The following is a 57671-nucleotide window of genomic DNA, read 5'->3' as shown; positions in this document are numbered from 1 at the left end:
CGTCCACCGTTTCCTTCAGGTAGTACCAGAGGCCGGCATTGAAGGCCAAGGCGAGCAGGATCCAGCCGATGGACCACCACAGGGCTTCCTTGAAGGTGACCTTGTGCGGGCCGCCATGGCGCATCAGCACCAGGTCAGCGAGCAGGGCGGCGATGACGACGACAGCGAAGCCGCCCCAGAGCCACGGATTACCGATTGTTTCCATGAGAATTTCCAGTCATGTGCAGGTGAGGGTCAAACCACACAGGGCAGATCTGGACACGGATCGGAAGGGATCGGGACAGAGCTTCGCCTGGGCGGCGAAGGTCTCGCTCACAACCAGGCCGGGCCTGATTGCCGTTGCACCGGAGCCATCCAGCTCGAATTGACGGCGACAACGTCTGGGAGCTACTCCCCTTCTGGGGGCCGATTCTGCCCGTGCAGCCGCGTGTGGTCAATGAACGCAGCCGATTGTCGGTGCACTGGCGTGACCTGCGCGTCGCTACAATAGGCAGATGAATACTGCCTACCCCATCGTACGCCTCAAGAATGCGTGGCGCTCCAGCCACCCGTGGATCTTCCAGAAACTGGTCGAGAAGCCGACCGTGCGCCCCAAGCCGGGCAGCATCGTCGATGTGGTCGGCGTGGATGGCGAATGGATCGGCCGCGGTTTCTACAATGGCCATTCGCGTATCGCCCTGCGCATCCTGGAAACCCAGCAGGACGTCGAGGTGGACCAGGAGTGGTTCAACCGCAAGATCGCCATGGCGGTCCAGCTGCGCCGCGACGTGCTCAAGCTGGACGGCATCTCCAATGCCTGGCGCGTGGTGCACAGCGAAGGTGATGGCATCTCCGGCCTGGTGGTGGACCGTTACGATGACCTGATCGTGGTCGAGTTCTTCTCTGCAGGTGCCTTCCGTCACCGCGAGTGGATCTACGAGGCCCTGCGCGCCCAGTTCCCGGGCTGCCGCTTCCACAGCTTTGCCGACGAACATGTGCAGAAGCAGGAAAGCTTCGATTTCCACGGCAACACCACCACCGAACCGGCGGTGATCACCGAGTACGGGGTGAAGTTCCGTGCCGACCCGGCTGGCGCGCACAAGACCGGTTTCTTCGCCGACCAGCGCGAAAACCGTGAGTGGCTGAGCCAGCAGGTGGAAGGCAAGAGCGTGCTGGACCTGTGCTGCAACACCGGTGGTTTTGCCGTGTATGCCGCCGCCCGTGGTGCTTCTGAAGTGCTGGGCGTGGACATTGACCAGGACGTGATCCAGATCGCCAAGGGCAATGCCAAGCTCAACAACGTCAAGCCGAAGTTCGTCCAGGCCGACATCTTCCCGTGGCTGCGTGATGCGGCCAACCGGGGCGACCAGTTCGACGTGGTGATCCTGGACCCGGCCAAGATGACCCGCGACCGCGACCAGGTCATCGGTGCGCTGAAGAAGTACCTGGACATGAACAAGCTCGCCCTGGGCGTGGTCAAGCCGGGCGGCCTGTTTGCCACCTTCTCCTGCACCGGCCTGGTGGCCGAGGACCAGTTCCTGGACATGCTGCGCCGTGCGGCCTACTTCTCCGGCCGCACCATCCAGATCCTGAAGGTGGCCGGCGCCGGCGCCGACCACCCGTTCATGGCCCACGTGCAGGAATCGCGTTACCTCAAGGCCGTGTTCTGCCGCGTGGTGGACTGACCCGCCCGGCTTTTCGCGCCGGCCCTGCAACAGGGCCGGCGTTGTTGGTTCATGTCCTGTCGGTGGTAATGGACTGCACCAGGGCATCGCCCATGCGCTGCAGCAGGGCCTGGTCATCCTCGCTCAAGTGACGCGGGGCATCATCGACGATGCACAGGCTGCCGATCACCTGCCCCAGGTGGCGTAGCGGTACCCCGGCATAGAAGCGCAGCCCGTGCTGCTGCACCACGGCCATGTCCATCATGCGTGGGTCGCTGAGCAGGTCATCGATCACCAGCGGCGCGTCTTCCTCCACCAGGTGGGTGCAGATCGTGTTGCCGCGGGCCATTCCCCCCGGCAGGGCGGCCAGTGGCAGCAGGGCGCCAGGGGCAAATACCGTGTCCGCATCGATCCACGAGACCTGGGCATAGCGGGTATCGAAGGCATTGGCGGCCTTGCGGGCGGTATCGGCATACAGCCGGTAGTGACGCCGGTCCAGGGCACCGGCGTCGGCCAGCGCGGCCAGGCGGGCGGTTTCATCGGCCTGTTCTTCCTCCACAGGGGAGGCGCTGATGGCCAGGCGCGCCTGCAGCAGCAACTGCAACTGGCCGATGCCGGTGGCCTGCAGCAAGGCATCGGTTGGCGTGGTGCCGGTCTGGGCATTCCACGGCAGGGCAATCAGCACACAGCCCGGATGCAGCCGCTGCAGGCGGCCACGCAGCTTGTCCAGTTGCGCGGCCGGATCGGGATGGAACACGGACAGGCACACGATGTCGCCGGCGCGCAGGGGCAGGGCGGCCACGGCGGCCTGGCCGGCGCCCAGCGGGGCTGCCGGGGCCAGGGCATCGAACCGGTGGTGGCGCAGGGCATGGGCCGCCATGCTGGCGGCAAAGGCATCGATCTCCCAGCGCGCGCCAATGCAGTGCACGCGGCGTCCTGCGCTGGTCGGATTGGCTGCCGGCCAGGCCTCGCGCAGCTCCTCCAGTACGGTGGTCATGCCGCTGGCCAGGCGCAGCCGGTGGCTGGCGGTGGCCAGGTCGGCGTGCTGGCTGCTGGCCAGGCGCAGTACCGGCAAGCCCACCTGGTCATAGAAGCTGGTCAGGGCCGAGGCCACCTCGGCGGCGGTGTCCTCTTCATCCAGGCGCTCCTGCACCTGTTCCAGGGCCAGGTCGGCAGCTTCTTCGCTGTTGCCGGCGAGCAGGCGCTGATACAGCCGGTGCGGCACATCCAGGACCGGTTCGGTGCCCAGCAGGGCCTGCATGAAGCGCAGGGCCGGGACGTAGCGACCCAGCACCAGCAGGCAGACGGTGAGCGGGGTGGACAGGATCAGCCCGATCGGCCCCCACAGGGTGGTCCAGAACGTTGCGGCCACGATGATGGACAGGGTCGACAGACCGGTCGAACTGCCATACAGCCAGGGCTCGATCACGTTGTTGCTGATCAGCTCCAGCGCGGCAATCAGGCCAAGCGTCCACAGCACCATCGACCAGCCCGGATCCACCGCAAAGGCCAGGGCCAGCGGGAACACCGCCGAGATCAACGGCCCCAGGTAAGGAATGAAGCGCATCACCGTGGCCAGCGCGCCCCACAACAAGGCGCCGGGTACCCCGATCATCCACAACCCCACCGCCATGGGGATGCCGTAGCTGGCGTTGACGATCAGCTGCATGCGCAGGTAACGGCCGATGCGGGTGGTGGCCTCGTGCAGGGCATCGGTGGCCAGGTGCAGGTTGCCTCCCCCCATCAGGCGCAGCACGCGGTCACGCAGGCTGTCGCGGTCCAGCAGGATCAACACCACCAACAGGGCCACGATGCCGGCGGTGGCCACCGGGCCACCGATGCGTTGCAGCCATTGCAGGGCATCGGCGACCGGGCCGGGGGAGCTGGAGACCACCCGTACCGGATGCACCTGCGGGTCATCCTTGACCGTCTGGTCGATCTGCTTCTGCAGCAAGCCGAAGGTGTTGACCGCGCCATCCCACGAACTGGGCCCGCCCAGCTGCCGGCGCAGGTCCACCACCTTGGTGGTGATGGTGTCCTGGTAGCCGGGGAGGTCGGCACTGAGCTGGCGCAGCTGACCGGTGAGGTAGGCACCGGCGGCGATGATCAAGGCCAGGGCGGTGGCCGAGACCAGGGCCACCGCCGGGGCCCGCGGCAGCCCCCAGCGCTTGAGCCGACAGACGGCCGGATCGAGCAGGAAGCCGAGAAAGGCGGCCAAGGCGATCGGGATGATCAGCTCGCGGCCCACATACAGGGCCAGGATCACCAGGGCGGCAATCAGCAGCCCGGCGGCCACACGCAGCGCAGGCACCAGTTCCAGCAACGGCAGCAGGGCGTGCTGTGGGCTGTGGTCCGCTGCCGGTGGGGAAGGGCGGGAGGCGGTTTGCGGGTTGTGGGGCATGGCCATGACCGTGCGGGTGACCTGCCGATGCTAGGAACCGGCGTGATACAGGTCGTGAAGCACGTGTCAGCAGCCGGTGCGGGGGGGCATACTCGGGGTTCACATCTGGCGTCTGCCATTCCCGTTGGCCTCAATCCGGAGTCACCATGATCTTGTCCCGCCTGCCGCTGTTGATCGGTCTTGCCCTGGCCTTGCCGGCGACCAGCCTGGCTGCTGAATTCACTGCCAAGGAGCTGGCCGATGCCCGCGCGCTGCAGGCGCGCATCCTGACCCTGGACAGCCATCTGGACACGCCGTCCAATTTCGAGCGCCCGGATTTCGACATCCACAAGGATTACAGCGGCAACGGCATCTCCCAGGTGGACCTGCCGCGCATGCAGCGCGGCCTGCTTGATGGTGGCTTCTGGGTGGTCTACACCGGCCAGGGCGACCGCCAGCCGGCCACCCTGGTCGCCGACCGTGATGCCGGCCTGATGCGCCTGTTGGCCATCCACACCACCGTGGCGGCCAACCGCGACACCTTCGAACTGGCCCGCACCGCGGCCGATGCCGCGCGCATCAAGGCGGCCGGCAAGCGCGTGGTCTACATCTCGATGGAGAACGCCAGCCCGCTGGAGCAGGACCCGACCCTGCTCAGCTATTACCACCGTGCCGGCTTGAGCATGCTCTCCATCACCCACACCAAGAACAATGGTTTTGGTGATTCGGGCACCGACAAGGCCGAGTGGAACGGGCTGAGCCCGGCCGGCCGCGCGCTGGTGGAAAACGCCACCCGGATGGGCATCGTGATCGACCAGTCGCATGCTGCCGATGCGGTGTTCGATGACCTGGTCAAGCTGTTGCCGGTGCCGTTCGTGCTCTCCCACACCTCGGCCAAGGCGGTGTATGACCACCCGCGCAACATCGATGATGCGCGCCTGCGCCAGCTGGCGGCCAAGGGCGGGGTGATCCAGGTCAACGCCTATGGCGGTTACCTGATCGACACCCATGCCAGCGCCGAGCGCAAGGCCGCCGAGAACGCCCTGGAGCAGGGCCTGGGTGGCTGGCGCGGGATGACCATGGCCTCGGGCGTGGAGCTGGCGGCCGGCATGGCCAGGCTGGACCACGAGCATCCGGTGACCAAGGCCACCGAGGATGACTACTTCCAGCACCTGGAGCACATCCTGAATGTGGTGGGCCCGGACCACGTCGGCATCGGCATGGACTGGGACGGTGGTGGTGGCCTGGTCGGCCATGACGACATCACCAACCTGCCGCGGATCACCGCCTGGTTGCTGCGCAAGGGCTACACCGAGCAGCAGATTGCCAACATCTGGGGTGGCAACGTGCTGCGCGTGATGGAGCAGGTCCAGGCCCATGCCAAGGCGCAGGCCGGCAGCTAAGCCCTGCCGTACGCCGACATGAAAAAGGGCAGGCCAGTGGCCTGCCCTTTGCTGTAGGTGCAGGTGCTCAGCCCTGTTGGGCCAGGGCCAGACGCAGGGCAAACCCCAGCAGGCAGATGCCGGCAGCACGGCGCAGCCACAGGCCCAGCTGCGGGCGGCCGGCCAGCTGGCGGGCGCCGTGCTGGCCCACGCCGATCAGCAGCGCGCTGAAGCCCAGCGAGATGGCGATGATCACCGCGTCCATCGCCAGCAGGGTGAGCAGCCCACGCTGCTGCTGCGGATCAATGAACAACGGGAAGAAGGCCACGTAGAAGCCGATCGCCTTGGGGTTGAGCAGGGTGACCGCGATGCCGTTGGCAAAGTCGTTGCCGCGGCGGGGCAAGGCCGGGCCGGCCGCAGCGGCAGGCCGGCGCAGCAGGCCGATGCCGATCCAGCCCAGATAAGCCACGCCGGCCCACTGCAGGCTGGCAAACAGCAACGGATGGGCGGCCAGGGCGGCGGCCACGCCGAGGGCGGCAGCGGCAATGAACAACTGCTCGCCGGCCACCAGCCCGGCCCAGGTGGCCCAGCCGGCCCGGCTGCCGCCACGCGCGCTGGCGGTGAGCAGGGACAGCATGCCCGGCCCTGGCAGCAGCACGAACACGGTCACGGTCGCGGCAAACAGCCACACATCGGTAATGCCCAGCAGTGGCATGGCTTACTCCGCGCGTTGCTGCTGCAGCTGCTGCACGCGCTGGCGCAGCGCGGCGATCAGCGCATCGATGTCCTGCAGCCGCGGGACCTGGTAATGGTCGGCGGTGATGTCGACATTGCCCTTGCGCCAGAAGCCTTCCGCTGCGGCCACCAACAACTTGCCGCTGCGCGCATGCAGGCCCATTTCCAGCAGGGTCACCGGGCTCTGGCTGCCCGGGGCGAAGTACATCAGGATGATGTCGGCCGCCTCCAGGGCCTGCAGTTCCCACTGCACCTGGCGCACGAATTCCGGCTCGCTGCTGTCGGCCTGCCAGGCCGGGTTCCAGTCCGCACGGCGTGGGTTGAACAGGAGCACGTTGTCGGTGGCCAGTTCCTCGGCCACCCGTGCCTGCCAGTCCTCGGCGCGGCCCATGTCGATGCTGCCGGCCAGGAAGATCCGGATCCGGCCATCCTCGGTGCCGGGCAGGGCATGTGGCGAGGTCACCGTGTCGGTGGCTGCATGGGCAGCGGGCACGCTGCCGAGCAGGGCAAGGGAAAGCAGCAAGCAACGCAACAGGGGCATGACAGGGCCGGGGCAACAGGACAGCGATGCACATGATCGCAGATGCGGTGCTGGCGCAAAGGATGAGACGGCTCTGGCTACACTGGCGGCATGCAGACAGAATTGATCGTGGTCGCGGCCCTGCTGGTGGCCGTATTGGTGGCACAACTGGTGGGGTTGCTGCGTCGTAATGATGGCCAGGGGCTGGAGCAGTCCCTGCGCGAGGAACTGCGCCTGGGCCGGGCCGAACTGCGTGAGCAGCTCGGTGAACTGACCGCCGGCACTGACCACCAGATGGACCAGCTGCGCCGTACCCTGGACGAGCAGGCACGCCAGGCGCGCGAGGAGGCCAGCCGTGGCCAGCAGGCCGGTGCGGTGCTGCTGGGCCAGCGCCTGCAGGAAATGCGCAGCCAGCTTGATGCCGCCTCGCAGGCGCAGGAGGCACGCCTGCGCCTGTTTGCCGAACAGCTTGCGGCCATGGGCCAGTCGATCACCGGCGAGCAGGCCAGCAGCCGCCAGGCCCTGCTCGATGACACCCGCCGTGCCCGCGAGGAAAGCGGCCAGGTGCAGCAGCGCTTTGCCGAGGCCCTGAGCCAGCGTCTGGCCGAGCTGACCGCGCGCAACGAGCAGGGCATCGCACAGATGCGCACTACCCTGGAGCAGCAGCTGCGCGCGCTGCAGGCCGACAACGCCCAGCGCCTGGAACAGATGCGCCAGACCGTGGACGAAAAACTGCACGCCACCCTGGAAACGCGCCTGACCGAGAGCTTCGGCAATGTGGCGGCGATGTTGTCCCAGGTGCACCAGGGCCTGGGCGACATGAACAAGCTGGCCAGTGATGTCGGCGGGTTGCAGCGGGTGCTGACCAACGTCAAGAGCCGCGGCATCTTCGGCGAGGTGCAGCTGGCCGGCCTGCTCGAGCAGGTGTTCACCCCGGAGCAGTACGCGGCCAATGTCGCCACCGTGCCCGGCAGCAGCGAGCGGGTGGAGTTTGCGGTGCGCTTCCCCGGCTCCAGCGCCGATGCGGTGGTCTGGCTGCCGATCGATGCCAAGTTCCCGCGTGAGGACTACGAGCGCCTGCTCGATGCCCAGGAGCGCGCCGATGCTGATGCCGCGCGGGCGGCCGGTGATGCGCTGGAGCGGCGCGTGCGCGAGGAGGCCAAGCGCATTGCCGGCAAGTACGTGGCCGCCCCGCACACCACCGAATTTGCGGTGCTGTTCCTGCCCACCGAGGGCCTGTATGCCGAAGTGCTGCGTCGCCCGGGCCTGTTTGAATCGGTGCAGCGCGAGCTGCGCATCACCCTGGCCGGGCCGACCACCCTGCTGGCCTTGCTGACCAGCCTGCAGGTGGGCTTCCGTACCGTGGCCATCGAGCAGCGCTCGGCCGAGGTCTGGCGCATCCTGGCCGCGGCCAAGACCGAGTTCGGCAAGTTCGGCGACGTGCTGGACAACGTCAAGAACAAGCTGGAGCAGGCCAGCAAGCAGATCGACCAGACCGGCGTGCGCACCCGCGCCATCGAGCGCCGCCTGCGTGACGTGCAGACCCTGCCCAGCGAGCAGCAGGAGCTGCTGCCCCCATCCAGCGAGCAAGGAGAAAACGATGCGTAATGTGGTGATGGCTGCCGTGTTGATGTTTGCCGCCGGTTGCAGCGGCATGGGTTCGCCGCTGCCTGCGGTGAAGGCGACCCCGCTCGACCAGCAGGCCTGCCAGCAGCAGGGTGGGCGTTGGCAGGCCATCGGCCGTGCCCAGCACTGGGTGTGCCTGGTCGATTACGCCGATGCCGGCAAGGCCTGCAGTGATGCGGCGCAGTGCCAGGGACGCTGTCTGCTGGAGGATGCCGAAGTGCCCGCCGGGCAGCCGGCACGCGGGGTCTGCCAGCGTGATGCCAGCCAGGCTTTCGGTTGCCGTCAGCCGGTGCAGAACGGTGTGGCAGGTTCGGTTGTTTGCATCGATTGAACCTGGCCCGGTCTATCCTAGGTCTTTCAAATTCACATCCAAGAGCGGGTTATGAGCCAGTCCATCCAAGACATTCCCCTGACCACCATTGATGGCGCTGCCAGCTCGCTGGCCGATTACCGTGGCAAGGTGCTGCTGCTGGTCAACACCGCCTCCAAGTGCGGCCTGACCCCGCAGTACGAAGGGCTGGAAAAGCTCTACCGCGAAAAGAAGGACGCCGGCCTGGAAGTGCTGGGTTTCCCGGCCAACAACTTCAACGGCCAGGAGCCGGGCACCGAGGAAGAAATCAAAAGCTTCTGCGCGCTCAACTTCGATGTCAGCTTCCCGATGTTCTCCAAGATCAGCGTGACCGGCGCCGACATCCACCCGCTGTACCAGGCCCTGACCGCCGCCCAGCCGGTGGCCACCGGCGAAGGCCCGATGCGCGAGAAGCTGGCCGGCTTCAACATCGCCACCAACGATGCGCCGGCGGTGCTGTGGAACTTCGAGAAGTTCCTCATCGGCAAGGACGGAAGCGTCATCGGACGCTTCTCGCCGGACACCCCGGCCGACAGCCCGGCCCTGCGCGCGGCCATCGACGCGGCCCTGGCTGGCTGATCGATCCCACACTGCGTCGGACACTGAAACACACGCCCCGGCATTGCCGGGGCGTGTGTGTATGGGGGCAGCGTACCGAGGCGGCAAGCCAGCGGCATGAGCCGTTGGATGCATTGAGGGGCGACGGCACGGCCGCGGCTCACGCGGCAGCAGCACCGTGGCTGTCAGGATTGGGGCGGGACGCTAGAGCGCCTGCGCTTTGGCGCGAGCTGGGGCAAGGTGGGGGCAAGCGGACGTGGGCAGCTGGGGCAGCACAGGCCGGTTTTGCACGGGTGGCAGGCAAGGCGCGCGGTGGTGATGGGATTTGCTGCCCGATTACGGTTGTTGTGTAACAACAAAATTTTGCACGCCACTTGCATCGCCAGTGGGCATAGGGATTTCAAGGGGAAATGATCATGTACAGCAACGGCTCGGGGCGTGCGCGCGACCGGCATTTCGTCATCCACGCAGGGTTGTGCCTGTGGCTGTTGTGCCTGGCCATGTGCTGGCCGGGTACTGCCAGCGCACAAACCATCGAGGTAACCCCGGCCGGAATATCAAATTTGAAAGCCGGCCAGTCTTACTCGCAGCAGCTGAATGCCAGCGGCGGTACTGAGCCGTACACCTTTGCCCTTGGGGGGGGCGATTTGCCTGCTGGGCTGGCCCTCTCTGGCAACATCCTGTCCGGAACCCCCACCCACCGAGGGACGTACAGCTTCACGATACGTGCTACCGACAACACCGGTGCTACCGGCGACAGAATCTACAGTGGTACGGTGGCTGCTCCCAGCCTGCGCCTGGACCCGGCGAGCGCTACCGCCATCCAGGGTGTGCCGTTCTCGCAGACGCTGACCACCTACGATGGCGTGGCGCCGCATACCTATGCGCTGGCAAGTGGATTCCTCCCAAGCGGCCTGAGCCTGAGCAATGTTGGGGTCATCAGCGGCACGACCACGGCCGCTGTCGGCAACTATGCGCTCACCCTGAGTGTCACCGATGGCAGCACCGGCCTGGTCAGTTATTACGAGGTGAAGCCGTTCACCCTCACCGTCAGCCCGGCGCCCAGCGTGAGCATTGCGGTGTCACCGGCCAGCGTCAGCGAAGACGGCGCCACCAACCTGGTCTACACCGTTACCCGCAGCGTCAATCTGCCCTCACCGACGGTGGTCAACCTCACCACCGGCGGCACGGCCACCTCCGGCACGGATTACACCGGCGCGCGCGCCTCGGTGACCATTCCGGCCAATGCCACCACTGCGTCCCTGGTCATCGATCCGGTCGCCGACATCGATGTGGAACCCAATGAGACGGTCATCATCACCGTCGCCGCCGGCAGCGGCTACACCGTGGGCACCCCCGCCAGTGCCATCGGCACCATCCTCAACGATGATGTGCCCCGCGCTTCGATCAGCGTGTCACCCGGGTCGGTCCTCGAAGACAGCGGCACCCCGCTGGTCTACACCGTTACCCTGGATCAGCCGAGTCTTTCCCCGCTGTCCATCAACTTCACCGTCGGTGGCAGCGCCAGCAGTGGTAGCGACTTTGCGGCGGTCACCTCGCCGCTGGTGATCCCGGCCGGGGCCACCACCGGTACGGTCAGCATCACGCCCATTGATGACAACAACCACGAAGGCAGTGAAACCGTGGTGCTGACCCTGTCCGCTGGCGCAGGGTACTTGGTCGGCACGCCGAGCTCGGTGACGGGTACCATCGTCGACGATGACCAGCCGGTTACGCTGCCGTCCGGTCCCCTGCCAGGTGCAACCGCCGGGTCGCCCTACAGCCAGACGCTGCAGGCCAGTGGTGGCATCGCACCCTATATGTACAGCGTGAGCGGTGCCCTGCCGGCAGGCCTGGCATTTGATACGGCCAGCGGCACGTTGAGCGGTATACCGATGCAGTCGGGCAGCTTTGCGCTGGTCGTCAGTGCCAGTGACAGCACCGGCGGCCCCCCCGGCATGGTGACGGCCAACTACACCCTCAATGTGGCAGCGCCGACCCTGGGCTTGAGCCCGGGCAGCCTAACGGGCGCAACCGCCGGTACGGCCTACAGCCAGACCATCCAGGCCAGCGGCGGTGTTGGGCCGTACAGTTACAGCGTGAGCGGCGGCCTGCCGTCGGGCATGAGCTTTAATTCCGCCGGCACGCTGTCGGGCACACCCACCGAGTCGGGCAGCTTTGCGCTGGTGATCAGTGCCAGTGACAGCACCGGCGGCACCGCGGCCACGATCAGCAGCAACTACACGCTGAGCGTGACCGCCCCGACCTTGACGCTGGCACCGGGCATCTTGTCGGGTGCTACGGCAGGGACGTTGTACAGCGAGGCCTTTACCGCCAGTGGCGGCATCGCGCCGTACAGCTATGCACTGACCGGTGCGTTGCCTGCCGGCCTCGTATTTGATGCCGCCAGCGGCACATTGAGTGGTACGCCGACGCAGTCGGGCAGCTTTGCGCTGGTCATCAGTGCCAGTGACAGCACCGGCGGCACGCCGGCCACGGTGTCGACCAACTACACCTTCAATGTGGCAACGCCGGCCCTGGCACTTGGGCCGGGCAGCCTGCCGGCGGCAACTGCCGGCTCGGCCTACAGCCAGGCGCTGCAGGCCAGCGGCGGCATCGCGCCGTATGTGTACAGCGTGAGCGGCAACCTGCCGGCGGGCATGAGCTTTGACCCCGCCAGCGGCACGCTGTCGGGCACGCCGACGGATGCGGGCAGCTTCGTGCTGGTGATCAGTGCCAGTGACAGCACCGGCGGCGCGCCGGCCACGGTGTCGACCAACTACACCCTCAATGTGGCAACGCCGGCCCTGGCACTTGGGCCGGGCAGCCTGCCGGCGGCAACTGCCGGCTCGGCCTACAGCCAGGCGCTGCAGGCCAGAGGTGGCATTGCACCGTACAGCTACGTGCTGAGCGGCAGCTTGCCGACGGGCCTGGCATTTGATCCGGCTACCGCCAGCTTGTCGGGTACGCCGACGCAGGCAGGCAGCTTCCCGGTCACGATCACGGTCACCGACAGCACCACCGGCACCGCGGCGACGCTGGCCCAGGCCTACACCCTGGAAATTGCCGCTCCGGTGTTGACCATCAACCCGGCCAGCCTGGCCAATGGAACGGCCGGCAGCCTGTATGCGCAGGTGCTGGCGGCCAGTGGCGGCATCGCGCCGTACAGCTACGTGCTGAGCGGCAGCTTGCCGGCGGGCCTGACGTTTGATCCGGCTACCGCCAGTTTGTCGGGTACGCCGACGCAGGCGGGCAGCTTCGCCCTGGAGCTGACGGTCACCGACAGCACCACCGGCACAGCGGCCAGCCTGGTCCAATCCTATGTACTGGATGTGGCCGTGCCGGTCATCAGCCTCAGCCCGGGTGCGGGGGCGTTGCCACAGGCCACCCGTGGCAGCCACTACGAACAACGCATCAGTGCCAGTGGCGGCATTGCCCCGTACCGGTTCGTGGCCAGCGGCGAGCTGCCGCGCGGGATCAGCCTGGATGCGGAAAGCGGTGTACTTGCCGGTACAGCCGAACAGGCCGGCCAGTATTCCCTGCAGGTGGAGGTGAGCGACAGCACCGGCGGCACCGTGGCCCGAGCCACACAGACCTATCAGCTGGAGGTGGTGCAGACCGAGCTGGTGATCACGCCGGACAGCCTGCCCGGCGCGGTATATGGCCAGGCTTACCGGCAGCAGTTGACGGTGAGTGGCGGCAGTGCCCCTTACCAGTACACGGTGGCTGCCGGCAGCCTGCCGGGTGGGTTGAGCCTGTCTGCGGATGGCCAATTGAGCGGCAGCCTGGCGGAGGATGGCGATTTCAGCTTCCGCATTCGTGTCGCCGATGCCCTGGGCAACCAGGCCGAGCAGGCCTATGTGTTGCAGGTGGCACTGCGCCCGGACCCGACCCGTGATGCAGAAGTGCGGGCCTTGCTCGGTGCCCAGATCCAGGCCGCACGCCGTTTCGCCTCGGCCCAGAGTGGCAACTTCAAGCAGCGCATGCAGCGCCTGCATGGCGCCAGTGGCAATGGCGGTTTCAGCAACAACCTGAGCCTGGCGGCCAGTGGTGCCGGGATGCCGGCCTGCGATGCGGTCATTACCGTGTACCGCAATGATGGCCGCTGTGATCCGCAACGGCGGCAGCCGTTTGACCATGAGCCGGCGGCAGTGCCTGGCGTACAGGCTGAAAATGCCACTGAACTGGGCTTGTGGCTGGGTGGCAGCGTGCGCAGTGGCCGCGACAGCAACACCCGCGGGCGTGGCACGGACTTCCAGACCGATGGCCTGAGCCTGGGCGCGGATTACCGCTTCGGCAAGGCATGGGTGGCCGGTGCCGGCGTTGGTTACGGCAGTGAGCGCAGTGATGTCGGCAACCTGGGCAGCCGCAGTGATGGGCAGGCGTTGTCGATGGTGCTGTACGCCAGCTACAGCCCGGGCCAGCGTTTGTTCGTGGATGCGCTGGCCGGCTACCAGTTGCTGGATTACCAGTGGCGCCGGCATGTGCTGGCCGATGGCAGCTTCGTCCATGGCCAGCGCGATGGCCAGCAGTGGTTCGGTTCGTTGTCGCTGGGCGCCGATATTGCCCGCGGTGACTGGCAGTTCACCCCGTATGCGGGTGTGGAGCTGGTGCACGGCAGCCTGGACCGCTTCGCTGAAACCGGCAACCCGTTGTACAACCTGGTGTATGCCGAGCAGCAGATGGATGCCGTCACCGGCAATGCGGGCCTGCGCCTGCAGGTGCGGCGCCAGGCGGACTGGGGTATCTGGAGCCCGCGCATGGGCCTGGAGTACCAGCATGATTTCCAGGGCAGTGGCATGGCCGGCATGCAGTACAGCAATGCCAGCCTGCGGCCGTGGTACCAGACCCGCCTGGACCGCCAGTTGCGCAACCGCTGGTTGCTCGGTATCGGTGTGGATCTGGAACTGGGGCATCAGTGGGGGCTGCGCATGGATTACAACGGCCTGATCGATGCCGACAACCGTGACAACGGTGTGCAGTTCAACCTGGAGCGCCGCCTGTAAGGGCGGCCACGCTGGCAACAAAAAACCCCGCCAATGGCGGGGTTTTTTTTGATCCATCGTTTGGCTGCGGTCAGTTGCCGAAGTCGGGCATCGGCATCGCATCCACCGGCACGGTCGGGTATTCGTCATCACCGCCGCGCTTGTCCTGCTGGATCTGGTAACTGCGGCGCTGCAGCCAGGCATCGCGGGTCATTGCGTATTCGTCCAGGGCGCTGTCGCGCAGGCCATCCACGGCCATCAACTGCACGCGGGTATCCACCAGCTGCAGGCCCTGCAGGCCGATGCGGGCCTTGTCCAGTTCGATCTGGCGGATCGGCGACAGCGGCATGTCACCGCCCATGCCGACCACATCACGCACGGTGCGCGGGCCGAAGAACGGCAGTTCGACGTAGCGCGAGTTTTCCCAGCCCCACACGCCCAGGGTCTGGCCGAAATCCTCGCTGCGCTTGGGTACTTCGTCAGCGCTGGCCGGGTCGAACAGGCCGCCGACGCCGACGGTGGTGTTGATCAGAAAGCGGCCCAGGGTGTCCCAGGCATCATTGCCACGGCCCTGCAGGGCCTGGTTGACCATGGTCACCGGCGAGCGCAGGTTGGTGAAGAAGTTGCGTACGCCGGTGCGGGCGAACTGCGGCACCACCTTGACGTAGGTGGTGGCCAGCGGGCGGGCCACGGAGCGGTCCACGGCCATGTTGAAGCGGTGCACGCGGCGGTTGTAGGGCTCCCACGGGTCTGGGTTGGCCATGCTGCTGGCCTGGGTGTCGGCCGGGCTGCCGTACAGCGCGGCGAAGTCATCCTCGGCGCTGTTGTCCACGGGCTGTTCAAGCGCGTCGCTGGTGGGTGCAGCCGATGCGTCCTGCTGCTGCGCATGGGCGGGCAGGGCCAGGGCGATGGCGGAGCAGAGCAGCAGCGTCTGCAGCGGGTGGGCAAGGTTCATGTCAGACCACAGGGGAAAGGGTGAAGGTGAAGCCCAGCTGCGGGCTCAACCGGTAGGCGGCGATCAGCTCGTCCAGGCCGGCCGGGGTGCCACTCAGGCGCAGCTGCGGAGCAGCCAGGCTGGCCAGCATGGCCAGGCCGGCCGAATCCAGGCGCGGCACGGCCTGCAGGTCGATGTGCTGCACGCTGCCGGCGTGGGCGGCCAGCTGCGGCCACAGGGCGCTGGCCGCAGCGCGGTCCAGCTCCCCGCTCAGCACCAGGCGGCCGTCGGCCAGATGGGCCTCAGCGGCCATTGCCGCCGGCCTGCAGGCTGCCGCTGCGCAGGTCGCGGGCCACCTGCTCGATGCCCTTCTGGCGCAGCGGGCCGTCAAACTGGTTCTTGAAGGTCTGCACGTAGGAGATGCCTTCGATCATCACGTCGAAGATCTTCCAGTGGCCATCGACATTGCGCATCAGGTATTCCACCGGGGTGGCTTCGGCACCGTTGCGCAGCAGTTCGGTGGAGACCTTGACCCCGCGATTGCCCGGCAGGGCGCTTTCGCTCTTCAGGCGGAAACGCGGACGGCCTTCGATTTCCAGCAGGGTGTCGCCGTAGCGGCCCATCAGGTTGTCGGCCATGGCATCGGCAAACAGCTTGACCTGGGCATCGCTGGCACCACGCGCATGCACGCCCAGCACCAGGCGGGCGGCATAGGTACGGTCAAAGCTGCGGTTGAGTTCGCCGTCGATGTACTGGCGCAGGGCCGCACGGTTGCCGCGGAACTCGGCCTTGCGGCTCTGCAGGGTGTCGATGATGCGGGTGCTGGAGGCCATTACCTCGGTACCGGCCGAGGACGCCGGTGCGCTGGCAGCGGGGCGGGACTGGGCCTGCAGCGCCGGGGTGGCGGCCAGCAGGGCAGTGGCAAGGGCGACGCAGAGTACGGAGGTCTTCATCGGGGTTTTCCTGATCAGTACGCCGGGGTGCCGGCATCGGTGGAATCGTTGCTCTCGCTGCTGGCTTCGGCGCTGTTGCCGGCACCGCTGAACATGTACTTGCCGACCAGCTGGATCAGGTCCACCGAGGACTGGGTGAACACGATCTCGTCACCGTTGGCCAGCACATCCGGATCGCCACCCGGCTGCAGGGAGATGTAGCTTTCGCCCAGCAGGCCGGCGGTGAGGATGCTGGCCGAGGTGTCGGCCGGCAGGTCGACGAACTTGCCATCCAGTTTCAGGCTGACAATCGAGTCGTATTTAACCGGGTCCAGCTGAATGTCGGCCACTTGGCCGACCACCACGCCGCCGATCTTGACCGGCGCCTGCGGGCGCAGCTGGCCGATCTGGGAAAACCGCGCGGTCAGCTCGTAGCCGCCACCGCCCAGGCCGAAGCGTTGGTTGGTCGAGGCCACGGCCAGGACCAGCAGGGAAGCCAGCGCCAGCAGCAGGAAGGCGCCAACGGCAAATTCAAGACGGGGTCCACGGATAGCCATGTTGTTGTCTCACTCCAGATCCAGCAGGTGCTTGCCCGGTCAGGGGCCAGCGGATTGTTCGGTTGACCCGGGCCGGCGGCAGTGGCTGCGGCCGGTGGGCAGTTGCATTACTGAAACAGCAGCGCCGACAGCACGAAGTTGAACATCAGCACCAACAACGAGGCATTGACCACCGCGCGGGTGGTGGCCACCGAGGTGCCTTCGATGGTCGGCTCGGCATGGAAGCCGACATACGAGGCCACCAGGGCCGCGGTACCGCCGAAGATGGCCGATTTGAGCATGGCCACGGCGAAGTCATCCCAGAAGTCGACGCTGGCGCGCAGGCCCGACCAGAAGGTGCCGTTGTCCTGGCCCAGGATCTGCACCGCCTCGAACCAGCCGCCGGTGATGGCCAGCGAGCAGAAGATGCCGGTCAGCAGCGGCACGGTCAGCACCGCGGCCCAGAAGCGCGGGGCCACGGCCTTGGCCACCGGGTCGATGGCCATCAGTTCCAGTGCCTTGATCTGGTCGGTGGCGCGCATCAGGCCCAGTTCGGCGGCAATCGAGCTGCCGGCCCGGCCGATGAACAGCAGCGCGGTCAGCACCGGGGCCAGTTCGCGGTACAGCGACAGGCCGAGCAGGGTGGACAGCGCATCGGCGGCGCCGAAGGTGGTCAGGGTGCGGTAGCCCTGCAGGGTCAGCACCAGGCCGACGAAGGCACCGCCGACGGCGATGATCGGCAGCGAGCGGGCGCCGATCTTGTAGATCTCGCGCACCAGCTCGGCCAGGAAGTCGCGCGTGGGCACCGAACCGCGCAGCACGGTCAGGGTGAACAGGCCGGCGCGGCCGAGCGAGCGGATCGAGGAAGCGAAGGCCATCAGGCGCTCCTTGCGCGCGGGGCGGCATCAAACGGGATCGGCCCGTCCGGCTGGCCGTCCAGGAACTGGCGTACCAGCGGGTCGCTGCTGGCCTGCAGTTGCGCCGGGCTGCCGGCAAACACGATGCCGCCATTGGCGATGACGATGACCTGGTCGCAGATCGGCAGGGTCTCGTGCACGTGGTGGCTGACGATGATGCTGCTCAGCCCCAGCGAGCGGTTGAGGCGGGCAATCAGCTCCATGATCACGCCGCTGGCGATCGGGTCCAGCCCGGTCAGCGGTTCGTCATAGATCATCAGCGGCGGGTCCAGGGCCAGGGCGCGGGCCAGGGCGACACGGCGTGCCATGCCACCGGACAGCTCGCGCGGCCAGGCATCGGCGGCGGCCAGCAGGCCCACGGCATTGAGCTTCATGCGCACCAGCTGCTGGCGCAGCGGGACCGGCAGGCGGGTATGGGTGCGCAACGGCAGCTCGACATTCTCGGCCACCGACAGGTCGGTGAGCAGGCCATTGCCCTGGAGCAGCACGCCCATGCGCTTGCGCAGCTCCAGCAGGGCGCGTTGGCCGTGCGGAATGGGGGCGCCGAACAACTGCAGGCTGCCGGCCACCGGGCGCAGTTCGCCGGTCAGTGCCGCCAGCAGGGTGGACTTGCCGCTGCCGGACGGGCCGAGCACGGCGGTAATGCTGCCGGCCGGGACAGTGAGCGATACATCGCGCAGGATGGCCCGCCCGCCACGCTCGATGCGGACGCCGGACAACTGCACGACGGGGGCGACTTCAGATGCCATGGCTGCCTTGAGTGAGCACCAAACGGGACAGCTTCCCTGCTGCTGCCTGAATAAATGCGTACTGATCCGGGGGCATTGTCGCATCGTCAGCGTCTGATGGATGGGAATGAGCGTCGCATCCACTGAGACGGGCCTGCGCAATCCTGAGCACCGGTCCCCAGGCACAAGGTCACGATGATCACCATCGAACTCAGCGATGAACAGCGCCAGCTGCTGTGGGAATTTGCCCGCCCGCACACCGCTGCCCACGCCGAAGCCGGCATCGAGCCGCCGTGTGTGCGGCTGGAGATCGAACTGGGCGGGCCCTATGGTTGCGAGGCCAGTGCGGTGATCGGGCCGGCCCGCCGCGGCCTGGGCGAGGTGGTGGTCAATGTGCATGACGGCCCGGCCCACTGAGCATGGCCATCAGCCTGGAATGCCTGAACCTGATCATCCCGGTGGCACGCATCGGCCGGGTCTGGCCGGGTGGCTTTGCCGCCTTCTGGCACGCCCATGGCCGCCAGCCGCGGCTGTGGCATGACGGCCGCCTGCTGCGTGACGGGGCCCTGCATCTGGAGCAACTGCAGCTGCAGCTGGCCTGGTGGCAGCAGCGTGGTATCGGCCTGGCCGCCGGCCCGGCGCACAGCCAGGACCTGTGCGTGGTGGACAGCCAGCGCGGTTTGATCAGCAGCCCGTGTGACTGGCTGGAGCTGGACATGGGCCACGCCCGCGCGCGCCTGCGCCGCTGAAACTCGCCAGCCCGTGCCGGCTGGCTGACAATGCGATGGTGCCGGGGCCAACGCCCGGTGGTGATCAGGGGACCGGGCCGATGGCTCACAGCAACAGCGACTTCCGTCTTTACGACTCCAACGCACTGGACATGCTGGCCCAGCTGCTGGCCGCCGAACTGGCGCGCGCGGTGCCCGGGCAGTCGCCACTGGAGCCGGATGTGGTGCTGATCCCGCAGGTGGCCATGCGGCGCTGGCTGCAGGCCACCCTGGCCGAGCAGTACGGCATTGCCGCCAACCTGGAGTTCCTCACCCCCGGTGAGTTTGTCGGCCGCGCGCTGGCGGCCAATGTGCCCGGCGACAAGGACGACCTGGATGCGGCCGCGCTGCAATGGCAGCTGCATGCCGCGCTGGGCGATGCGCAGCTGATGGCGGCCCCGGCGATGGCTGCCCTGGCCGGTTACCTGGCCGGTGGTGATGCACTCAAGCGCTGGTCGCTGGCCGGCGAGCTGGCGGCGGTGTTCGAGAAATACCAGGCCTGGCGCCGCGACCTGCTGCTGCAGTGGGAAGCCGGTGCCGAGGCCACTGATGCCCAGGCCCTGCTGTGGCGGCATATCGCTGCCGGGCGCAATCACCGCGCGCGGCGCATCCAGCACTATCTGGATGGCTTCTCCAACCCGCACAACCCGTTGCCGCAGGGCTTGCCGCCGCGCCTGTTCGCCTTCGCCGTGCTGGGCATCTCGCCGGACGTGCTGCGCGTGCTGGCCACCCAGGCCCGTGCCGGCATCCTGCATTTCTACCTGCCCACGCCAACCCGGGGTTACTGGGGCGACCTGCAGGGCGTGCGTGCGCGCATCGGCCAGGGCCTGGACGATGTGCTGACCGGTCTGGAGGGCGAGAACCCGCTGCTGGCGGCCTGGGGCGCGGCCGGGCGCGATTTCATGGCCCTGCTGGGCAATTACGAGGTGGTCCATCCCAGTGCCGAGATCGAGGTCTATGTCGATCCGCTGGACAACGATCAAGCCCCGTTGGCGGCCGCCGGGCTGGGGGACAGCCTGCTGCGCCACCTGCAGGCCGACCTGTTCCACCGTCGCCCGCCGCCGCAGGCTGCCGAGCAGCGGCTGCCACAGCTGCGCCGGGAAGATCCTTCGCTGCAGCTGCATGCCTGCCATACCCGCCTGCGTGAGCTGCAGGTACTGCATGACCAGCTGCGCGGCCTGCTGGAGGACCCGCGCTTTGACCCGCCGCTGCAGCCGCGCGACATCGCCGTGCTGTCCCCGGACATCGACCCCTACGTGCCGTACCTGGAAGCGGTGTTCGGAGGCCGTGGCAATGATGCCGGGTCCCTGCCCTGGGCCCTGGCCGACACCAGCCCGCTGGCCGGTGAACCGCTGGCCGAGGTGTTCATCCGCCTGCTGGCCTTGCCGGTGAGCCGCTTTGGCCTGGGCGAGGTGCTCGACCTGCTGGCCAGTGCGCCGCTGGCCGAATCCAGCGGGCTGGATGCCGATGACCTGGAACGGGTGCGCCTGTGGCTGGACCAGGCCGGTGCGCGCTGGGGCCTGGATGCCGGCCATCGCCAGGCACACCAGGCACCGCAGGACGCCAGCTACACCTGGCAGTTCGCCCTGGACCGCCTGTTGCTGGGCCATGCCAACGGCCAGGACAGCGATGTGGCCGGGGTGGCCGCCTTGCCGCTGCTGGAAGGCGGCGCGCTGGACGTGCTGGACGCGGTGATGCGTCTGCTCGGCGTGCTGGCGCGTTACCAGCGTGAGCTGGACCACGCGCTGACCCCGGCGCAGTGGAGTGCGCGCCTGCGTGAACTGCTCGGCGCGGTGCTGCCGTCCACCCCCGCCACGCCGGCCGGCCAGCGAGCGCTGGACCGTCTGCGCAAGTTGATCGCCCAGTTCGAGGAACAGGCCGACAAGGCCGGCTATGCCGACACCCTGCCGGCCGACGTGGTGCGGGCCCATTTCAGCAACCAGTTGTCCCAGGCCGATACGCGTGCGCCGCTGCTCACCGGCGGTATCAGCTTCGGCCGTATGGTGCCGCTGCGCCTGCTGCCGTTCCGGGTGATCTGCGTGCTCGGTTTGAACGATGGCGACTTCCCGCGGCGTGATCCGGCGGCCGGGCTGAGCAAGCTGGTGGCCGACCTGCACAACGGCCAGCGCCGGCATGGCGACCGTTCGGTGCGCGAGGATGACCGCTTCCTGTTCCTGCAGCTGATGGCCTCGGCCCAGGATGTGTTCTACCTGAGCTGGATCGGCAGTGATGCACGCGATGGCAGTGTGCGTGAGCCATCGGTGCTGGTGGACGAATTGATCGAGGCGGCGGCAGCCTGGCATGCGCAGCCGGAAGAGGCCGCGCGTGGGCTGGTGGTGCGGCATACGCTGCAGCCGTTCGCCCCGGCGGCATTTGGCGAGGATGCCGAGCCACGCCGTTTCAGTTACCGCAACCAGTGGCACGCGGCGGCCCTGCAGCTGGGCCAGGCCCGGCAAGCGCTGCCGGCCTGGATCGACCGCCCGCTGGCACCGCTGGTGCGGCCGTTGGCGATCAGCCTGCCCGAGCTGCGTCGCTTCTTTACCCAGCCGGCAACGACCTGGTTGTCGGCACGCCTGGGTATCCGTCTGCCCGAGCCGGCGCAGGCGCTGGAGGATATCGAGCCGCTGGACCTGGCCAGGCCCGGCCTGGAGCGTCACCAGTTGCAGCAATGGCTGCTGCAGGCAGCGCTGGCCGATGACAGCGAGCAGCTCTACGAGCGCCTGCTGGCGCGTGGCAAGGTGCCGTCCGGTGCCTTCGGCCGTGGCCAGCTGCAGCGGTTGCTGGCCGATGTGCAGCCCTACGCCCAGCTCTGGCGCGACGGGGTGGATACGTCTGCCCTGCACAGCCTGGCCTGCAGCGTGGAGATCGACGGCATCCAGATCCATGGCCGCGTGGCCGACGTGCTGGAGCAGCGCGTGCCGCGCCTGCGCATCGGCAAGCGCAATGCCAGCACCGTGGTGCGCAACGGCCTGGACTGGCTGCTGCTGGCCGCCTCCGGGCAGGGGCGGGAGCTGTGGCAGCTCTACCAGGGCGAGGAGGACAACCTCGGCCCGCACCTGCAGCCGGCACTGGGCGAGCAGGCCGCCAGAGCGGCCCTGGCCGAGCTGGTCGGGCTGTACCTGCAGGGCCTGCAGCAACCGCTGGCCTATGCGCCCCGCACCGCCCTGGCCATCCATCAGGCAGCGGCCGACGCGCGCCTGGAAGCGGCGGCCAGCAGTTGGTATGGCAGTGACTACAGTTATGCCGAAGCCAGTGAGGACAGCCACCAGCTGGTGTACCGCGGGCGTGATCCACTGGCCGGGGAGGCGTCGTGGCAGCGTTTCGAACAGACCAGCCTGGCGGTGATGTCGCTGCTCACCAGTGGCCGGGCTTACCGCCAACCACAGCATGATGCAGACGGGGAGGACGCCTGATGCAGGCCATCGACAAGGACGGTCAGGCGCCGGTCAACCGTGATCCGCTGGCCGTGCCACTGGGCGGGGTGCAGCTGATCGAGGCCAGTGCCGGCACCGGCAAGACCTACACCCTGGCCACCCTGTTCACCCGCCTGGTGGTGGAACAGCACCTGCGCATCGGCCAGGTGCTGGCGGTGACCTTCACCGATGCGGCGACCCAGGAGCTGCGCAAGCGCATCCGTGCCCGCCTGGCCCTGGCGGCCGGGCAGGTGATGCAGTGCGATGAACATGCCGAATCGCCCGAGATCGCCCTGACCCGGCAGATCCTGGCCGCGCACATGCAGCGCAGCGGGGAAACCCCGGCGGCACTGGAACGCCGCCTGCGCCTGGCCGCCGAGGAAACCGACCTGGCCGCGGTGTTCACCATCCATGGCTTCTGTGCCCGGGTGCTGAGCGAATACGCGCTGGACAGCGGCCACCGCCTGGATGGCCCGGAGCTGGTCACCAACCTGCGCCCGTTGCATGCCGAAGTGGCGGCCGACCTGTGGCGGGTGCTGGCCCAGGACGCCGAGCAGGTCGCGGTGCTGACCACCCTGTGGAGCAACCATGAGGAGCTGGCCAAGGACCTGCCGGCCCTGCTTGGTGAGGAGCCATTGTTCCCGCAGCCGATCGCAGCCGGCCCCGATGCGCTGTCACTGACGCAGGCGATGCAGACGCTGGCTGCCGCCGTGCCGGCCCTGCAGCAGGCCATTGCCGAACATGCCGGCGATTTCCAGCAGGCCCTGCTGGCGGCCACGGAAAACAAGTGGCTCAACGGCAACAGCTACAAGGCCGCCTGGATCAACGCCCTGTTCGAGCAGTTCCGCCAGTGGGACGGGCAAGGCCCGCTGCACGACAAGGCGGCCAACCTGTTGCCGGAAACCCTGGCCGCGCGCACCTCCAAGGCCGGTGCCGGCAAGACCCCGGCCTCGCCCCTGCAGGGGCCGCTGGTGCAGTGGATGCAGGCCAGCCAGAGCGTGACGGCGGTGCTGCGCGGGCAGGCCATTGCCCTGCTGCACAGCCTGCGTGGGCAGGCCCGCGAACGGGTGGCGCATTTGAAGTCACAACGCCGCCTGCAGACCTATGACGATTTGATCGAAGGGGTGGCGCGCGCGCTGGAAGGCCCGCGTGGCCCGGTGCTGGTGGCGCAGCTGCGCCAGCAGTACGCCATTGCCCTGGTCGACGAATTCCAGGATACCGACCCGCGCCAATGGGCGATCTTCCGCCGTGTGTTCGGCGACAGTGCCGAGGTGGCCGCCGCCGGCAAGACCCCGGCCCTGTTTTTGATCGGTGATCCGAAGCAGGCCATCTACGGGTTCCGTGGCGGTGATGTGCACACCTACCTGGATGCCCGGCAACAGGCCAATGTGGCCCTGATGCTGGACCACAACTACCGCTCGCGCCCCTGCGTGTTGGCTGCCATCGATGCGCTGTACGCCCAGGCCGGGGCCAGGGGCTTCAGCCAGGAGGGCATTGTGTTTGACCCGGTGCATGCCGGGCGCGTCGATGCCGATGCCGATTTCAGTGTGGATGGGCAGCCGGCCCCCGGCCTGGTGCTGCAGCAGGTGGCCAGCGACAGCGACAAGCCGCTCAAGGCCGAGCAGTCGCGCCAGCTGGCCACCGCGCTGTGCGCCGATGCCATTGCCACGGTGCTCTGGCAGGGGCGGCAGGGCAGCGCGTTGATCAAGGGCCGGCCGGTACAGGCCGGTGACATCGCGGTGCTGGTGCGCAGCCACCGCGAGGCCACGATGATCCAGCAGGCCCTGCACCAGCGCGGGGTGGCGGCAGTGGCGGCGGGCAAGCAGAGCCTGTTTGCCAGTGAGCAGGCGGCCGAGCTGCGCCTGCTGCTGCTGGCCCTGCTGCAACCGGCCGATGAAGGCCGCCTGCGTGCGGTGCTGTCCACGGTGCTGCTGGGCATCGATGCGGCGGTGATTGCCGGCCTGGACAACGAGGGCGATGACAAGCGCGGGCACCAGAACCGCCTGCAGCTGTGGCGTGAGCGCCTGCAGCGTGGCGGCCCGTATGCACTGGTGGCCGACCTGTGCGCCGAACAGGCGCCGCGCCTGCTGGCCATCAGCGATGGCGAGCGGCGCATGACCAACTACCTGCAGCTGGCCGAATTGCTGCAGGAAGCCTCGCGCAAGGTGCTCGGCCTGCCCGGCCTGCTGGATTGGCTGGAGCAGGCCATGGCCATGGCCGACAGCAACGACGAAGCGCAGCTGCTGCGCCTGGAATCGGATGCCCGCCGGGTGCAGATCATTACCCTGCACAAGAGCAAGGGCCTGGAATACCCGCTGGTCTACCTGCCTTTTGTGGGTATCGGTGGCAGCGGCAACAGCCGTGACCGCCACACCGTGGTGCAGGTGGACAAGCAACGCCAGCGGCATTGGAAACTGGACAAGGAAGACCCGGCCTGGAAGGGTGCGTTGAGCCTGCGCAAGGCCGAGGACCATGCCGAAAGCGCCCGCCTGCTGTATGTCGGCCTGACCCGCGCGGTGCACCAGTTGTGGCTGCTGCACGGCGATCTGGCCGGAGCCAGTGGCACCACCTTGCAGGCAATGCTCGATGGCCTGGCCGAGCATCCGGCCATTGCCGTGCTGCAGGCGCAGGCACAACGCCCGCCGGTGCCGGTGCTGCCGGTGGACAGCCAGCAGGCCATTGCCCCGGTGCGCGCGATTGCCCGGCCGTTGGCCGTGGACTGGTGGGTATACAGCTTTACCCAGCTGGCCCACGCCGAGCGCGGTGCCGACCTGTCCGCGGCTGCCACCCAGGCACCCACCGCGGCCGAGGACGAACCGGCCGACAGCCAGAGCCCGGAACTGGCCGGCGAGGCGGTGGTGGAGCGCATTGCCTTTGACCGGCGCTTTTCCGGCAGCCGTTTCGGCAACGCCCTGCATCTGGCCCTGGAAAACAGCGATTTTGCCGCCTGGGCCGATTGGCAAGGCGGCCAGCCGGCACCGCCCGGTGCCGAGCAGGCCCTGCTCAAGGAGCTGCGCCGCGAAGGCTATGGCGCGGGCGATCGCGATCCTGCCGGGCAGCCGGTGGCGTTGCCTGATGATCTAGCCCGGACGCGGGCACAGCAGGAACTGGACGATGGCCTGGCCCTGCTCACCGAGCTGGTTGGCCAGACCCTGATCGCGCCCCTGCCCGAAGGCACCCGCCTGTGCGATGTGCCGGCCAGCCAGCGGCGGGCCGAAATCGAGTTCCATTTCGCCCTGCAGCCTACCCGCGTCGGTGAGCTGCTGGCCCTGCTGCATGCCCATGGGGTGGTGTCCAGCCGCCATGGCTTCGGCCTGCGCCAGCGGCTGGAGGGCCTGATGACCGGCAAGATCGACCTCACCTATACCCACAATGGCCAGTGGTTCGTGCTCGATTACAAATCCAACCGCCTGCCACGCTATGACGCCAGCGCACTGGAGCAGGCCATGGCCAGCAGTGAGTACGACCTGCAGGCCCTGCTTTACACCGTGGCCCTGCATCGCTGGCTGCGTTTCCGCCTCGGCAGCGGCTATGACTACGCGCGTGATTTCGGTGGCATCCGCTACCTGTTCGCGCGCGGCCTGGATGCCAGCGACGCGCAGGCACCGGGCCTGCATGCGCGGCGTTTCGATCCGGCCCTGGTGCATGGGCTGGATGTGTTGTTTGCCGGTGGTGAGCAGGCCCATGCACGCCTGATCGGAGCAATGGCATGAACCTGTGGCAGGCATTGAATGCCGAACAAGGGCTGCGCACGGTGGATACCGCCCTGGCCCACAGCCTGGCCCGGCTGCGGCCGGATACCGATCCACTGGTGCTGGCCGGCGCCGCTCTGGCCGCGCATGCGGTGGCCCAGGGCCATGCCGCGCTGCATCTACCCGCGGCCAGCCAGTTGCTGGAAGCGGCCTTGCCCTGGCCGGCCATCGATACCTGGCAGCAGGCGCTGCAGGCCTCGCCCTGGGTGGCCACGCCGCAGACCCTGCTCGAGCCCAGTGCCGCCGAGGCGGTGCTGGTGCTGGAGGGGCAGATGCTCTACCTGCGCCGTTATCGCGAGTTCGAACGCCAGCTGGCCCTGGACCTGCAGCGGCTGGCCGCGGTGCGCGTGCCGGAATTCTCGGCTCCGGCCCTGGCACCGCTGTTCGCCCAGCTGTTTGCCGATGCGCGCAACGATCAACAGGCGCGCGCGGCGGCGATGGCGCTGCGGCATGCCGTGCTGCTGGTGACCGGTGGCCCGGGTACCGGCAAGACCACCACCATCGCCCGCCTGCTGGTGTTGCTGGCCGCCCAGGCCAACGCCGCCGGGCAGCCGGCCCTGCGTATCGGCCTGGCCGCGCCGACCGGACGCGCCGCCGAGCGCATGGCCGAAAGCCTGCGTGTGGCCTCGGCCCGGCTGCAGGCGCAGGGCATTGCCGGCGATCTGCTGCAGGTGCTGCAGGGCAGTGGCTCCACCGTGCACCGCCTGCTCGGGGTGATTCCCGATTCGCTGGAGTTCCGCCACAACGCCGACAACCCGTTGCCGCTGGATGTACTGGTCATCGATGAAGCCTCGATGGTCGGCCTGCCGCTGATGACCCGCCTGGTCCAGGCCATTGCCGATGGCACCCGGCTGATCCTGCTTGGTGACCCGGACCAGCTGCCCTCGGTGGATACCGGCGACGTGCTGGCCGCCTTGTTGCGGGCCAGTGGCTCGGGCCTGCAGCTGGCGGCCGACGATGCCCGCGCGCTGGCCGGGCTGCTGGGGCCGCTGGATGCCGGCCAGATCAGCGGACAGGCCTCGCCATCGCCGGCGCGGCGTGTCCATCTACAGCGTGGCTGGCGTCAGAGCGAGCACCTGCATCTGGCCCCGCTTGCCCAGGCCTGTCGCCAGGGTGATGCCGCCAGCACCGTGCAGCTGCTGCGTGAGGGCGGGCTGGACGGGGTGCACTGGTACGAGGACCAGGGCGATGCCCTGGCCAGCGGCCGCACGCGTCTGTTGGCCCACGCCCGTGCGGTACGCAGTGCCGCCGATCCGGCCGCCGCCCTGGCCAGGGCCAATGACCTGCGCCTGCTCACTGCCGTGCGCGAAGGCCCGCAGGGGGCGGCCACCCTCAACACGCGTATCGAGGCATTGCTGCGCGAAGGCGGCGAGCGCTCGCCGTGGTTTGCCGGACGCTTGCTGCTGATCACCGAAAACAGCTACCGCCACCGGCTGTTCAATGGTGATGTCGGGGTCTGCTTTGCCGATGGGCGGGGCAAGCTGCTGGCCTGGTTTGCCGGCGACAGTGCCGGCGCGCCACGCGCCTTCCACCCTGCGGCCTTGCCGGCCCATGACAGCGCCTTCGCCATGACCGTGCACAAGGCCCAGGGCTCGGAGTACGGCGAAGTCTGGCTGCAGCTGCCGATGCGCGACAACCGCGTGCTCAGCCGTGAGTTGGTCTACACCGGCATCACCCGGGCCAAGGATGCCCTGCACCTGGCCGGCAGTGCCGACGTGCTGACCCTGGCCCTGGCCCGCCATGCCCAGCGCTGGAGTGGGCTGGCGCCGCGGCTTGGCAGTTGCCGTTGAATGCGTACATCAGAGCGCGCCGGAGAATGCCCGAATACCCCAGCCGCGGTCATGGTTCGAACCAACGGTGGCGCTTAAGATGACCCGGCTCGAGACATGGCCTGTGTTCTGGCCAATTCTCCTAATGAAATCAGGCTCGCCGGGTTGCCGGCAAGCGCCATTGAACGGTGTCCAGCCAGGCTGGGCCCATTCACGAAGGAATGAATGGAATGTTTGAAAACGCCTTCAACAACATCGACCGTGCCATGCGCAACGACGAAGGTCTGGCCTCCGAGCTGGACTACGCCGAGCAGACCTCGTGGCTGCTGTTTCTCAAGTACCTGGACGACATGGAGCACGAGTGGGCCGATGAAGCCGAGCTCCAGGGTGATGACTACACGCCGCTGCTCGATCCGCCGTACCGCTGGGGCAACTGGGCGGCACCGAAAACTGCGGACGGCCAGTTCGATCCCAACGCCCTCACCGGCAAGGACCTGATCGATTTCGTCAACGGCGAGCTGTTCCCTTACCTCAAATCGTTCCGCGACAGCAGCGACAGTGCCGATTCGCTGGAATACAAGATCGGCGAGATTTTCGCCGAGATCGCCAACCGCTTCCGCTCCGGTTACACCCTGCGCGACGTGCTGGAGATCGTCGACACCCTCAACTTCGGCAGCAGCCAGGCCAAGCACGAGCTGTCGGACCTGTACGAAACCCGCATCAAGCGCATGGGCAATGCCGGGCGCAACGGTGGTGAGTACTACACCCCGCGACCCTTGATCCGCGCCATGATCCAGGTGGTCAAGCCGGTGATCGGCGAAACCATTTATGACGGCGCCTGCGGCTCGGCCGGCTTCCTTTGCGAAGCCTTCGACTACCTGCGCCGCGATGATCTTTCCGCCACCCAGTGGGACACCCTGCAGACCTGCACCTTCTACGGCCAGGAGAAAAAGTCGCTGGCCTATGTGCTGGGTGTGATGAACCTGATCCTGCACGGTGTGGATGCGCCCAACATCCGCCACACCAACACCCTGGCCGAGAACCTGATGGATATCCAGCAGGCCGACCGCCACGACATCGTGCTGGCCAACCCGCCGTTCGGCGGCGGCGAGCGCAAGGAAGTGCAGCAGAACTTCCCGATCAAATCCGGCGAAACTGCCTACCTGTTCCTGCAGCACTTCATCCGCAAGCTCAAGGCCGGCGGCCGCGGCGCGGTGGTCATCAAGAACACCTTCTTGTCCAACACCGACAACGCCAGCATCGAACTGCGCAAGGAGTTGCTGAGCAGCTGCAACCTGCACACCGTGCTTGATTGCCCATCCGGCACCTTCCAGGGCGCCGGGGTGAAGACCGTGGTGCTGTTCTTCGACAAGGGCGCGCCCACCCGCAAAGTCTGGTACTACCAGCTCGACCCCGGCCGCAGCTTGGGCAAGACCAATCCACTCAATGATGCCGACCTGGCCGAGTTCATCGCCCTGCAGGCGGACAAGGCCGACAGCGCCAACAGCTGGACGCTGGACGTGGAGAACATCGATCCGGCGACCTGGGATTTGTCGGTCAAGAATCCCAATACACCCGAAGCAGAAGCCCTGCGCAGTCCCGAGCAGATCATCGCCGACATGCTGGCGCGGGATGCGGAGACGGCGGCGCTGCTGGAAGAAGTGAGGGGGTTGTTGTGATGGCAGAGATCGCTGGTGATGCACTCACCCATGACAAAGCGAACTGGAGATATGTCCCGCTCAAGGAGGTTGCGGAGATTGGTGCAGGGAACTCCGCGCCGCAAAAAAAATATCTCTTCGAGGGCGGAACATATCCGTTTATCCGTACGTCGGATGTCGGCCAAGTCAGGTTTGGCGCAATAGATGGCGCGCGTGATCTGCTGAATAATGAAGGCATCTCCGGACTCCGGCTTGTACCGGCCGGAACCATATTGATGCCAAAGAGCGGCGCTTCCACCTTCCTCAATCATCGAGTGATGATGGCCGGTGAAGGTTATGTTTCAAGTCACCTTGCCACGATAACGGCTCGGCAGAACATTGCTGATCCGCGCTATCTCCTTTATTGTTTATCCACGATAAAAGCGCAGGAATTGATTCAAGACAACAAATATCCTTCGCTTACGTTATCAGTCATCGGAGATATCTCGATCCCGATGCCGCCGCTGGACGAACAAAAGCGGATCGTCGCGATCCTCGACCAAGCCTTCGCCGCTCTCGACCGCACCCACATCCTTATTGAACAAAATCGGTGCGCAGTAGATGAGATCTTCGACAGTGTCTTGGCCAATGTCGATGGTGAACAGAGTCTGCTGGGTGACCTTGTAACCATTCGAACTGGCAAGCTTGACGCGAATGCAGCCGTTGAGGGTGGCGAATATCCATTTTTTACATGTGCAAAGGATGTGTACGCAATCGATAGATTTGCTTTCGACTGTGAGGCAATTCTTCTTGCCGGTAATAATGCCGTTGGTGACTTCAATGTGAAGCACTATCGGGGGAAATTTAACGCCTATCAACGTACCTACGTGATTGCCATCAATGACACAAATCGACTCCTTTATCGGTATCTGTATTTTCAGATGATAAAGAAATTGAAGCATTTCAAGGAAAACTCTGTTGGGGTAGGAACAAAGTTTCTGAAGCTTGGAATGATAAATGGACTGAAAGTTTCGGTGCCGAACGTAGCGCAGCAACAACGTATCGTAACGATGCTGGATACCCTACTTGAGAAGAATCGACATCTCAAAATGCTCTACACCCGTAACCTCGCAGACCTTGATGACCTCAAGCAATCCCTGCTGCAAAAAGCCTTTTCCGGCCAGTTGACCTGAGCAACACCGAGCAATGAATGAAACCAACAGCTATGGACGGCCGTGGAAGGCATTTGAGGAGCAGTTGGAGCTGCTGACCGCACGTGGCATGAGCGTGTCCGATGATGCGTGGGCCGCGGCATGGTTGCAGCGAGCCGGCTACTACCGACTCAGCGCCTACTGGTATCCGTTCCGGGTGTTTCGCATGGAACAGGATGCAACCACCAAGGCACTGCGCTCGGTGCGCACGGATGAGTTCATGCCAGGCACCGCATTTTCCGATGCGGTCGATCTGTACCTGTTCGACCGCAAGCTGCGCGTGCTGCTGGCCGATGCGCTGGAACGCATCGAAGTGTCATTGCGGGTGGAGGTGGCCTATCGGCTGGGCAGGATCGATACCTTCGCCCATCTGCATGAGGACAGCTTCCACCCGTCGTTCCGCGAGCGGCGCGATGGCCGTTCCGGCATGAGCGTGTTTGCGGCCTGGCAGCAGAAGCATCAGGGACTGGTGGACCGCTCGAAAGAGGATTTCGTCAAGCATTACCGGCAGAAGCACGGCCCGGACATGCCAATCTGGGTGGCCATCGAAGTCTGGGATTTCGGCGCGGTGTCGCAGCTGCTGGCGATGATGAAGGTGGCTGACCAGGAGGCAATAGCCACCCGTTACGGCATTGGCGACTGGAAGGCGTTTGCCAGCTGGGTACGTGCGCTCAGCTACCTGCGCAACCTGGTGGCGCACCACAGCCGGGTGTGGAACCGCAACATGGTGTCCGAACCGAAGATGCCGGCATTACAGGCGCCGGCATGGTGCGCAGCGTTTGCAGGCAAGCCGGACTTGTTGGCCAAGCCCTTCGTCTATCTGGCCATCGTGCGGCACATGGTGGATGTGATCTGCCCCGGCAGCCAGTGGCGCAACCGTCTGGCTGACCACTTGCAGACCTTTCCGGTGCAGGCTTCCCAGCGCAAGCAATCCATTGCGGCGATGGGCGTTCCGAACGGCTGGGAAACTTGGTGGCTACCGGAACGCGGACAATAAGAACCCCCGCGTAAGTTCCGAAGAACCAAGAGGCAGGGGCCGTGTTGGGGCCAATGCTACAGGTACCAGCAAGCTGCATGCAAGCCGACGGCAGCAGAACGGCTGTCGGTGGAGTTGTTGGCTGCATTGCATAAGCTACGGCAACCGGCGACTATCGGTTGATCTGCGACTGCGTTCACATTCATGACGGAAACCGAAGCCGATACCCGCGCCAATCGAATTGACCCAGTGTTGCGTGATGCGGGCTGGGGTGTGGTTCCCGGTTCACATATCGCGCGCGAACTGACCATCTCTCCTGGGCGGATTCTGGGTGCGGGCCAGCGCATGGCGGCGCTGTCTGCCGACTATGTTCTGTCTTACCGCGGCCGCCAATTGGCGGTGCTGGAAGCCAAGCGGGCCGGCCTGGGGCACACCACTGGGGTTGGCCAAGCCAAGCAATATGCCAGCCTGCTGAAGGCACGTTTCGGCTATTCCAGCAATGGCATTGGCTGGTACGGCATCGATATGCACACGGGCACGGAAGCCGATATGGCACTGCCGTTCCCCAGCCCGCAAGAGCTGTGGCAGCGCTGCTTTCCGGAGGGCAACGATTGGCGAGAGCGCTTTGGCGCGGTGCCGTTCGAGACCGGCGGCGGCAAGTGGCAGCCTCGCTATTACCAGCACAACGCCATCACTGCGGTATTGGAAGCCATTGCCCAGGAGCGCGACCGTATCCTGCTGACCCTGGCTACCGGTACCGGCAAGACGTCCATTGCCTTCCAGATTGCCTGGAAGCTGTTCGAATCGCGCTGGAACCTGAGCCGCGACCCGGTACGCCGCCCGCGCATCCTGTTTTTGGCTGACCGCAACATCCTGGCCGACCAGGCTTACAACGCCTTCAGTGCGTTTGCGCCGGATGCGCTGTGCCGCATCAGCCCGGAGCAGATCCGCAAGCAGGGCAAGCTGCCACGCAATGCCAGTGTGTTCTTCACCATCTTCCAGACGTTTATGACCGACGGGGGAGAAGCAGAAGAGCCGCAGCTCACCTTTGAAGGCTACGAGCCGGACTTCTTCGATTTCATCATCATCGACGAATGCCACCGCGGCGGCGCCAAGGATGAAAGCAGCTGGCGCGGCATCCTGGAGTACTTCAAACCGGCGGTGCAATTGGGCTTGACCGCCACGCCCAAGCGCGACACCAATGCCGACACCTATGCCTACTTCGGCGAGCCGGTGTACACGTATGCGCTGAAGGAAGGCATCGGCGATGGCTTCCTCACTCCGTTCAAGGTGCGACAGATGGTGTCGACGCTGGACACCTACCGTTTCAGCGACGGTGATGAGGTGCTGGCCGGCGAGATCGACCCGGACAAGGAATACAGCGAGGCAGATATCAACACCAAGCTGTTGATTGACGAACGTGAGATCAGCCGCGTGCAGGAGTTCATGGACCAGATCGACCAGCGCCAGAAGACGCTGGTGTTCTGCGCTACCCAGGACCATGCCGCGCGGGTGCGCAACTTCGTCAACCAGATCAAGGACAACCCCGACCCACATTACTGCGAACGGGTGACCGCCGATGATGGTGAATTGGGAGAGCGCCACCTGCGCGAGTTTCAGGACAACGAAAAGACCCTGCCGACCATCCTGACCACCTCGCAGAAGCTTTCCACCGGCGTGGACGCACGCAACGTGCGCAACATTGTGCTGTTGAGGCCAATCAAATCGATGGTCGAGTTCAAGCAGATCATTGGCCGCGGCACGCGCACCTTTGACGGCAAGGACTTCTTCACCATTTATGACTTTGTGAAGGCACACGAGCACTTCAATGACCCGGAGTGGGATGGCGAACCGCTTCCGCCGGAGCCGATAGGCAGGCCTAAGCCGGTTGGCCCCGGTGGTGGCCCGGATCCTTATCCGGTAGGGCCAATTACCCCGCCGGGCGGAGTGAAGGAGCCTGAATCCAAAATTGTGGTGAAGCTGGCCGATGGCCGCGAGCGCACAATTCGTTATCTTGGCGCGACGACCTATTGGTCAAACGATGGACGGATGATCACCGCACAGGAGTACATGCAGCAGCTGTTCGGCGATCTGAATACCTTGGTTATCGATGAGGACCAGCTGCGCACCACATGGAGTGACCCGGGACGACGAGAGATTTTTTTGCAGCGGCTGCTGGATATGGGCTACGGCAGAGAGCGTCTGGATGACATGAGGCGGCTGATTGATGCGGGCAACAGCGACATCTTTGACGTACTGGCTTACGTACGTTTCGCCCTTGCTCCCTTGGCACGTGCAGAACGGGCCGACGCTGCCCGTGGCAGTGCTCTGGGCGGACACGAGCCGCAGATGCGCGAATTCCTTGACTACGTGCTCAGCGCCTATGAGCGGCATGGTGTGGATGAACTGGCCCCGGCCAAACTGGGTGACCTGCTCCGCATCCGCTATGGTGGTGCCAATGATGCCAAGCGTCTGCTCGGATCCGTCGGCGAAATCCGAAATGCATTCATTGGCATCCAGGCACATTTGTTTCGTTGATTGATTTTGCTGTGTCGTTTTTAAGATCGATTTTTGTTGGGTATTCACCAGTGAATTCGGGCTGGGAAACTCTTCAAGAAGTGCAGGGTGGTTAAAACCCGAGAGTTAGCTGCAGGTGCCAGAACTCCATGGTTTGGTGGGCGTTGCGAGCTGCAGCGGCAGGGCCGGAAACAGCACCGAACGCAGGCCGAGCACACCGATCAGGGCTTCATCGCGGGCCTTGCCTTCGGCCACGTCCTGGGTGCGCAGCAGCGATGCATCCAACCGCTCGCGCAGGGCCTGGGGCGGTGGCAGGGGGCGGCGCTGGGCGACCTGGGCGCGGTAATGGCTGGCCACGTCGGCCAGGATGGCCTCGATCGCGGCCAGGTTCTCGGCCGGCAGGCCCAGCCGGGCCCGGCGCAGCTGCAGGATGTTCAGCCCCACCCGGGCCTCGGTGAGCATGTCCACCGAGGCGATGTTGCTGCCCGGCGGGGTGGCCGCCAGGCGCGGAGCCAGCAGGCCGAGCAGATCGAGCATGCGTGCGGCGAACTGCTGCCGGTCCTGCTGGCCATGGCCTTGCGCGGCATCGGCCAGGGTCTTCCAGCCCTGGCGTACCAGCCGGCGGGCGGTCCATTCGGCACCGACCGAGCGGAACTGGCGGGTCATCACCGCCGATACCGTAATGCCCAGCACCATGGCGGCGGAGGCATTGAGGAACACCTCCAGGTCGGCGGTGTAGTGCCCATGCAGGCCCAGCTGGGCCAGCAGTGTGTTGATCAGCGGCCACACGATCACCGAGGTATGGGTGCGGTAGACCAGCAGCCCCAGTGGCACGAACACCACGGCCAGCACCATCACGATGCTGCCGAACTCGTGCACCGAGGGCAGGATGCCGAACAGGTAGATGGTGGCCAGCACGGTGGCGGCCAGCAGGCACAGCAGGAAGGACACCTGGCTGGGAACCGGGTCGTCCTGCGAGGCGAAATACGCCGCCACGATGGCCGCCATCATCGCCCCGCTGTTGCCGGCTTCCCAGCCCAGCAGGATCCAGATCGCGCAATAGCACATCAGGGCGACCCCGGCGCTGGCAGCGGAAAACAGGGCCATGCCGTGGTCAACGTGCCGCGCCGGCCGCTGCTGGCGGTTGTCGGTGCGGATGCGGAAGCGGGCAATGCCTTCGGGCGGGTGGTCCTGCTCGATGGCCTGCTGCAGGGCGGCGCAGTCGTGCCACAGGTCCACCAGCTCTTCCAGGCGCAGCAGCAGGGTGACCTGCTGCAGGTGCTCGAGCTGGCCGTCAACGTCGGGTTTGAGTGCGCTGATGCGCTGGCGCAGGGCCTCGTATCCGCTGGCCTTGTCCTGGCTGGGCAGGGTCAGCCAGTGGGTGATGTCGTGGATCAGCCCATCCAGGTCGGCCAGCTCCGGCCGGTTGTCCGCGCGCAGTGCATTGAGGCGGTCGGCGATGGAGGACAGCACCGGCAGCAGCATCAACATGCGCTCGTGCAGGTGCTGCATGGATACCGCGGTATGGGCATGGCGCGGGTTGTCGCGGCGCACGAACTCGATCAGGCTCTCGAACTGGGCCAGGTCCGCGGCCAGGCGGTTGTGCGGGGCATGCGCCTTGTCGCCGGCCAGCACCGTGGCGCACCACTGGGCCGAATCGCCCATCCAGCTGTCGATACGGGCACGCAGCATCGGGCGTACCGGTTGCGGGAAGAACAGGGCGGCAAACAGCACCGCCATCATGGTGCCGAGCAGGATTTCCTCGCTGCGCGAGATCACCGTGGCGAAGATGTCCTCCGGTGCATGCAGCATCGGGAAACACACGATGGCCGAGGTATAGCTGGCCAGCAGGAAGGCATAGCCGCGCGGGCCGCGGTTGAGCAGGGCGATGTACACGCAGGCCGACAGCCACAGCGACATCACCGCGGCAAACAGCCAGGGCGTCTGCAGCAGCTGCGGCACCATCCACAGGGCCATTGCACAGCCGGCCAGGGTGCCACCGACCCGGTACATGCCCTTGGCGCGGGTGGCCCCCAGCCATGGCTGGGTCACCAGATAGACCGTGGCCATGGCCCAGTAGGGGCGTTCCAGGTCGCCCTGCAGGGCGATGTACAGGGCGGCGATGGCGGCCAGGAAGGTCCTCAACGAGAACATCCAGGCCTGGCGGTCAAGCAGCAGCATCGCAACCTCGTTGCTGGGTTTGCAGTCGTGGGAAGCGCCCATGGCAGGCGCAGGAATCGGTTTGGTCCGGCCGGTGCCCGGGCCGCGGTCAGGGCGCCGGCGGTGTGTTCCAGCCGCCGCCCAGGGCCAGGAACAGCTGGATCTGGTCACGCGACACCTGGGCCTGGGCATCGGCCACGGAAGACTCGGCCAGGGCCAGGGCCAGCTCTGCCTCCAGGTGGGCCTGGTACGGGGCGCGGCCGGCCTGGTACAGGCGCGCATCCTGTGCGGCCACCAGGGCCGCCTGCTGCTGCACCCGTTGCATGGCCTGCAGCTGGTCCAGGTCGTGGGCGTAGCGGCTCAGGGCGGTCTGGGTCTGGCGCAGGGCATCCAGCACGCTGGCATCGAAGCGGGCCAGGGCTGCTTCGGCACCGGCCTGGCTGGCCTGGATGCGTGCGGCCGTGCCCTTGGTCGGCATCGACCAGGCGATCAACGGGCCCAGTGACCACTGCCGGGTCAGGCTGCTGCCGAAATCCTGCAGCAGGCCGGCAGCCCCGAGCGAGGCACCCAGGCGGATGTCCGGGTACAGCTCGCCGATGGCCACGCCGACGCGGGCGGTGGCAGCGGCCAGCTGGCGTTCGGCCTGGCGGATGTCCGGGCGGCGGCTGAGCAGGGCGGCGCCGTCCCCGATCGGCATCGGGGCGGACAGTTCCGGGGCGTGATGGCAATCGGCCACAGCGGCAGGCAATTGCCCGGGGACGCGCCCGAGCAGGGCGGCCAGCTGGTACTGCGCGGCCTGCTGGTGGGCATGCAGTGGCGGCAGCCGGGACTGGCTGAGGGCAACCCGGGAATGGGCCTGGGCGCGCTGCTGCGGGGTGCCGCGGCCGGCGCTGATCAGACGCTCCACCATCTGCAGGTTGTCGCGCTGCAGCTGCAGCGCGTGTTCGGCCACATGCAGCTCGTGGTTGGCATGGCAGATCTCGGCATAGCTGCCGGCAACCTGGGCGGCCACGCTGATCCGGGCCAGGTCCAGGGCGGCGGCACTGGCCTGCTCGTCGGCTTCGGCGGCTTCGGCCATGCGCTTGAGCCGGCCGAACAGGTCCAGTTGCCGGGACAGGCTGAAACTGGCGTCGGCCAGGTTGAAGGTCGGCAGGTCCTGGCTGAGCAGGAAGGATTCGGGCGAGATCTGGGCACGGCTGGCCGCGGCCGTGGCGTTGCCCTTCAGGCCGCCCACATCCAGCGCCTGCTGGTACAGCGCGGCGGCGCGCTGCAGGTTGGCCGCGGCGACCTTGAGCTCGTGGTTGTCGGCCAGGGCCTGGCGGATCAGGCCGTTGAGGGTGTCATCGTGGTACAGCTCCCACCAGCGTGCGGGCAGCTCGGCATTGGCCGCCAGCGCCGGGTTGGCGGTGTCCTGGAAGGGTGCGTTGGCTTGCCGGTCGCGGTAGGCCGATTGTTCGGGCAGCTGGTAATCCGGGCCGATGGTGCGGCACGCGGCCAGGCTGGCCAGGCCCAGGGCCAGGCCAAGGTGCTGCAGGCGCATCAGCGTGGGGCCTTGTCGGCAGCGGCCGGGGTCCGCCCGGCCGTGGCCTGGGGTCGTTCCAGCTCGATGGTGACCGTGGCGGTGCGGCCGGCAATCAGGGTGACGCCGGCCGGGATGCGGTCAATGGCGATGCGTACCGGGATGCGCTGGGCCAGGCGCACCCAGTCGAAGGCCGGGGTCACATCCGGCAGCAGGTTGCTGCTTTCCTTGCGGTAGCGGTCCTCGATGCCGGCAGCGATGCTCTGCACATGGCCCTGCAGCGGCTGCGACTCGCCCATCAGGCGGATGTCCACGCGCTGCCCGGGCTGCACCCCCTCCAGGCGGGTTTCCTCGAAGTAGCCATCGATGCGGAAGGAGTGGGTGTCGAGCAGGGCCAGCACCGGCTGCCCGGCGTTGACGTAGTCACCCTTGCGCACGGTGCGGTCATTGACGTGGCCATCCTGCGGGCTGAGCACGCGGGTGCGCTCCAGCTCCAGCGCGGCCAGGTCCACGGCGGCCTGGGCACTGCCCAGCGCGGCCTGGGCCGATTGCAGCCGGGCCCGTCGCAGCTCGGCCTCCTCGGCCGCCACCAGGTCTTGCAGGCGTTGGTCACGGGCAATCTCGCGGCGCAGCTGTTCCACCGCGATGCGGCGCTCGTGCAGGCTGGCGCGGGCCTGCTGCAGGGCGATGCGGTAGCGCTGCTGGTCGATCACGAACAGCACATCGCCGCGTTTGACGGCCTGGTTGTCCTGGACCAGAACCTGCTCGACCAGGCCCGATACATCCGGGGCAACCTGGATGATGTCGGCGGTGACATGCGCATCGCGCGTCCACGGGGCATCCATGTAGTAGGACCACAGGTGGCGCAGCACCAGCAGGGCCAGGATCACGCTGGCCAGGGTCAGCATGACCGGGAAGAGCTGTTTGAGGATCTTGTTCACGATTGCGTCCAGCGCATGAGAGTGAACAACCCGCCCAGTACCAGGATGTACACGGTCAGATTGAACAGGGCGGGGTGCCAGATATGGCGGTAGGCGCCGGCACGCTTGAGCAGCAGGTTCACCCCGCTGTTGAGGGCATAGGCCAGCAGCATCATTCCGATCAGGGTCGGGACGAAGACACCGTAGAGGTTGAATTCACCGTACATCGCGGCAAGGGCTTGGCTGTCAGGCAGGGGAAGAGGGTGCCCGCTGCCGACCATGGCCGCGGATCAGCTGGCGGAAGAGGGGGGCGTCAGCTCGTGGTGTCGGCCGCGTCGGCCAGGCGTTGCCACAGCCGGGTGACCACGTGCAGTTCTTCCAGACTGAGGTCGCCGAACACCTGGCCGCGCAGGCGCACCAGGCGTTGCTCCAGCTGGCTGACCAGGGCCAGGCCGCCATCGCTCAGCCACAGCAGGTTGGCCCGGCGGTCGGCGGGGTCCGCTTCGCGGCGCAGCAGGCCATCGTTGGCCAGGATGTCGAGCAGGCGCACCAGCGAAGGGCCTTCCAGGTTCAGTTGCTGGGCCAGTTCCACCTGGCGGATGCCGCCACCGGCGCGTCCGATCACCAGCAGCGGCATGGCGCAGGCCAGGGTGATGCCGAACTCGGCCAGATGCTGGTCTGCCAGGCGCTGCCACTGGCGGGCTGCCTTGGGCAGTCCGGTGGTCAGCTGGATATACAGCCGTGCGCGTTCGTCGGATGGCGGGTACATGTTGATTGATAGGGTACTAACTATTTGGCTCCTATCAAGAACTATCGGTGCGGCGGCAGGCCGGGCTTTCAGCTTCGCCCGCCGGGGGCCCGCCGTGGTTGCGCAAACGCGGCCGCAGACGCGGCCCGGGTGGCCCCTTCCCAGCTTGCCATTTGCCCGCAAATCCCTTGCGCTGCAAGGGGTTTGCGCCAAAGTCGATGCCTTGTCGGCCCCCGGCTGGTAGCATGTTCACCCCGTAATTCAGGCAGCGTCCGTCATGGCCGATTCCGACAAGTCCACCATCACCCAGGCCCAAGCCGAGGAGGCCGTGCGCACCCTGCTGCTGTGGGCCGGTGAAGACCCCAGCCGTGAGGGCCTGCTCGATACCCCGCGCCGGGTGGCCAAGGCCTATGGCGACTGGTTCAGTGGCTACCGCGAGGACCCGCGCGAATACATGGCGCGCACCTTCGAGGAAGTGGCCGGCTACGACGAAATGATCGTGCTGCGCGACATCGAGTACGAAAGCCACTGCGAGCACCACATGGCGCCGATCATCGGCCGTGTCCACGTGGGCTACATCCCCAACGGTAAGGTGGTGGGCATTTCCAAGCTGGCCCGGGTGGTGGAAACCTATGCCCGCCGCTTCCAGGTGCAGGAAAAGATGACCGCGCAGATCGCCAGCTGCATCCAGGACGTGCTGCAGCCGCTGGGCGTGGCCGTGGTGGTGGAAGGGTCGCATGAGTGCATGACCACCCGTGGCGTGCACAAGCGCGGGGTGAGCATGGTGACCTCGCGCATGCTCGGCATCTTCCATGACGATGCCCGCACCCGCGCCGAGTTCCTGCAGTTCGTGCAGTCCGGCAACGGCCGCCGCTGAGCCAGCATCTGGCCCATCCACCACAGGCCCGGGGACCGATCCAGCCGATGAAGTATCGCGAAACAATCGCCTCCTACCAGCGCCTGCGCGAGCAGCCGCTGTGGAAGTTGCTGGCCTCGGACCGGGCGCCGGTGCTGATCGGCCTGCTGCAGGGCCTGTTGATGGAAAGCGACCGCCGGCTCGGTGCCTCGGTCCTGCACGAACGCCTGCAGAACCAGCTCGATGCGCTCAATGCCGACCAGCTGGACGTGGAACTGCCGCGCACCGCCCAGGCCTATACCGCCTACTGGCTGTCCCAGGGCTGGCTGGAACGCCGCCTGCCCGAAGGGGCCAGCGAGGAGGAATACGAGCTGTCGCGCCAGGCGCTGCAGGCGATCCGCTTCATTGCAGGGCTCGGCCAGAGCGCGGCGGTGGCCACCGAGAGCCGCCTGTCGCTGGTGATGCAGCAGGTGGCCCAGCTGGCCCAGCAGACCGAAGCCAACCCGGATGCCCGGCTGGCGGTGCTGCAGGCCGAGCGTGCCCGCATCGATGCGGAAATTGCCGAGGTCAGCTCGGGCAAGGTGGCCGCACTGGATGGCAAGCGCGCGCTGGAACGCACCCGCGACATGATCCGTCTGGCCGATGAGCTGGCCGAGGATTTCCGCCGCGTGCGCGATGACTTCGAACAGCTCAACCGCCGCTTCCGCGAGAGCATCATCGATGCCGACGGTGCCCGTGGCGATGTGCTGGACCGCCTGTTCAACGGCGTCGATGTGATCGGCGAATCCGAGGCCGGGCGTACCTTCCAGGCCTTCTGGGACCTGCTCAACGACCCGGTGCGCAGTGGCCAGCTCGACGATGCGCTGGAGCAGGTGCTCAGCCGCAACTACACCCGCAAGCTGGGCCGCGGCGAGCGCAACTTCCTGCGCAACTTCACCGCCACCCTGCTGGACCGCGGCGGCCAGGTCCACGATGTGATGCAGAACTTCGCCCGCAGCTTGCGTGGCTTCGTGCAGAGCCGTGGCTTCCTGGAGCAGCGCCGCCTGAACCAGCTGCTCAAGCAGGCCCAGGGCCAGGCCCTGGGCCTGCGCGACCACCTGCGCCCGACCGCCGCCACCGGCTATGTGCTGCCGCTGTCGGCCAGCCGCCTGCGCTCGATCGGCCAGTGGAAGCTGCATGACCCGTCCACCCACTATGTGGATTCGACCATCTGGTGGTCCGACGGTGCCGAAATCTCGCTGGACAGCGTCGGCGACCTGGTCGCGCAGTCGGAAATCGACATCCGCTCGCTCAAGGACGACCTGTACTTCCTGCTTGGCCAGACCCCGCGCCTGAGCCTGGGCCAGGTGCTGCAGCAGCGCCCGGCACGTCAGGGCCTGGGCAGCGTGATTGGCTATCTTTCCATTGCCACCCGCCACGGTGTGGTGGCCACCGAACAACGGGAAACCGTGCAATGGACCGGCGGTGATGGCCACGTGCGTCGTGCCCGTGTGCCGCAGGTCTGGTTTGTAAAGGAAAAACGCGATGAACTGGTCTGATTCGACCCTGCACGACCACGACGCCAGCCCCGAACCGGTACCCGGCAGCAATGCCCCGGTGCCGGGCAACGGCCCGCTGTTCCTCGGTGACAGCGGTGAGCTGCCGTATGACGCCCGTCGCGCCGCCTGCCAGCTGCTGGCCGGCCCCAGCGTGGATGCCCAGCGCCAGCCGGCGCAGTGGGCCGCGCTGCTGCGCAACGAGCCGGGCATCCGCTCGCTGCTGTGCGACCTGTTCCTGGAACTGGTGATGGACCGCGACGCCGGCTTTGCCTTCGTGCGCCAGGCCGACACCGCCGAGCTGGATGCGCCGAGCCTGCTGCGTACCGCGCCGCTGACCTTCATCGAATCGGTGCTGCTGCTGTTTTTGCGCCAGCAGCTGGCCGATGCCGATACCCGTGGCGAGCGCGCGGTGGTGGAAGAGCTGCAGATGGTCGAGGCGATGAGCATCTACCAGAAGAACATCTCCACCGACCAGGCCGGCTTCTCCAAGCGCGTGACCGCGGCCATCGGCAAGATGCGCGAGAACCAGCTGCTCTCGCGCCTGCGTGGCAGCGAGGACCGCTACGAGGTCTCGCCGGCGCTCAAGCACATGTTCTCGGCCGAAGACGTGGCCGTGCTGGGCGAGACCTACCGCCAGCTGCGCGAAGGTGGCACCCCGGTCGATGACCTGCTCTCCGAGTGAACGACCGCGCCTGCTCCTGCCTGATTACCCCGGCCGGCGTCGCTGACGCCTGCGCCCAAGGATTCCGTTGATGGACAACACCAACCACACCCTGCTGCCTGCTGCCGCGCTGTTCCATGACCCGCTCACCGACGCGCGCGCCAACCAGTACCGGATGCGCCGCCTGCAGGTCTACAACTGGGGCACGTTCTCCGGCCTGACCGATGTGCCGATCGCCGAGCGTGGCTTCCTGTTCGTCGGCCGCTCCGGTTCGGGCAAGTCGACCCTGCTCGATGCGATGAGCGCCCTGCTCACCCCGCCCAGCATCGTGGACTTCAATGCCGCCGCGCGCGAAGCCGAACGCTCCGGGCGTGACCGCAACCTGGTGTCCTATGTACGTGGCGCCTGGGCCGACCAGCAGGACAGCACTTCCGGCGAGATTGCCACCCAGTACCTGCGCAAGGGCGCGACCTGGACGGCATTGGCGCTGAGCTACGAAAACGCCCGCGGTGATGCGGTCACCATCGTGCGCCTGTTCTGGATCAACGGCACCGGCACCAGTGCCGCCGATGTGCGCAAGCACTACCTGGTGATCCCGCGCCGCTTTGACATCGCCACCGAGATGGAAGGCTTTGACCTGGACATGCGCAAGCTGCGTGCGCGCATGGGCGAGGACGTGGCCCACTTTGACAGCTTCTCCGGCTATGCCGAGCGCTTCCGCCACCTGCTGGGCATCGGCAACGACATGGCCCTGCGCCTGTTGCACAAGACCCAGTCGGCCAAGAACCTGGGCGACCTGAATGGTTTTCTGCGTGGTTTCATGCTCGACGAGCCGCGCACCTTCGAAGCCGCCGACCGTCTGGTGGAGGACTTTGCCGAGCTCGATGGCGCCCACCATGCGGTGGTCACTGCCCGTCGCCAGGTCGAGACCCTGAGCCCGGCGCGCGAGCTGCATGCCTCGCTGCAGGAACTGCGCCGCCAGGTCGCCGACCTGCGTGCGCTGCAGGACAGCGTGGACGGTTTCCGCGAGGAAAAGCGCCTGGCCCTGACCAACGAGCGGCTGAAGGATGTCGAGGTCCAGGACCGTGGCCTGCAGGGCGAGGAAGGTTCGCGCCGGCAGGTGCTGGACAACCACGAGCAGAAGCTGGTCGAGCTGGAACGCCAGCAGCGCGAGCAGGGCGGCGAGCGCGTGGACGAGCTGGAGCGCGAGCGCGGCCGGGTCGAACGCGAGGTCGAGGACCGCCTGCGCCGGCGCAAGCAGCTGGAAGGCGCCTGCCGCCATTTGAACATCAGCCTGGCCGATGACGCGGCACGCTTTGCCGAGCAGGTCGAGGCCGCCCGCCAGGTGCTGGCCGAGGGTGGCCAGGGCGCCGGCTCGGTGGACGAGGCCATTGCCGAGCGCATGAGCGAACGGCGCGCCGACGAAAAGCGTTTCAACGAACTGCGCGCCGAGCTGGATTCGCTCAAGGCCGCGCCGAGCTCGATCCCGGCACCGCTGCAGAACCTGCGTGCCCGCCTGGCCGAGGACACCGGCATCTCCGAGGCGATGCTGCCCTTTGTCGGCGAGCTGCTGCAGGTGCGCGATGACCAGGTGGCCTGGCGTGGCGCGATCGAGCGCGTGCTGCACGGCTTTGCGCAGTCGCTGCTGGTGGATGAAAAGCACCACGCGCAGGTCGCCGACTGGGTCAACCGCACCCACCTGGGCACCAAGCTGGTCTACTTCCGCGTGCGCGACAACGAGCTGCTGCATGCGCAGCAGCCCGATGCCCGCTCGCTGATCAGCAAGCTCACCATCCGTGACCACGCCTATGCCGACTGGGTCTACAACGAGCTGCTGCGCCGCTTTGACTACACCTGTGTGGACAACGCCGCACAGCTGCGTCACCAGGACCGTGGCCTGACCCGCGAAGGCCAGATCAAGCACCCGGGCGACCGCTACGAAAAGGATGACCGCCACGCGGTCAACGACCGCCGGCTGTGGATGCTGGGCCACGACAACCGCGACAAGCGCCGGGTCTACGAGCGCGAGGCGCAGGAGCTGGCCGGGCGCATTGCCAGCTGCGATGCCGATGTGGATGCCCTGCGCCGCCAGCGTCAGGGCGCGCAGCAGCAGCAGCTGGCCGCGCACACCCTGGCCGAGCGCGAGTGGGACGAGATCGATGTGTCCGGCCGACTGCAGCGCATCGATGACATCAACGAGCAGCTGGTGGCCCTGCGCGAGGGTGACAGCGCCCTGGCCAGGATTGCCGAGCAGATCAACATCGCCCGTGGCCTGCGCGACCAGGCCCGCCGCACCTACGAGGACGTGCGCCTGGAGCGTGCCCAGCTGGCCCGTGAGCGTACCCGCCTGGAGCAGCAGCGCGAGCAGTGCCAGCTCAAGCTGGACAGCGAAGGCCTGGATGAAACCCAGCGCCCGTTGCTCGATGAGCGCCTGGCGGTGCTGCCGGGCCTGAACCTGGACAGCCTGGAAAGCCACTTCCGCGTGGTCGAACGCGCGCTCGCCGACGAGCTGGGTGCCAGCCAGGGCCGCGATGCCAAGCTGGCCGGCCAGGTGCTGGACTGCTTCCGCCGCTTCGTCCAGCAGTGGCCGGAGGACAGCGCCGACTTCACCGTGTCCCTGGCCAGTGCCGAGGACTTCCTGGCCCGCCTGCAGCGCCTGGAGAACGATGGCCTGCCGCGGCACGAGGGCCGCTTCTTCGAGCTGCTGCAGACCCAGAGCAAGAACAACCTGCTGGCCCTGCAGCGCCACACCGCCGAGGCACACAAGGCGATCAAGCAGCGCATGGACGAGGTCAACGCCTCGCTGGAGCAGGTGCCGTTCAACCGCGGCACCATCCTGACCATCGAGGTGCACGACCGCAAACTGCCGGAAGTGGCCGATTTCCAGCTGCAGCTGCGGGCGGTGCTGAGCCACCAGCAGACCGAGGACCGCTCGCTGGCCGAGTCGCAGTTCACCATCCTGCGCGACCTGGTGCGTCGTCTCGGCGCCCAGGAATCGGAGCTGCGCCGTTGGCGCGAGCAGGTGCTGGACGTGCGCCAGCATGTGGAGTTCATCGGTGTGGAACTGGACGGCGCCACCCGTGAGCAGGTGGAAATCTACCGCTCCGGTGCCGGCAAGTCCGGTGGCCAGCGGCAGAAGCTGGCCACCACCTGCCTGGCCGCCGCCCTGCGCTACCAGCTCGGTGGCGAGGACGGCGAACTGCCGCGCTATGCCGCGGTGGTGCTGGACGAAGCCTTCGACAAGGCCGACAACGAGTTCACCGCTCTGGCGATGAACATCTTCGAGAACTTCGGCTTCCAGATGGTGGTGGCCACCCCGTTGAAGTCGGTGATGACCCTGGAGCCGTTCATTGGCGGTGCCTGTTTCGTCGAGATTTCCGGCCGCCACGATTCGGGCGTGCTGCTGATCGAATACGACGAGGAGCATGCCCGCCTTAAACTGCCCGAGCGTGCCGGTGGCAGCGCATTGCGGGCAGCGCGTTCGCTGTCCGGCGGCGCGGCCGAGCCGTTGCCGGTGATCGAACCGCCGGTGATCGCACTGCCTGAAACCGGCGCGGTGGCCACGGCGCCGGAGCAATCCGCCGCCGACGATGTCATGGCCCAGGAGCCGGGTCCGGTGGCCAAGGCCAGCAGCAAGCGTTCCACCGCCAAGCCTGCGGTGGTCAAGAAGGCAGCTGCCAAGACCTCCGCCAAGACGGCAGCGAAGAAGCCTGCGGGCAAATAAGCCCGCTTGTGCGGGGGACATCGCGCGGGGAATGATCCGCCGCGTGGGGTGATCCACAACGCCGCCTGCAAAGGCGGCGTTGTGCGTGATGGCCCTCGGCCGCGGTCGCCCATCGGTTGAAGGGAAGGCCGGCGGCATGCCATGGTGCGGGCACCGGCCGGGTTCCGGGTGGCTGTCATCCGGCGGCAGGTGGGGAGGCGATCGATGGCAGGATGGTTCGAGCTGGCCAAGGCCAGCAATGGGCAGTTCAAGTTCGTTCTGAAAGCCGGCAATGGCGAGGTGATCCTCTCCAGTGAGCTGTATACCAACCAGGCCGGTGCCACCAATGGCATTGCCTCGGTGCAGAACAATGCGGCCGATCCGGCCCGTTACGAGGTCAAGGTGGCCAGCAACGGCAAGCACCATTTCAACCTCAAGGCGGCCAACCACCAGGTCATCGGCAGCAGCCAGCTGTATGCCAGCGAGGCCGCCTGCCGCAACGGCATCGCCTCGGTGCAGGCCAATGGGGGCAGCGCCACGGTCAAGGACCTCACCCGGGCCTGAGCCACCTGCAGCGGCCGGCGATGCCTGCCGGCCGTTGCCGGTGCCGGCCTTCAGCGGGCGCTGTAGCCGCCGTCGATCACGTAGTAACTGCCATTGATGAAGCTGGCACGCTCGGACAGCAGGAAGCAGGTCAACTCGGCCACCTCACTGGCATTGCCCAGGCGGCCGGCCGGATGCAGGCCGACCATGGCGGCATAGTCGTCCGGCTTGATCGCCGCCAGGGTCGGGGTCTGGATGAAGCCCGGGCCGACCGCATTGATGCGGATGCCCTGGCTGGCATGTTCGCGTGCCGCGCTCTGGGTCATGCCGACCAGGGCATGCCTGGCCGCGACATAGGCGGCCGAGCCACCCCAGCAGGCCTCCGGGCCGAGCATCGAGGCCATGTTGACGATGATCCCGCCGCCCTGGGCCTGCATCGCCTTGAGCTGGTATTTCATGCAGTAGAACACCCCGTGCAGGTTCACACCGAGCACGCGATGCCACTCATCCAACGGGTATTCGCCGGTATCCAGGCCGATCCCGGCCACGCCGGCGTTGTTCACGGCCAGGTCCAGCCGCCCGTACTGCTTGAGGATCTGCCCGATGCAGGCGGCCACCGCATCCGGGTCGGTGACATCGAGCATCACCGGCTTCACCCGCTCCCCCAGCGACAGGGCCACCGCCTGGGCACCGGACAGGTTCACATCGGCGGCAATGACCTGGCAGCCCTCCTCGGCCAGTTGCCGGCAGATGGCCGCACCGATGGCGGAGGAGGCGCCGGTGACCAGGGCAATGCGGCGGGCGGTGAGGCTGGACATGGGCGTGGTGGTGCGTGGGGGGAGGCCAAGAATCGGGCGTCCTGAAAAAACAGCGTTGATCTGGATCAAGCGCTTGGCCGGCCGCCTGGCCCATGCGCACAGCGGACGTAAAAAGCCTTTTTCTTCAATGCCTTGTATATGTATTTACGAAATGAATGCGCTGAACCGATGGCAACCATCAATGCGCTGGTGTGGTCGGCAGGCTGTGCTCAGGCGCCGGGAGTGCCGGTTTGCGCTTGCTTGCGCAGCAGGTCCAGCAGCTGCGCAAGCGGCATCGGCGCGCCGAAATGGTAGCCCTGGGCCAAGGCGACCCCCTGGCGGCGGAAGTGTTCGGCCTGTTCGGCCGTTTCCACCCCTTCGGCCAGGGCGTCCACCCCCATCGACTTGCTCAGGTTGACGATGTGCTCGGCAATCGGGCCGATGATCGCATCGGTGCCGGCAGCGCTGACAAAGGTCTTGTCGATCTTGAGGATGTCGAATGGGTAGGTGGCCAGGTAGGACAGCGAGCAATAACCGGTACCGAAGTCATCAATGGCCACACTGATGCCGTTGGCACGCAGTTGGTTGATCACCGGCAGGGCCTGTTCGGCGATGGCCAGGCTGCCCTCGGTCAGCTCGACCACCAGCTGTGAGGGCGCCAGTTGCAGCTGTTGGCGCAATGCGGCCAGGCGCTGCACGGTGCGGTGGGTGGACAGTTCCTGTGCGGCCAGGTTGATGCCGATGCGGAAATCCGCCTGCACTTGCAGCAAGGCCGGCATTTCCCGGGCAATGATCCGGCAGGCCCGGGCGGTGACCTTCTCGCTGATCTGGAATTGTTCGGCCAGGGCGATGAACACGTCCGGGCCGACAATCCCGCCGTCGTTCTGGCGCCAGCGCATCAAGGCTTCGGCACCGATGCAGCGCCCACTGCCCAGGTCAACGATGGGCTGGTAGACCAGGAACATCTGGCCACGCCGCAGGGCCCGTTCCAGCTCGCGGCGTGAGGAGCTCTGGCGTGGATAGAACACCAGGATCAGGACCATGCAGGCCAGGCCGATCAGCAGTGCCTGCGACCACAGGTAGCGGCCGGCCGTGCGGATGGCGGCCTGCACATGGCTGGCCTGGCGGCTGGCCAGCAGGATGGTCTGGCCGCTGCCGGACAGGCGGCGCAACAGCAGGTCGCCGGTCTGCGGGTCCTGCTGCTGTTGTTCGGTCAGGCCGTCCGGCAGCCCCTGCAGCCAGCGCTGCGGTATCTGCCCGCTGCGCAGGGCCGCGCCATAAGGCGGGCGGCTTTCGTAGATGGCCACCGCAGCGTCCCCGCCGAGGAAGCGGGCGAAGTGCTCTTCGGGTTTGAGCAGCAGGGCCAGCTGCTGGAATTCGAGCAGGGTATAGGGGCCATGGCTGGCTTCGGCCGGCAATTGCAACTGGTGCCACAGACGGGTGCCATCGGCGCGCTGGTAGTAATCGGCCGGCAGTGGATCCTGGCTCACCAGCACCGGCAGGCTGGCGCAGCTGATGCGGCCGTCCTCCACCCGCAACGCGGCCGGGGCGCCCGGGGTGGCCAGCTGCATCTGCTGCAGTTGCTGCTGCACCTGGGCCGGGCAGCCGGGCGGCTGGGCCGGCAGGTCCAGGGCCAGGGCGCGTGCCTTCAATGCCTGCTGGGTGTCGCTGGCCAGCTGCGAGGCGGCACGGGCCGCCTGTGACAGCTGGGCGTACTCGTTGCTGATCACCCGGGACTGGCTCTGGATGCGCAGCACCGGGTAAGACAGCAACCCGGCAGCCAGGCCACAGGTGGCGGCAACGATCAGCGGCAGCGGACGTTTGAACGCATGCAGGGGCATGGGAGGTGCACTCAGGCCAAGGCGTGCAGCGTATCCCAGGCCATGCGCAGGATGAGTATGCAAACCAGGGCCAGGAACAATCGCCGGATCAGGCCGCTGCCACCGCGCATGGCCAGCCAGCTGCCGGCCAGGGCGCCGCCGACATTGGCCACGGCCATCGGCACGGCAATGGCCAGCAGGACCTGGCCGGCCGGCACGAACCAGCACAGGGCGGCGACATTGGTGGCCAGGTTGACGATCTTCGAGCTGGCCGAAGCCCCCAGGAAGTCCATGCCGAAGAAGCGGATGAACAGGAAGATCAGGAAGCTGCCGGTGCCCGGGCCGAAGAAACCATCGTAAAAGCCGATCGCCCCGCCCAGGCCCACGGCGATGGCCAGCTCACGCCGGCCGACATGGGTAGGCCGTTGCAGGGCACCGAAATCCTTCTTCAGCAGGGTATAGCCCAGGATCAGCACCAGCAGGACCAGAATCAGCGGGCGGATCGCATCGCGTGGCAGCAGGCTGACCGCGGTGGCCCCGGCAAAGGAGCAGGCAAAGGCGGCGGCCGCGGCCAGCAGCACCGGCCGCCACGGGATGTGGATGCGCCGGCTGTAGCGCCAGGCCGCGGTGGCGGTGCCGAACATCGAAGTGAACTTGTTGCTGCCCAGCAGCACGGCCGGGTTGTGCTGCGGCAGCACGGTGAACAGGCCCGGCAGCTGGATCAGGCCCCCGCCCCCAACGGCGGCATCCACGGCCCCGGCAATGAAGGCGATCAGCAACAACCACGGAAGTTCGACAGGCAGCAGTTCCAGCACGACGGCAATCGGCAGCTAGGGCGGTGCAGCAGCATACGCATGCACCGGCGCCGGTGCGACGGGCCGATCTTCAGCGGCGCACGTCCTCCACGATGCGGCCGTCGGCCAGGGTGATCTGGCGGTCGCATTGTTCGGCCAGGCGCGGGTCATGGGTGACCAGCAGCACCGCACAGCCAAATTCGCGGTTGAACCGGCGGAACAGGGCAAACACCTCTTCGGCGCTGCGGCTGTCCAGGTTGCCGGTGGGTTCGTCGGCCAGCAGCAGGGCCGGGCGGGTGATCAGGGCGCGGGCCACGGCCACCCGCTGTTGCTGGCCGCCGGAGAGCTGGTCCGGCTTGCGTTCGGTGAACTGGCCCAGGCCGACCGCTTCGAGCAGGCCACGGGCCTGTGCGATGTGCTCGGCGGTGGGTTTGCCGGTACGCACCATCAGTGGCATCAGCACGTTTTCCAGTGCGCTGAAGGCGGGGATCAGGTGGTGGAACTGGAACACAAAGCCGATGTCGCGCCCGCGCAGGGCGGTACGACGGTCATCGTCCATCTGTGCGGTGGGCTGGCCAAGCAGGGTCAGCTCGCCGGCGGTGGGGCTGTCGAGCAGGCCGAGCAGGTTGAGCAGGGTGCTCTTGCCCGAGCCGGACTGGCCGATCAGGCAGGCAAAGTCGCCGCGCTGCAGGCACAGGTCGATGCCGTGCAGCACTTCGATCTCGGTCGGCTTGCCCAGGTTGTAGGACTTGCGCAGGCCATCGAGCTGCAGCACGGGCGAGCTGTCATCAACCACGGGCGATGGCCTCCACCGGGTCCAGGGCCGCTGCCCGTCGGGCCGGGGCGGTGGCGGCAAGCATGCCGGTCACCGTGGCCAGCAGCGTGGCCCAGGCCAGCAGCGCCGGCGAGAGGGGGGCGGCGAACAGGCCGGGGCCGAAGGTATTGAAGGCCCAGAGCATGCTGTAGCCGGCCATGCCGCCCAGCAGCGAGCCGGCCAGGCCATACAGTGCCCCCTGGATCAGGAAGACGGTCAGCATCTGCCGGCCGGTGGTGCCCATCGCGCGCAGGATGCCGATCTGCCCGGTGCGCTGGACCACACTCACCGACAGCACGCTGGCAATGCCGAAGGCCACCGACACCGCCACGAAGAAGCTGATCATGTTGGTGGACTGGCTCTGCGCATTGAGGGCGTTCATCAGCTGGGCGTTGCTCTGCATCCAGCTCTCGCTGCGCTGGCCGGTCAGCCGGCCCAGGCGCTCGGCGATCACATCGGCGCCGAACAGGTCATCCACGCGCAGGTCGATCACCGTGACCCCCCCGGGCAGGCCGAGCAGGGCCTGGGCCTGGCGCAGGTCCATGTAGACGTGGCGGGCATCCAGCTCACTGACACCCAGTTCGAAGATGCCGGCGATGGTGAGCAGGGTGTCGTTGTCACTGCCGGTGTCCAGGCGCAGGGTGTCGCCACGGCTGGCGCCCAGGTCCCGGGCCAGTTCGCTGCCGATCACCACCTGCCCGGCATCGACCCGGAACTGGCCTTGGACCAGGCTCTGGTCCAGCGGCACGATGCGCAGGTAGCGCGGCGCATCAATGCCCAGCAGTGCCACTGACTCCAGCGCATCACCGCGCCGCGCCAGCGCCGGCCCGGAAATGACCGGGGACACCGCGGTGATGTCCGGCTGTGCGTCCAGGGTGTCGCGCAGCTGCTGCCAGTTGTTGATCGAACGCAGCGGTTGCGGGCGCGGGGTTTCCAGCACCAGGGTGGCCACGCCATCGCCTGCCGGCAGCACATGGTTGCGTTGCAGCGGTGCCTGCAGCTTGATGTGGGCCTGGGTGCCCAGGGTACGGTCGATCAGGTTGGCCTGCAGGCCGCTGATCAGCGCCGACAGGAACACGATCACCGCCACGCCGATGGCAATGCCGGACAGGATCAGCAGTGACTGGGTGCGTCCTTCGCGCAGGAAGCGTACTGCCAGGGTCCATTCCACCCACATCCGCGTCAGTCCGCCTGCGCCGGCAGGTCACCGGCGGTGGTGGGCACGTCACGGGCGCGTACACGCTGGTCCTGCTGCAGGGTGGCGCGCGCGTCGATCACCACCCGGTCGCCGGCCGCCAGCCCGCCCAACACCTCGCTGGCGCTGGTGCCACGCAGGCCCAGGCTGACCGGGGTGCGGTGCAGGCGGCCATCGCGCACCTGCCACACGCTGGCCTGGCTGCCGCCATTGGCCGTGCCGAGCAGGGCGGTATTGGGCACGACCAGGGCCTGGTCCTTGCGCGCGCTGAGGATGTTCACCGACACGGTCAGGTCCTGGTGCAGGAAATCCGGCACCGGATCCACCTCCAGGCGCACTTCCACCGAGCCGCGGCTGCTGTCCACGCTGGGCGCGATCCAGCTCACCGTGGCCGGGAACGGCCGGTCCGGCCAGGCATCGGCCACCGCCTGCGCGTGCTGGCCGACAGCCAGCACACCGAGATTCTTCTCATCCACCGGTACCCGCAGCTCGGTGGGGCCATCGCTGGCCAGTTCCAGCAGCACCGAGCCGGGTTGCACGGTGTCGCCGGGCTCCACGGCCCGGGTCAGCACGGTACCGGCCACGGTGGCGCGTACCGTGGTCTTGTCCAGCGCCGCCTGTGCCGCGGCCACACGCGCGGCCTGCTGGGCGGCCTCGGCGCCCCCGTTGTCCAGCGCCTGCCAGGCACTGCGGGCCTGGTCGCGGCTGGCCTGGGCACTGACCATGGCCTGGCGGGCCTGTTCCACCGATTCACGCGCCACCAGCTGCTGTTGCCCCAGAGCCTGACGGCGCTGGTACTCGCGTTCGGCCTGGGCCAGTTGCGCCTGCGCCTCGCGCAGGCTGGCCTGGGCCTGCGGCCGGCGCGATTGTTCCAGGGTGGCCAGGCTGGCGCGGGCCTCGGCCAGGTTGGCGGCCAGGTCATCGGCGCGCAGCACCAGCAGGACCTGCCCGGGCTCGACCCGGTCGCCCTCGTTGACCCGCCGCTCCAGCACCACCCCGGCCACTTCGCTGCCGACCTGCACCCGCGATACCGCCGAGACCCGGCCACTGGCCACCACACGCTGTTCCAGCGCCTGGGTGTTGATGCGGGTGACATCAAGCTGCGGGCCGCGGCAGCGGCCAAGCAACACGGTGGCGGCAGCAAGGCCGGCCAGCAGCAGCGCGGCAGCCTTCCAGCGCCGCAGGCGGGGGCGGGAATCAGTCATCGGCCAAGCATAGCGGAAGCCTCGTTCCATTCAGGTATATCCGCCACTCCTTGCGGCGGCTGGATGCACGGGCTGGCCTGGCCGACAATGGGCCGATGAAAAAGCCCGTTTCCATTCCCTGCCCGTGCGGGCACGAGCGCAGCTATGCCCAGTGCTGTGAACCCCTGCATCTGGGTCAGCCGGCGGCCGATGCCGAGGCCTTGATGCGTTCGCGCTACAGCGCCTATGTGCTGGGCAATGCCGACTATGTGCGAGCCAGCTGGCACCCGGACACCCGTCCTGACCAATTGCAGCTGGACGAGCCGGCCGGCCAGCGCACCCAGTGGCTGGGGCTGGCGGTCAAGCAGCACACCGTCACCGGCCCGGACACGGCCGAGGTGGTGTTCCTGGCCCGTTACCGCATTGGCGGTGGCAGTGCGGTGCGGATGGAGGAGCACAGTCGTTTTGTCCGCATCGCGCCGCACTGGTACTACCTGGACGCGGTGTAAGGCGCCTGCGCCGTTGGCCCATCGGCCAGCGGCCGGCGGACACGGGCTGTGGGTATGATCGGGTCTTGCTCCCCCGCAAGGATCGGCATGATCAAGACCATCGCTTCCCGCGCCCGGCACACCGGCCTGGCCCTCGCCCTGGCCCTGCCTTTGCCCGCCCTGGCTCAAGTGGCTCCTGCCGCGATTGACGATGCGGCCTTCCAGCGCTGCCTGCAGGGCATCACCGCCAGTGCCGTACAGCAAGGCCTGCCGGCTGATCGCGTGCAGGGTCTGCTGGGCGGTGTTGTCGCCGATCGCAGCGTGTTGCCCCTGCTGGACCAGCAACCCGAATTCACCACCCCGATCTGGGATTACCTGGCCGCCCTGGTTGATGCCCAGCGCATCAGCGATGGCCAGCAGCGTCTGGCCGAGCACGGCGCCCTGCTGCAGCAGGTCAGTGCCAGCTATGGGGTGGATGCGGCTACCGTGGTCGCGGTGTGGGGAGTGGAAAGTGATTACGGCCGTGTGTTCGGCAAGCGGCCCTTGCTGCAGTCGCTGGCCACGTTGGGCTGCGAAGGCCGGCGTCAGGCCTTCTTCCGCAGCGAACTGCTGGCCCTGCTCAAGCTGCTGGCTGCCGGCGACCTGTCCGCCGATGGCCTGACCGGCTCCTGGGCCGGGGCCTTTGGCCATACCCAGTTCATGCCCAGCACCTATGCGCGTATCGCCGTGGATGGCGATGGTGATGGCCGGCGTGATCTGGTGGCCTCCATTCCCGATGCGCTGGCCTCCACTGCCAACTACCTCAAACGTGCCGGCTGGCGCAGTGGCCAGCCGTGGGGTGTGGAAGTGACCCTGCCGGCCGCTTTCGACGTGGCGCTGGCCGGGCGCAGCAAGCGCCAGCCGCTGTCGCAATGGCGCGCGCTGGGGGTAAGGCCGCTGGGCGGCGGCGAACTGCAGGTGGATGGCATTGCCGATGCCGACCGTGCCGCGGTGATCCTGCCGGCCGGGCGCAATGGTCCGGCCCTGCTGGTGTTCCGCAATTACGATGCGATCTATTCCTACAATGCGGCCGAAAGTTACGCCCTGGCCATTGCCACCCTGGCCAACCAGCTGCGCGGCCAGCCCGGCCTGCAGACCCCGTGGCCGACCGATGACCCGGGCCTGGACCGGGCCCAGCGGCGCGCGCTGCAGCAGCTGCTGCTGGCCCGTGGTCACGCCATCGGCGAGGCCGACGGCATGATCGGCAGTGCGACCCGGCGGGCCATTGCTGCCGAACAGACCCGGCTGGGCTGGGCCAATGCCGATGGCCGCGCCGGGCAGAAGATCCTTGCCGCCCTCAAGGGCGAAACCGAAAGCCGGAACTGAAAAGGAGAGCGTGTTGGTGCAGGACGTGGTGACCCAGACCCGCTGGCGGGATGTGCCTGTCTGGGAAGTACGCACGCCACAGTGCGTGGCGCGGATCAGCTGTTTCGGGGGCCAGCTGCTGAGCTGGCAGCCAGCCGGTCAGCAGGAGGTGTTGTGGTGCAGTGCGCAGCTGCAGGCACCGCGCCCCCTGCGTGGGGGCGTTCCGCTGTGCTGGCCGTGGTTCGGCAAGCATCCGCACGATCCAGCGGCACCTTCCCATGGCATGGCCCGCACTGCGCAATGGCAGCTGGACCGGGCCCAGCTGATGCTGGATGGACGGGTCTGGATGCGCCTTTCGCCACAACAGCGCTTGCATCCACACCTGCAGGTGGATCAACAGCTGTGGCTGGGAACAGAGCTGGAACAGGTTGTCACTTCGCATAATGTAGGAGATGTGCCCGAACCCTTGACCCAGGCACTGCACACCTACCTGCAGGTGGCGGATGTGGCCAGGGTCAGTGTGGCCGGGGTCCAGGCTGCGTCTTACCTGGATGCCTTGCAGGCGAGGCGGTGTCTGCGCCAACAAGGTCCGTGGCGGTTTGATCCCGCCGTGCACGCCGGCCGCGCCGACCGGATTTACCAGAATGTTGCCGGTCCGGTAGTACTCGACGATCCGCTGCTGTCGCGCCGCATCCAGATCACGGCCAGCGGTGGCACGGATCTGGTGCTGTGGACGCCCGGGCCGGAACTGGCCATGCAGATGGCCGATGTCGGTGCACAGTGGTCGCACTATCTGTGCCTGGAAGTGGGCAACGTGGCCGCCGATGCCCGCCTGCTGCTGCCTGGTCAGTCTCACCGGTTGCAGCAGCACATCGCGTTGTTGCCCTGAATGTGCCGCTCAGCGCTGGCGCAGCATCCACGCGGTCAGCAGGCCGCCGAGCAATCCCCAGAATGCCGATCCCACCCCCAGCAGGCTGATGTCGGAAGCGGTGATCAGGAATGTCACCAGCGCCGCATCGTGTGATGACGGGTTGTCCATCGCGCTGGCCAGTGCCCCGCCAAGGGTGCCCAACAGGGCAATGCCGGCCAGGCAGGCAATCAGGGCCGGTGGCAGCGCGGCCAGGCCGATCGCCACGGAAGCGCCGAGCAGGCCCAGCAGCAGGTAGAACAGGCCGGCGCTGATCGCGGCGGTATAGCGGCGGCGGGCATCAGGATGGGCATCGGGGCCCAGGCAGATGGCGGCCGTGATGGCCGCCAGGTTCAGGGCAAAGGCGCCGAACGGGGCCAGCACCAGGTTGATCACCCCAATCCAGCCGATGATCGCCGACACCGGGGGGCGATACCCGGCTGCCTGCAGGGCCGCCACCCCCGGCAGGTTCTGCGAGGCCATGGTCACCACCAGCAGGGGCAGGGCGATGCCGATGGTGGCCGGCACTGACCAGGTGGGCAGGGTCAGAATCGGTGCAGCCAGTGACAGCGGCAGCGGGCCACTGGTCAGCTGGCCTTGGCCCAGACACAGGGCCAGGCCGGCCACCAGGCTGGCCAGCACCGCATAGCGCGGCAACAGGCGGCGGCCCAGCAACCAGGCCAGCAGCATGGCCAACGGCAGCAGCCACTGCTGTTGCAGCTGCTCGAACAGGCCCAGGCCGAAGCGCAGCAGCACCCCGGCCAGCATCGCGGCAGCCAGTGCCGGCGGTATCACCCGCATCAGGCGGGCAAACACGCCCGTGAAGCCGATCAGGGCAGACAGGGCCGCAGCGAGCATGAAAGCGCCAATGGCATCGCTCAAGGGCAGGTGCGTGCCCCCGACGGCCAGCATCGCAGCCCCCGGGGTGGACCAGGCCGTCACCACCGGCAGCCGGTAACGCCATGACAAGGCGATGCAGCTCACTCCCAGGCCCAGCCCCAGTGCCCACATCCATGAGCTGATCTGGGCCTGGTTCGCCCCCAGCTGGCGGGCGGCCTCGAACACAATCACCACCGAACTGGCCACACTGACCAGTACCGTCAACAGGCCGGCCAGCAGGCTTTGCAGGGAGATGTCGGCCGCCAGGGCGGGGCGGGGAGCGGGAGTGGTCACAGGCAGGTCCCTGGCCTTGCATGAACCAGCATTGTGCCCAATCTGGTCGCAAGGTCATAAATGTGAAAAACCCTTGACCTCAGCCTGAAATGATCTAATATTCACTCCACGCCGCGCAGGCAGCCACTGGCGCCAGCAACGCGGCCACCGCTTCGAAATGAAGCGTTGACAAAAACAAAAAAGCCACCATAATGGGCGGCTCGCTACGACGAAAGTCAACGCGAAACGGAACAGGCGCTG

Annotated in this window: 44 protein-coding genes and 2 pseudogenes (1 of these 46 running past the window's edge); 24 read left to right on the top strand and 22 right to left on the bottom strand. The window is 67.0% G+C overall.

Translation table 11 applies throughout. From position 1 onward, the window contains the following. Positions 1 to 205, bottom strand: the 5' end (the start) of a protein-coding gene (locus ABB30_RS06790; protein WP_057637558.1) for a TerC family protein. The gene continues 758 nt to the left of window position 1, outside the view; only the first 205 of its 963 coding nucleotides appear in the window; it begins with the start codon at positions 203 to 205; the stop codon falls past the left edge of the window. Between the two features lie 289 nt (positions 206 to 494). Here ABB30_RS06790 and ABB30_RS06785 point away from each other — a divergent pair, with 289 nt between their 5' ends. Continuing rightward, positions 495 to 1664 (top strand): class I SAM-dependent rRNA methyltransferase, encoded by a 1170-nt coding sequence (locus ABB30_RS06785; protein ID WP_057637557.1) that lies wholly within the window; start codon positions 495 to 497, stop codon positions 1662 to 1664. Between the two features lie 49 nt (positions 1665 to 1713). Here the strand turns inward: ABB30_RS06785 and ABB30_RS06780 are convergent, their stop codons facing one another. Next, entirely contained in the window at positions 1714 to 4044 is a 2331-nt protein-coding gene (locus tag ABB30_RS06780) for an AI-2E family transporter (protein WP_057637556.1), read from the bottom strand. Positions 4045 to 4190: 146 nt separating this feature from the next. Here ABB30_RS06780 and ABB30_RS06775 point away from each other — a divergent pair, with 146 nt between their 5' ends. Next, positions 4191 to 5426 carry a dipeptidase gene (locus ABB30_RS06775; protein WP_057637555.1) on the top strand — a complete coding sequence of 412 codons (1236 nt, stop codon included), beginning with the start codon at positions 4191 to 4193 and terminating at the stop codon, positions 5424 to 5426. A 67-nt stretch (positions 5427 to 5493) separates the two neighbouring features. Here ABB30_RS06775 and ABB30_RS06770 read toward each other — a convergent pair whose 3' ends face one another. After that, positions 5494 to 6120, bottom strand: coding sequence for a LysE family translocator (locus ABB30_RS06770; protein ID WP_057637554.1), 627 nt, complete (start codon positions 6118 to 6120; stop codon positions 5494 to 5496). A 3-nt stretch (positions 6121 to 6123) separates the two neighbouring features. Then, on the bottom strand, positions 6124 to 6681 hold the full coding sequence (locus ABB30_RS06765) for a nucleoside 2-deoxyribosyltransferase domain-containing protein (RefSeq protein ID WP_057637553.1): 558 nt from the start codon (positions 6679 to 6681) through the stop codon (positions 6124 to 6126). 90 nt (positions 6682 to 6771) lie between these two features. Between ABB30_RS06765 and ABB30_RS06760 the strand changes: the two genes are divergently transcribed. From ABB30_RS06760 to ABB30_RS06745, 5 genes and pseudogenes are all read left to right on the top strand, one after another. After that, positions 6772 to 8268: a DNA recombination protein RmuC gene (locus ABB30_RS06760; RefSeq protein ID WP_152980620.1), complete on the top strand. Its 1497-nt coding sequence runs from the start codon at positions 6772 to 6774 to the stop codon at positions 8266 to 8268. Next, positions 8261 to 8617: a hypothetical protein gene (locus tag ABB30_RS06755; RefSeq protein WP_057637552.1), complete on the top strand. Its 357-nt coding sequence runs from the start codon at positions 8261 to 8263 to the stop codon at positions 8615 to 8617. The genes ABB30_RS06760 and ABB30_RS06755 overlap by 8 nt, the downstream gene beginning before the upstream one ends. Before the next feature lie 51 nt (positions 8618 to 8668). Next, positions 8669 to 9214 (top strand): glutathione peroxidase, encoded by a 546-nt coding sequence (locus tag ABB30_RS06750; protein ID WP_057637551.1) that lies wholly within the window; start codon positions 8669 to 8671, stop codon positions 9212 to 9214. Between the two features lie 389 nt (positions 9215 to 9603). Next, positions 9604 to 9960: pseudogene (locus tag ABB30_RS16965) on the top strand (Ig domain-containing protein); the annotation flags it as partial. A 9-nt stretch (positions 9961 to 9969) separates the two neighbouring features. Continuing rightward, positions 9970 to 14199, top strand: coding sequence for a putative Ig domain-containing protein (locus ABB30_RS06745; protein WP_245626443.1), 4230 nt, complete (start codon positions 9970 to 9972; stop codon positions 14197 to 14199). A gap of 70 nt (positions 14200 to 14269) precedes the next feature. On the opposite strand, the gene ABB30_RS06740 is transcribed toward ABB30_RS06745, so the two are convergent. The 6 genes from ABB30_RS06740 to ABB30_RS06715 all read right to left on the bottom strand — a co-directional run bounded on the left by ABB30_RS06740 (position 14270) and on the right by ABB30_RS06715 (position 18246). Next, positions 14270 to 15133: an MlaA family lipoprotein gene (locus ABB30_RS06740; protein WP_057637549.1), complete on the bottom strand. Its 864-nt coding sequence runs from the start codon at positions 15131 to 15133 to the stop codon at positions 14270 to 14272. Between the two features lies 1 nt (position 15134). Further along, positions 15135 to 15425 (bottom strand): STAS domain-containing protein, encoded by a 291-nt coding sequence (locus tag ABB30_RS06735; RefSeq protein WP_057637548.1) that lies wholly within the window; start codon positions 15423 to 15425, stop codon positions 15135 to 15137. Further along, complete coding sequence (locus tag ABB30_RS06730; RefSeq protein ID WP_057637547.1) at positions 15415 to 16065, bottom strand: MlaC/ttg2D family ABC transporter substrate-binding protein; 651 nt, start codon at positions 16063 to 16065, stop codon at positions 15415 to 15417. Before ABB30_RS06730 ends, ABB30_RS06735 begins: the two co-directional genes overlap by 11 nt. 14 nt (positions 16066 to 16079) lie before the next feature. Beyond that, positions 16080 to 16601, bottom strand: coding sequence for an outer membrane lipid asymmetry maintenance protein MlaD (gene mlaD, locus ABB30_RS06725; protein ID WP_057637546.1), 522 nt, complete (start codon positions 16599 to 16601; stop codon positions 16080 to 16082). Positions 16602 to 16708: 107 nt separating this feature from the next. Continuing rightward, positions 16709 to 17458, bottom strand: coding sequence for an MlaE family lipid ABC transporter permease subunit (locus ABB30_RS06720; protein ID WP_057637545.1), 750 nt, complete (start codon positions 17456 to 17458; stop codon positions 16709 to 16711). Next, positions 17458 to 18246 (bottom strand): ABC transporter ATP-binding protein, encoded by a 789-nt coding sequence (locus ABB30_RS06715; protein ID WP_057637544.1) that lies wholly within the window; start codon positions 18244 to 18246, stop codon positions 17458 to 17460. The genes ABB30_RS06720 and ABB30_RS06715 overlap by 1 nt, the downstream gene beginning before the upstream one ends. Positions 18247 to 18420: 174 nt before the next feature. Between ABB30_RS06715 and ABB30_RS06710 the strand changes: the two genes are divergently transcribed. The 9 genes from ABB30_RS06710 (at position 18421) to hsdR (ending at position 34288) form a co-directional block, all read left to right on the top strand. After that, complete coding sequence (locus ABB30_RS06710; protein WP_057637543.1) at positions 18421 to 18642, top strand: hypothetical protein; 222 nt, start codon at positions 18421 to 18423, stop codon at positions 18640 to 18642. Positions 18643 to 18644: 2 nt separating this feature from the next. Then, entirely contained in the window at positions 18645 to 18974 is a 330-nt protein-coding gene (locus tag ABB30_RS06705) for a hypothetical protein (protein WP_057637542.1), read from the top strand. 80 nt (positions 18975 to 19054) lie between these two features. Continuing rightward, entirely contained in the window at positions 19055 to 22405 is a 3351-nt protein-coding gene (recC, locus tag ABB30_RS06700) for an exodeoxyribonuclease V subunit gamma (RefSeq protein WP_057637541.1), read from the top strand. Then, positions 22405 to 26118, top strand: a complete 3714-nt coding sequence (locus tag ABB30_RS06695) for a UvrD-helicase domain-containing protein (RefSeq protein ID WP_057637540.1) — start codon at positions 22405 to 22407, stop codon at positions 26116 to 26118. Before recC ends, ABB30_RS06695 begins: the two co-directional genes overlap by 1 nt. Further along, the gene (gene recD, locus ABB30_RS06690; RefSeq protein ID WP_057637539.1) at positions 26115 to 27947 is read left to right on the top strand and encodes an exodeoxyribonuclease V subunit alpha; all 1833 of its coding nucleotides are present in this window, start codon (positions 26115 to 26117) and stop codon (positions 27945 to 27947) included. The genes ABB30_RS06695 and recD overlap by 4 nt, the downstream gene beginning before the upstream one ends. 209 nt (positions 27948 to 28156) lie before the next feature. Then, positions 28157 to 29605: a class I SAM-dependent DNA methyltransferase gene (locus ABB30_RS06685; RefSeq protein ID WP_057637538.1), complete on the top strand. Its 1449-nt coding sequence runs from the start codon at positions 28157 to 28159 to the stop codon at positions 29603 to 29605. Continuing rightward, complete coding sequence (locus ABB30_RS06680) at positions 29605 to 30756, top strand: restriction endonuclease subunit S (protein WP_057637537.1); 1152 nt, start codon at positions 29605 to 29607, stop codon at positions 30754 to 30756. Before ABB30_RS06685 ends, ABB30_RS06680 begins: the two co-directional genes overlap by 1 nt. Before the next feature lie 13 nt (positions 30757 to 30769). Continuing rightward, complete coding sequence (locus ABB30_RS06675; protein ID WP_211263466.1) at positions 30770 to 31771, top strand: Abi family protein; 1002 nt, start codon at positions 30770 to 30772, stop codon at positions 31769 to 31771. 183 nt (positions 31772 to 31954) lie between these two features. Further along, on the top strand, positions 31955 to 34288 hold the full coding sequence (hsdR, locus tag ABB30_RS06670) for an EcoAI/FtnUII family type I restriction enzme subunit R (RefSeq protein ID WP_057637536.1): 2334 nt from the start codon (positions 31955 to 31957) through the stop codon (positions 34286 to 34288). 105 nt (positions 34289 to 34393) lie between these two features. Here the strand turns inward: hsdR and ABB30_RS06665 are convergent, their stop codons facing one another. The 5 genes from ABB30_RS06665 to ABB30_RS06645 form a co-directional block, all read right to left on the bottom strand. Continuing rightward, positions 34394 to 36448 (bottom strand): FUSC family protein, encoded by a 2055-nt coding sequence (locus ABB30_RS06665; RefSeq protein ID WP_057637571.1) that lies wholly within the window; start codon positions 36446 to 36448, stop codon positions 34394 to 34396. Positions 36449 to 36536: 88 nt separating this feature from the next. Next, positions 36537 to 37967, bottom strand: a complete 1431-nt coding sequence (locus ABB30_RS06660; protein ID WP_057637535.1) for an efflux transporter outer membrane subunit — start codon at positions 37965 to 37967, stop codon at positions 36537 to 36539. Beyond that, entirely contained in the window at positions 37967 to 38887 is a 921-nt protein-coding gene (locus ABB30_RS06655; protein WP_057637534.1) for an efflux RND transporter periplasmic adaptor subunit, read from the bottom strand. The genes ABB30_RS06660 and ABB30_RS06655 overlap by 1 nt, the downstream gene beginning before the upstream one ends. Then, positions 38884 to 39093: a DUF1656 domain-containing protein gene (locus tag ABB30_RS06650; RefSeq protein ID WP_057637533.1), complete on the bottom strand. Its 210-nt coding sequence runs from the start codon at positions 39091 to 39093 to the stop codon at positions 38884 to 38886. The genes ABB30_RS06655 and ABB30_RS06650 overlap by 4 nt, the downstream gene beginning before the upstream one ends. An 86-nt stretch (positions 39094 to 39179) precedes the next feature. Continuing rightward, on the bottom strand, positions 39180 to 39635 hold the full coding sequence (locus ABB30_RS06645) for a MarR family winged helix-turn-helix transcriptional regulator (protein ID WP_057637532.1): 456 nt from the start codon (positions 39633 to 39635) through the stop codon (positions 39180 to 39182). Positions 39636 to 39891: 256 nt separating this feature from the next. Between ABB30_RS06645 and folE the strand changes: the two genes are divergently transcribed. The 5 genes and pseudogenes from folE (at position 39892) to ABB30_RS06620 (ending at position 46936) form a co-directional block, all read left to right on the top strand. Next, complete coding sequence (gene folE / locus ABB30_RS06640) at positions 39892 to 40491, top strand: GTP cyclohydrolase I FolE (RefSeq protein ID WP_057637531.1); 600 nt, start codon at positions 39892 to 39894, stop codon at positions 40489 to 40491. Between the two features lie 47 nt (positions 40492 to 40538). Continuing rightward, a complete protein-coding gene (locus tag ABB30_RS06635; protein WP_057637530.1) occupies positions 40539 to 42008 on the top strand; it encodes a DUF3375 domain-containing protein in 1470 nt (489 codons plus the stop codon). Next, entirely contained in the window at positions 41995 to 42690 is a 696-nt protein-coding gene (locus tag ABB30_RS06630) for a DUF4194 domain-containing protein (RefSeq protein WP_057637529.1), read from the top strand. The genes ABB30_RS06635 and ABB30_RS06630 overlap by 14 nt, the downstream gene beginning before the upstream one ends. A gap of 70 nt (positions 42691 to 42760) precedes the next feature. Then, a pseudogene (locus ABB30_RS06625) lies at positions 42761 to 46384 on the top strand (ATP-binding protein); the annotation flags it as partial. A gap of 213 nt (positions 46385 to 46597) precedes the next feature. Beyond that, positions 46598 to 46936, top strand: a complete 339-nt coding sequence (locus ABB30_RS06620; RefSeq protein WP_057637528.1) for a YegP family protein — start codon at positions 46598 to 46600, stop codon at positions 46934 to 46936. A gap of 50 nt (positions 46937 to 46986) precedes the next feature. Here ABB30_RS06620 and ABB30_RS06615 read toward each other — a convergent pair whose 3' ends face one another. The 6 genes from ABB30_RS06615 to ABB30_RS06590 all read right to left on the bottom strand — a co-directional run bounded on the left by ABB30_RS06615 (position 46987) and on the right by ABB30_RS06590 (position 53540). Then, positions 46987 to 47733 carry an SDR family NAD(P)-dependent oxidoreductase gene (locus tag ABB30_RS06615; RefSeq protein ID WP_057637527.1) on the bottom strand — a complete coding sequence of 249 codons (747 nt, stop codon included), beginning with the start codon at positions 47731 to 47733 and terminating at the stop codon, positions 46987 to 46989. A 209-nt stretch (positions 47734 to 47942) separates the two neighbouring features. Further along, the gene (locus ABB30_RS06610; RefSeq protein WP_057637526.1) at positions 47943 to 49553 is read right to left on the bottom strand and encodes an EAL domain-containing protein; all 1611 of its coding nucleotides are present in this window, start codon (positions 49551 to 49553) and stop codon (positions 47943 to 47945) included. An 11-nt stretch (positions 49554 to 49564) separates the two neighbouring features. Then, positions 49565 to 50347, bottom strand: a complete 783-nt coding sequence (locus ABB30_RS06605; protein WP_057637525.1) for a sulfite exporter TauE/SafE family protein — start codon at positions 50345 to 50347, stop codon at positions 49565 to 49567. 70 nt (positions 50348 to 50417) lie between these two features. Next, positions 50418 to 51122 (bottom strand): ABC transporter ATP-binding protein, encoded by a 705-nt coding sequence (locus ABB30_RS06600; RefSeq protein WP_057637524.1) that lies wholly within the window; start codon positions 51120 to 51122, stop codon positions 50418 to 50420. Then, on the bottom strand, positions 51115 to 52317 hold the full coding sequence (locus tag ABB30_RS06595) for an ABC transporter permease (RefSeq protein WP_057637523.1): 1203 nt from the start codon (positions 52315 to 52317) through the stop codon (positions 51115 to 51117). The genes ABB30_RS06600 and ABB30_RS06595 overlap by 8 nt, the downstream gene beginning before the upstream one ends. 5 nt (positions 52318 to 52322) lie before the next feature. Continuing rightward, positions 52323 to 53540 (bottom strand): efflux RND transporter periplasmic adaptor subunit, encoded by a 1218-nt coding sequence (locus ABB30_RS06590; RefSeq protein ID WP_083489742.1) that lies wholly within the window; start codon positions 53538 to 53540, stop codon positions 52323 to 52325. A 95-nt stretch (positions 53541 to 53635) separates the two neighbouring features. On the opposite strand from ABB30_RS06590, the gene ABB30_RS06585 reads away from it, so the two are divergent. From ABB30_RS06585 to ABB30_RS06575, 3 genes are all read left to right on the top strand, one after another. Beyond that, positions 53636 to 54028 (top strand): YchJ family metal-binding protein, encoded by a 393-nt coding sequence (locus tag ABB30_RS06585; RefSeq protein WP_057637570.1) that lies wholly within the window; start codon positions 53636 to 53638, stop codon positions 54026 to 54028. A gap of 87 nt (positions 54029 to 54115) precedes the next feature. Further along, positions 54116 to 55372, top strand: a complete 1257-nt coding sequence (locus tag ABB30_RS06580) for a lytic murein transglycosylase (RefSeq protein ID WP_057637522.1) — start codon at positions 54116 to 54118, stop codon at positions 55370 to 55372. Positions 55373 to 55382: 10 nt separating this feature from the next. Beyond that, a complete protein-coding gene (locus ABB30_RS06575; protein ID WP_057637521.1) occupies positions 55383 to 56240 on the top strand; it encodes a D-hexose-6-phosphate mutarotase in 858 nt (285 codons plus the stop codon). A 9-nt stretch (positions 56241 to 56249) separates the two neighbouring features. On the opposite strand, the gene ABB30_RS06570 is transcribed toward ABB30_RS06575, so the two are convergent. Then, a complete protein-coding gene (locus tag ABB30_RS06570; protein ID WP_425477381.1) occupies positions 56250 to 57437 on the bottom strand; it encodes a benzoate/H(+) symporter BenE family transporter in 1188 nt (395 codons plus the stop codon). Positions 57438 to 57671: the final 234 nt, after the last annotated feature.

The sequence above is a fragment of the Stenotrophomonas ginsengisoli genome, from assembly GCF_001431485.1.
Taxonomy (GTDB): Bacteria; Pseudomonadota; Gammaproteobacteria; order Xanthomonadales; family Xanthomonadaceae; genus Stenotrophomonas; species Stenotrophomonas ginsengisoli.
Note: the sequence above shows the minus strand (reverse complement) of the source record. Positions and strands in the feature narration are given on the sequence as shown.

Bases quoted from the DNA above. Each gene is read 5' to 3' on its own strand.
- ABB30_RS06720 (WP_057637545.1), bottom strand. From the start codon at position 17,458: ATGGCCTTCGCTTCCTCGATCCGCTCGCTCGGCCGCGCCGGCCTGTTC.
- ABB30_RS06580 (WP_057637522.1), top strand. From the start codon at position 54,116: ATGATCAAGACCATCGCTTCCCGCGCCCGGCACACCGGCCTGGCCCTC.
- recD (WP_057637539.1), top strand. From the start codon at position 26,115: ATGAACCTGTGGCAGGCATTGAATGCCGAACAAGGGCTGCGCACGGTG.
- ABB30_RS06595 (WP_057637523.1), bottom strand. From the start codon at position 52,317: ATGTGGGTGGAATGGACCCTGGCAGTACGCTTCCTGCGCGAAGGACGC.
- ABB30_RS06785 (WP_057637557.1), top strand. From the start codon at position 495: ATGAATACTGCCTACCCCATCGTACGCCTCAAGAATGCGTGGCGCTCC.
- ABB30_RS06740 (WP_057637549.1), bottom strand. From the start codon at position 15,133: ATGAACCTTGCCCACCCGCTGCAGACGCTGCTGCTCTGCTCCGCCATC.
- ABB30_RS06615 (WP_057637527.1), bottom strand. From the start codon at position 47,733: ATGTCCAGCCTCACCGCCCGCCGCATTGCCCTGGTCACCGGCGCCTCC.
- ABB30_RS06755 (WP_057637552.1), top strand. From the start codon at position 8,261: ATGCGTAATGTGGTGATGGCTGCCGTGTTGATGTTTGCCGCCGGTTGC.
- ABB30_RS06780 (WP_057637556.1), bottom strand. From the start codon at position 4,044: ATGCCCCACAACCCGCAAACCGCCTCCCGCCCTTCCCCACCGGCAGCG.
- ABB30_RS06610 (WP_057637526.1), bottom strand. From the start codon at position 49,553: ATGCCCCTGCATGCGTTCAAACGTCCGCTGCCGCTGATCGTTGCCGCC.
- ABB30_RS06645 (WP_057637532.1), bottom strand. From the start codon at position 39,635: ATGTACCCGCCATCCGACGAACGCGCACGGCTGTATATCCAGCTGACC.
- ABB30_RS06585 (WP_057637570.1), top strand. From the start codon at position 53,636: ATGAAAAAGCCCGTTTCCATTCCCTGCCCGTGCGGGCACGAGCGCAGC.
- ABB30_RS06765 (WP_057637553.1), bottom strand. From the start codon at position 6,681: ATGCCCCTGTTGCGTTGCTTGCTGCTTTCCCTTGCCCTGCTCGGCAGC.
- ABB30_RS06750 (WP_057637551.1), top strand. From the start codon at position 8,669: ATGAGCCAGTCCATCCAAGACATTCCCCTGACCACCATTGATGGCGCT.
- mlaD (WP_057637546.1), bottom strand. From the start codon at position 16,601: ATGGCTATCCGTGGACCCCGTCTTGAATTTGCCGTTGGCGCCTTCCTG.
- ABB30_RS06675 (WP_211263466.1), top strand. From the start codon at position 30,770: ATGAATGAAACCAACAGCTATGGACGGCCGTGGAAGGCATTTGAGGAG.
- ABB30_RS06635 (WP_057637530.1), top strand. From the start codon at position 40,539: ATGAAGTATCGCGAAACAATCGCCTCCTACCAGCGCCTGCGCGAGCAG.
- ABB30_RS06590 (WP_083489742.1), bottom strand. From the start codon at position 53,540: ATGACTGATTCCCGCCCCCGCCTGCGGCGCTGGAAGGCTGCCGCGCTG.
- ABB30_RS06650 (WP_057637533.1), bottom strand. From the start codon at position 39,093: ATGTACGGTGAATTCAACCTCTACGGTGTCTTCGTCCCGACCCTGATC.
- ABB30_RS06665 (WP_057637571.1), bottom strand. From the start codon at position 36,448: ATGCTGCTGCTTGACCGCCAGGCCTGGATGTTCTCGTTGAGGACCTTC.
- ABB30_RS06685 (WP_057637538.1), top strand. From the start codon at position 28,157: ATGTTTGAAAACGCCTTCAACAACATCGACCGTGCCATGCGCAACGAC.
- hsdR (WP_057637536.1), top strand. From the start codon at position 31,955: ATGACGGAAACCGAAGCCGATACCCGCGCCAATCGAATTGACCCAGTG.
- ABB30_RS06620 (WP_057637528.1), top strand. From the start codon at position 46,598: ATGGCAGGATGGTTCGAGCTGGCCAAGGCCAGCAATGGGCAGTTCAAG.
- recC (WP_057637541.1), top strand. From the start codon at position 19,055: ATGGCTCACAGCAACAGCGACTTCCGTCTTTACGACTCCAACGCACTG.
- ABB30_RS06695 (WP_057637540.1), top strand. From the start codon at position 22,405: ATGCAGGCCATCGACAAGGACGGTCAGGCGCCGGTCAACCGTGATCCG.
- folE (WP_057637531.1), top strand. From the start codon at position 39,892: ATGGCCGATTCCGACAAGTCCACCATCACCCAGGCCCAAGCCGAGGAG.
- ABB30_RS06730 (WP_057637547.1), bottom strand. From the start codon at position 16,065: ATGAAGACCTCCGTACTCTGCGTCGCCCTTGCCACTGCCCTGCTGGCC.
- ABB30_RS06710 (WP_057637543.1), top strand. From the start codon at position 18,421: ATGATCACCATCGAACTCAGCGATGAACAGCGCCAGCTGCTGTGGGAA.
- ABB30_RS06630 (WP_057637529.1), top strand. From the start codon at position 41,995: ATGAACTGGTCTGATTCGACCCTGCACGACCACGACGCCAGCCCCGAA.
- ABB30_RS06760 (WP_152980620.1), top strand. From the start codon at position 6,772: ATGCAGACAGAATTGATCGTGGTCGCGGCCCTGCTGGTGGCCGTATTG.
- ABB30_RS06770 (WP_057637554.1), bottom strand. From the start codon at position 6,120: ATGCCACTGCTGGGCATTACCGATGTGTGGCTGTTTGCCGCGACCGTG.
- ABB30_RS06705 (WP_057637542.1), top strand. From the start codon at position 18,645: ATGGCCATCAGCCTGGAATGCCTGAACCTGATCATCCCGGTGGCACGC.
- ABB30_RS06735 (WP_057637548.1), bottom strand. From the start codon at position 15,425: ATGGCCGCTGAGGCCCATCTGGCCGACGGCCGCCTGGTGCTGAGCGGG.
- ABB30_RS06680 (WP_057637537.1), top strand. From the start codon at position 29,605: ATGGCAGAGATCGCTGGTGATGCACTCACCCATGACAAAGCGAACTGG.
- ABB30_RS06715 (WP_057637544.1), bottom strand. From the start codon at position 18,246: ATGGCATCTGAAGTCGCCCCCGTCGTGCAGTTGTCCGGCGTCCGCATC.
- ABB30_RS06660 (WP_057637535.1), bottom strand. From the start codon at position 37,967: ATGCGCCTGCAGCACCTTGGCCTGGCCCTGGGCCTGGCCAGCCTGGCC.
- ABB30_RS06775 (WP_057637555.1), top strand. From the start codon at position 4,191: ATGATCTTGTCCCGCCTGCCGCTGTTGATCGGTCTTGCCCTGGCCTTG.